At 59.3% G+C, this 56,586-nt stretch carries 52 protein-coding genes and 2 pseudogenes; 25 read left to right on the top strand and 29 right to left on the bottom strand.

Features of this window, described 5'->3' with window-relative positions; all coding sequences use genetic code 11:
* Nucleotides 1–25: 25 nt before the first annotated feature.
* From argE to AC07Y2_RS23490, 5 genes are all read right to left on the bottom strand, one after another.
* Nucleotides 26–1,174, bottom strand: a complete 1,149-nt coding sequence (gene argE / locus AC07Y2_RS23510) for an acetylornithine deacetylase (RefSeq protein WP_103386939.1) — start codon at nucleotides 1,172–1,174, stop codon at nucleotides 26–28.
* Nucleotides 1,171–1,848, bottom strand: coding sequence for a DUF1028 domain-containing protein (locus tag AC07Y2_RS23505; protein WP_074688650.1), 678 nt, complete (start codon nucleotides 1,846–1,848; stop codon nucleotides 1,171–1,173). Before AC07Y2_RS23505 ends, argE begins: the two co-directional genes overlap by 4 nt.
* Nucleotides 1,849–1,875: 27 nt before the next feature.
* Nucleotides 1,876–2,292: a RidA family protein gene (locus tag AC07Y2_RS23500; protein ID WP_007950460.1), complete on the bottom strand. Its 417-nt coding sequence runs from the start codon at nucleotides 2,290–2,292 to the stop codon at nucleotides 1,876–1,878.
* A gap of 58 nt (nucleotides 2,293–2,350) precedes the next feature.
* Nucleotides 2,351–3,658: a flavin-containing monooxygenase gene (locus tag AC07Y2_RS23495; RefSeq protein ID WP_103386940.1), complete on the bottom strand. Its 1,308-nt coding sequence runs from the start codon at nucleotides 3,656–3,658 to the stop codon at nucleotides 2,351–2,353.
* Nucleotides 3,659–3,918: 260 nt separating this feature from the next.
* Nucleotides 3,919–4,737, bottom strand: a complete 819-nt coding sequence (locus tag AC07Y2_RS23490; RefSeq protein WP_103386941.1) for an alpha/beta fold hydrolase — start codon at nucleotides 4,735–4,737, stop codon at nucleotides 3,919–3,921.
* A gap of 184 nt (nucleotides 4,738–4,921) precedes the next feature.
* Between AC07Y2_RS23490 and AC07Y2_RS23485 the strand changes: the two genes are divergently transcribed.
* From AC07Y2_RS23485 to AC07Y2_RS23420, 14 genes and pseudogenes are all read left to right on the top strand, one after another.
* Nucleotides 4,922–5,371, top strand: a complete 450-nt coding sequence (locus tag AC07Y2_RS23485) for a winged helix-turn-helix transcriptional regulator (protein WP_039766933.1) — start codon at nucleotides 4,922–4,924, stop codon at nucleotides 5,369–5,371.
* A 237-nt stretch (nucleotides 5,372–5,608) separates the two neighbouring features.
* On the top strand, nucleotides 5,609–7,315 hold the full coding sequence (locus AC07Y2_RS23480; protein ID WP_103386942.1) for a ShlB/FhaC/HecB family hemolysin secretion/activation protein: 1,707 nt from the start codon (nucleotides 5,609–5,611) through the stop codon (nucleotides 7,313–7,315).
* 25 nt (nucleotides 7,316–7,340) lie between these two features.
* A pseudogene (locus AC07Y2_RS23475) lies at nucleotides 7,341–8,374 on the top strand (filamentous hemagglutinin N-terminal domain-containing protein); the annotation flags it as partial.
* A gap of 145 nt (nucleotides 8,375–8,519) precedes the next feature.
* On the top strand, nucleotides 8,520–9,050 hold the full coding sequence (locus AC07Y2_RS23470; protein WP_178082878.1) for a hypothetical protein: 531 nt from the start codon (nucleotides 8,520–8,522) through the stop codon (nucleotides 9,048–9,050).
* 35 nt (nucleotides 9,051–9,085) lie between these two features.
* Nucleotides 9,086–14,377, top strand: a complete 5,292-nt coding sequence (locus AC07Y2_RS23465) for a DUF637 domain-containing protein (protein WP_256587057.1) — start codon at nucleotides 9,086–9,088, stop codon at nucleotides 14,375–14,377.
* Nucleotides 14,378–14,396: 19 nt separating this feature from the next.
* Complete coding sequence (locus tag AC07Y2_RS23460; protein ID WP_207273879.1) at nucleotides 14,397–15,539, top strand: hypothetical protein; 1,143 nt, start codon at nucleotides 14,397–14,399, stop codon at nucleotides 15,537–15,539.
* A 182-nt stretch (nucleotides 15,540–15,721) separates the two neighbouring features.
* On the top strand, nucleotides 15,722–16,072 hold the full coding sequence (locus tag AC07Y2_RS23455; protein WP_134333930.1) for a hypothetical protein: 351 nt from the start codon (nucleotides 15,722–15,724) through the stop codon (nucleotides 16,070–16,072).
* A gap of 207 nt (nucleotides 16,073–16,279) precedes the next feature.
* Nucleotides 16,280–16,519 carry a DUF7660 family protein gene (locus AC07Y2_RS23450; RefSeq protein ID WP_207273881.1) on the top strand — a complete coding sequence of 80 codons (240 nt, stop codon included), beginning with the start codon at nucleotides 16,280–16,282 and terminating at the stop codon, nucleotides 16,517–16,519.
* 212 nt (nucleotides 16,520–16,731) lie between these two features.
* Nucleotides 16,732–16,998 carry a hypothetical protein gene (locus AC07Y2_RS23445; protein WP_134333931.1) on the top strand — a complete coding sequence of 89 codons (267 nt, stop codon included), beginning with the start codon at nucleotides 16,732–16,734 and terminating at the stop codon, nucleotides 16,996–16,998.
* 373 nt (nucleotides 16,999–17,371) lie between these two features.
* Entirely contained in the window at nucleotides 17,372–17,905 is a 534-nt protein-coding gene (locus AC07Y2_RS23440) for a hypothetical protein (protein WP_134333932.1), read from the top strand.
* Nucleotides 17,906–18,023: 118 nt separating this feature from the next.
* Complete coding sequence (locus AC07Y2_RS23435) at nucleotides 18,024–18,485, top strand: SMI1/KNR4 family protein (RefSeq protein ID WP_081353100.1); 462 nt, start codon at nucleotides 18,024–18,026, stop codon at nucleotides 18,483–18,485.
* Between the two features lie 65 nt (nucleotides 18,486–18,550).
* Nucleotides 18,551–20,311: pseudogene (locus tag AC07Y2_RS23430) on the top strand (DUF637 domain-containing protein); the annotation flags it as partial.
* Nucleotides 20,312–20,590 (top strand): hypothetical protein, encoded by a 279-nt coding sequence (locus AC07Y2_RS23425; RefSeq protein WP_074688638.1) that lies wholly within the window; start codon nucleotides 20,312–20,314, stop codon nucleotides 20,588–20,590.
* Nucleotides 20,591–20,674: 84 nt separating this feature from the next.
* Nucleotides 20,675–21,151: a hypothetical protein gene (locus tag AC07Y2_RS23420; protein ID WP_239065517.1), complete on the top strand. Its 477-nt coding sequence runs from the start codon at nucleotides 20,675–20,677 to the stop codon at nucleotides 21,149–21,151.
* Between the two features lie 59 nt (nucleotides 21,152–21,210).
* On the opposite strand, the gene AC07Y2_RS23415 is transcribed toward AC07Y2_RS23420, so the two are convergent.
* Nucleotides 21,211–22,254, bottom strand: a complete 1,044-nt coding sequence (locus AC07Y2_RS23415) for an LLM class flavin-dependent oxidoreductase (protein WP_102688306.1) — start codon at nucleotides 22,252–22,254, stop codon at nucleotides 21,211–21,213.
* Between the two features lie 67 nt (nucleotides 22,255–22,321).
* Complete coding sequence (locus tag AC07Y2_RS23410; protein ID WP_039766925.1) at nucleotides 22,322–22,807, bottom strand: flavin reductase family protein; 486 nt, start codon at nucleotides 22,805–22,807, stop codon at nucleotides 22,322–22,324.
* Between the two features lie 325 nt (nucleotides 22,808–23,132).
* Here AC07Y2_RS23410 and AC07Y2_RS23405 point away from each other — a divergent pair, with 325 nt between their 5' ends.
* Entirely contained in the window at nucleotides 23,133–24,539 is a 1,407-nt protein-coding gene (locus AC07Y2_RS23405; RefSeq protein ID WP_103386944.1) for a purine-cytosine permease family protein, read from the top strand.
* A gap of 252 nt (nucleotides 24,540–24,791) precedes the next feature.
* On the top strand, nucleotides 24,792–25,892 hold the full coding sequence (locus AC07Y2_RS23400) for a polyamine ABC transporter substrate-binding protein (protein WP_103386945.1): 1,101 nt from the start codon (nucleotides 24,792–24,794) through the stop codon (nucleotides 25,890–25,892).
* Nucleotides 25,893–25,934: 42 nt separating this feature from the next.
* On the opposite strand, the gene AC07Y2_RS23395 is transcribed toward AC07Y2_RS23400, so the two are convergent.
* Nucleotides 25,935–26,912, bottom strand: coding sequence for a TerC family protein (locus tag AC07Y2_RS23395; RefSeq protein ID WP_085667597.1), 978 nt, complete (start codon nucleotides 26,910–26,912; stop codon nucleotides 25,935–25,937).
* A gap of 193 nt (nucleotides 26,913–27,105) precedes the next feature.
* Between AC07Y2_RS23395 and AC07Y2_RS23390 the strand changes: the two genes are divergently transcribed.
* Nucleotides 27,106–28,056, top strand: coding sequence for a Dyp-type peroxidase (locus tag AC07Y2_RS23390; protein WP_039766920.1), 951 nt, complete (start codon nucleotides 27,106–27,108; stop codon nucleotides 28,054–28,056).
* Between the two features lie 37 nt (nucleotides 28,057–28,093).
* Here the strand turns inward: AC07Y2_RS23390 and AC07Y2_RS23385 are convergent, their stop codons facing one another.
* Both AC07Y2_RS23385 and AC07Y2_RS23380 read right to left on the bottom strand, forming a co-directional pair.
* A complete protein-coding gene (locus AC07Y2_RS23385; protein ID WP_103386946.1) occupies nucleotides 28,094–29,806 on the bottom strand; it encodes an amidase in 1,713 nt (570 codons plus the stop codon).
* A 138-nt stretch (nucleotides 29,807–29,944) separates the two neighbouring features.
* Complete coding sequence (locus AC07Y2_RS23380) at nucleotides 29,945–30,733, bottom strand: AraC family transcriptional regulator (protein WP_103386947.1); 789 nt, start codon at nucleotides 30,731–30,733, stop codon at nucleotides 29,945–29,947.
* An 86-nt stretch (nucleotides 30,734–30,819) separates the two neighbouring features.
* Between AC07Y2_RS23380 and AC07Y2_RS23375 the strand changes: the two genes are divergently transcribed.
* Nucleotides 30,820–31,818: a bile acid:sodium symporter family protein gene (locus AC07Y2_RS23375; RefSeq protein WP_085667600.1), complete on the top strand. Its 999-nt coding sequence runs from the start codon at nucleotides 30,820–30,822 to the stop codon at nucleotides 31,816–31,818.
* 3 nt (nucleotides 31,819–31,821) lie between these two features.
* On the opposite strand, the gene AC07Y2_RS23370 is transcribed toward AC07Y2_RS23375, so the two are convergent.
* Nucleotides 31,822–32,745: a LysR family transcriptional regulator gene (locus tag AC07Y2_RS23370; protein ID WP_103386948.1), complete on the bottom strand. Its 924-nt coding sequence runs from the start codon at nucleotides 32,743–32,745 to the stop codon at nucleotides 31,822–31,824.
* Between the two features lie 130 nt (nucleotides 32,746–32,875).
* Between AC07Y2_RS23370 and AC07Y2_RS23365 the strand changes: the two genes are divergently transcribed.
* Nucleotides 32,876–33,151: a DUF2798 domain-containing protein gene (locus AC07Y2_RS23365; protein ID WP_039766910.1), complete on the top strand. Its 276-nt coding sequence runs from the start codon at nucleotides 32,876–32,878 to the stop codon at nucleotides 33,149–33,151.
* A 12-nt stretch (nucleotides 33,152–33,163) separates the two neighbouring features.
* On the opposite strand, the gene AC07Y2_RS23360 is transcribed toward AC07Y2_RS23365, so the two are convergent.
* Entirely contained in the window at nucleotides 33,164–33,769 is a 606-nt protein-coding gene (locus tag AC07Y2_RS23360) for a LuxR C-terminal-related transcriptional regulator (protein ID WP_085667601.1), read from the bottom strand.
* Between the two features lie 113 nt (nucleotides 33,770–33,882).
* Between AC07Y2_RS23360 and AC07Y2_RS23355 the strand changes: the two genes are divergently transcribed.
* On the top strand, nucleotides 33,883–35,520 hold the full coding sequence (locus tag AC07Y2_RS23355; RefSeq protein ID WP_103386949.1) for an ATP-binding response regulator: 1,638 nt from the start codon (nucleotides 33,883–33,885) through the stop codon (nucleotides 35,518–35,520).
* Here AC07Y2_RS23355 and yecR read toward each other — a convergent pair.
* The 5 genes from yecR to AC07Y2_RS23330 form a co-directional block, all read right to left on the bottom strand.
* Nucleotides 35,492–35,800, bottom strand: coding sequence for a YecR family lipoprotein (yecR, locus tag AC07Y2_RS23350; RefSeq protein ID WP_007950440.1), 309 nt, complete (start codon nucleotides 35,798–35,800; stop codon nucleotides 35,492–35,494). The two genes, AC07Y2_RS23355 and yecR, sit on opposite strands and share 29 nt — an antisense overlap.
* Nucleotides 35,801–35,859: 59 nt before the next feature.
* Complete coding sequence (locus tag AC07Y2_RS23345; protein ID WP_039766904.1) at nucleotides 35,860–36,174, bottom strand: hypothetical protein; 315 nt, start codon at nucleotides 36,172–36,174, stop codon at nucleotides 35,860–35,862.
* 218 nt (nucleotides 36,175–36,392) lie between these two features.
* Entirely contained in the window at nucleotides 36,393–36,776 is a 384-nt protein-coding gene (locus AC07Y2_RS23340; protein WP_494990418.1) for a hypothetical protein, read from the bottom strand.
* 713 nt (nucleotides 36,777–37,489) lie between these two features.
* Nucleotides 37,490–38,668, bottom strand: coding sequence for a trans-sulfuration enzyme family protein (locus AC07Y2_RS23335; protein ID WP_074688613.1), 1,179 nt, complete (start codon nucleotides 38,666–38,668; stop codon nucleotides 37,490–37,492).
* Complete coding sequence (locus tag AC07Y2_RS23330; protein WP_039766899.1) at nucleotides 38,665–40,041, bottom strand: pyridoxal-phosphate dependent enzyme; 1,377 nt, start codon at nucleotides 40,039–40,041, stop codon at nucleotides 38,665–38,667. Before AC07Y2_RS23330 ends, AC07Y2_RS23335 begins: the two co-directional genes overlap by 4 nt.
* A 396-nt stretch (nucleotides 40,042–40,437) precedes the next feature.
* Between AC07Y2_RS23330 and AC07Y2_RS23325 the strand changes: the two genes are divergently transcribed.
* Complete coding sequence (locus AC07Y2_RS23325) at nucleotides 40,438–40,698, top strand: ParD-like family protein (protein WP_039766896.1); 261 nt, start codon at nucleotides 40,438–40,440, stop codon at nucleotides 40,696–40,698.
* Nucleotides 40,695–41,486, top strand: coding sequence for a type I methionyl aminopeptidase (gene map, locus AC07Y2_RS23320; RefSeq protein ID WP_039766894.1), 792 nt, complete (start codon nucleotides 40,695–40,697; stop codon nucleotides 41,484–41,486). Before AC07Y2_RS23325 ends, map begins: the two co-directional genes overlap by 4 nt.
* Nucleotides 41,487–41,733: 247 nt before the next feature.
* Here the strand turns inward: map and AC07Y2_RS23315 are convergent, their stop codons facing one another.
* The 5 genes from AC07Y2_RS23315 to ribBA form a co-directional block, all read right to left on the bottom strand.
* Nucleotides 41,734–42,888 (bottom strand): ABC transporter ATP-binding protein, encoded by a 1,155-nt coding sequence (locus AC07Y2_RS23315; RefSeq protein ID WP_103386950.1) that lies wholly within the window; start codon nucleotides 42,886–42,888, stop codon nucleotides 41,734–41,736.
* Between the two features lie 17 nt (nucleotides 42,889–42,905).
* Entirely contained in the window at nucleotides 42,906–43,715 is an 810-nt protein-coding gene (locus AC07Y2_RS23310; RefSeq protein WP_007957396.1) for an ABC transporter permease, read from the bottom strand.
* Nucleotides 43,716–43,721: 6 nt separating this feature from the next.
* Nucleotides 43,722–44,666 (bottom strand): ABC transporter permease, encoded by a 945-nt coding sequence (locus tag AC07Y2_RS23305; RefSeq protein ID WP_178082880.1) that lies wholly within the window; start codon nucleotides 44,664–44,666, stop codon nucleotides 43,722–43,724.
* Nucleotides 44,663–45,688 carry an ABC transporter substrate-binding protein gene (locus AC07Y2_RS23300; protein WP_039766887.1) on the bottom strand — a complete coding sequence of 342 codons (1,026 nt, stop codon included), beginning with the start codon at nucleotides 45,686–45,688 and terminating at the stop codon, nucleotides 44,663–44,665. The genes AC07Y2_RS23305 and AC07Y2_RS23300 overlap by 4 nt, the downstream gene beginning before the upstream one ends.
* A gap of 165 nt (nucleotides 45,689–45,853) precedes the next feature.
* Nucleotides 45,854–46,963: a bifunctional 3,4-dihydroxy-2-butanone-4-phosphate synthase/GTP cyclohydrolase II gene (gene ribBA / locus AC07Y2_RS23295; protein ID WP_039766885.1), complete on the bottom strand. Its 1,110-nt coding sequence runs from the start codon at nucleotides 46,961–46,963 to the stop codon at nucleotides 45,854–45,856.
* Between the two features lie 65 nt (nucleotides 46,964–47,028).
* Between ribBA and AC07Y2_RS23290 the strand changes: the two genes are divergently transcribed.
* Nucleotides 47,029–47,322, top strand: a complete 294-nt coding sequence (locus AC07Y2_RS23290) for a DUF1330 domain-containing protein (RefSeq protein WP_103386952.1) — start codon at nucleotides 47,029–47,031, stop codon at nucleotides 47,320–47,322.
* 157 nt (nucleotides 47,323–47,479) lie between these two features.
* Here the strand turns inward: AC07Y2_RS23290 and AC07Y2_RS23285 are convergent, their stop codons facing one another.
* The 7 genes from AC07Y2_RS23285 to AC07Y2_RS23255 are packed head-to-tail and all read right to left on the bottom strand — an operon-like array spanning nucleotide 47,480 to nucleotide 52,683.
* A complete protein-coding gene (locus tag AC07Y2_RS23285) occupies nucleotides 47,480–48,043 on the bottom strand; it encodes an NUDIX hydrolase (protein WP_007957402.1) in 564 nt (187 codons plus the stop codon).
* A gap of 1 nt (nucleotide 48,044) precedes the next feature.
* Nucleotides 48,045–48,797: a GntR family transcriptional regulator gene (locus AC07Y2_RS23280; protein WP_039766879.1), complete on the bottom strand. Its 753-nt coding sequence runs from the start codon at nucleotides 48,795–48,797 to the stop codon at nucleotides 48,045–48,047.
* Between the two features lie 58 nt (nucleotides 48,798–48,855).
* Entirely contained in the window at nucleotides 48,856–49,239 is a 384-nt protein-coding gene (locus tag AC07Y2_RS23275) for a carboxymuconolactone decarboxylase family protein (RefSeq protein WP_103386953.1), read from the bottom strand.
* Nucleotides 49,240–49,250: 11 nt separating this feature from the next.
* Entirely contained in the window at nucleotides 49,251–49,736 is a 486-nt protein-coding gene (locus AC07Y2_RS23270) for a flavin reductase family protein (RefSeq protein WP_074688589.1), read from the bottom strand.
* A gap of 12 nt (nucleotides 49,737–49,748) precedes the next feature.
* Nucleotides 49,749–51,230: an aldehyde dehydrogenase gene (locus AC07Y2_RS23265; RefSeq protein WP_103386954.1), complete on the bottom strand. Its 1,482-nt coding sequence runs from the start codon at nucleotides 51,228–51,230 to the stop codon at nucleotides 49,749–49,751.
* Entirely contained in the window at nucleotides 51,227–52,060 is an 834-nt protein-coding gene (locus AC07Y2_RS23260) for an alpha/beta fold hydrolase (RefSeq protein WP_039766874.1), read from the bottom strand. Before AC07Y2_RS23260 ends, AC07Y2_RS23265 begins: the two co-directional genes overlap by 4 nt.
* Nucleotides 52,061–52,092: 32 nt before the next feature.
* Nucleotides 52,093–52,683 (bottom strand): amino acid synthesis family protein, encoded by a 591-nt coding sequence (locus tag AC07Y2_RS23255; RefSeq protein WP_007957412.1) that lies wholly within the window; start codon nucleotides 52,681–52,683, stop codon nucleotides 52,093–52,095.
* 324 nt (nucleotides 52,684–53,007) lie between these two features.
* Here AC07Y2_RS23255 and AC07Y2_RS23250 point away from each other — a divergent pair, with 324 nt between their 5' ends.
* Nucleotides 53,008–54,036: a WD40/YVTN/BNR-like repeat-containing protein gene (locus AC07Y2_RS23250; protein WP_103386955.1), complete on the top strand. Its 1,029-nt coding sequence runs from the start codon at nucleotides 53,008–53,010 to the stop codon at nucleotides 54,034–54,036.
* 28 nt (nucleotides 54,037–54,064) lie between these two features.
* Nucleotides 54,065–56,449, top strand: coding sequence for an efflux RND transporter permease subunit (locus AC07Y2_RS23245; RefSeq protein WP_007957414.1), 2,385 nt, complete (start codon nucleotides 54,065–54,067; stop codon nucleotides 56,447–56,449).
* Nucleotides 56,450–56,586: the final 137 nt, after the last annotated feature.

Raw genomic sequence — 56,586 nt, 5'->3', positions numbered from 1 at the left:
TGAAACCGGCAGCCAGACCGGTTTTTCAAAGGCGAATAGACGCCAACATTCGATGCAGCATTTCATCGCAGGCCGTGAGCTGATCGACGCTGACAAACTCGTCCGGCTTGTGGCCCTGATCCATGCTGCCGGGGCCGCACACCACCGTGGGAATCCCCACCGCGTCGAACAATCCGCCTTCGGTGCCAAAGGCCACGGTGCCGAAATCGTCCGAGCCACAGAACGTGGCGATCAGTTCCGCAGCCTTGCTTCTGGCATCGGTTGCGAGCCCCGGATAGGCCGACAATTCGCTGAAACGGATATCGCTCTGCTCGCTGACGGCTCGCATGCGCGGCAGCATTTGCTGCTCGGCGTAGGCCTTGAGTTGCTGCGCGACCAACGCCGGATCCTGCGAGGGCAGGGCACGGATTTCGAAGTCGAAACGGCAATCGGCGGGGACGATGTTCAACGCCTTGCCACCGCTGATCACGCCGGTTTGCACCGTGGAGTACGGCGGGTCGAAACGCGGATCGAGGTGTTCATCCTTGAGCTGTCGGCCGATGCGTCCCAGCTCGCCGATCAGCTCGGCGGCGCATTCGATGGCGTTGACCCCAAGTGGCGCGTAAGCCGAGTGACAGGCGTGACCCTGGACATCGCAGCGCATCGCCAGTTTGCCCTTGTGCCCGAGCACCGGTTTGAGCTCGGTCGGCTCGCCGATGATGCACAGCAGCGGTTTGACCGGACGTTGCTCCAGCACCTTGAGCAGCGAGCGCACACCGAGGCAGCCGACTTCTTCGTCGTACGACAGGGCAAAGTGCACCGGCAGGCGCAACGGTGCTTCGATCAACGACGGCACCAGCGCCAGCACGCAGGCGATGTAGCCCTTCATGTCCGCGGTGCCGCGACCGTAAAGCTTGCCGTCGCGCTCGCTGAGTTCGAACGGCGGCATCGTCCACGGCTGGCCATCGACCGGCACCACATCGGTATGCCCCGACAGCACGATGCCCGGCTGATCGGCGGGGCCGATCGTGGCAAACAGATTGGCCTTGCTGCGCTCATCGTTGTAGATCAGTTCGCACGGCACATCGAAACTTTCGAGGTAGCTACGCACAAAGTCGATCAATTGCAGGTTGGACTCGCGGCTGGTGGTGTCGAACCCCACCAGCGTCTTGAGCAACGCGACGCTGTCGCTCATCGGTCGTCTCCGGCAACTCCATAACCCGGCGCCTTGGCCGGATCCAGGGCGCGGTCGATGTAGTCCTGAAGCTGCGGACGATAGGCGTCCCAGAGTTTCTGCAATTGCCCGATCGGGTCTTCATCGGCCCAGTCCACCCGCAGGTTGACGATGGGCCAGGTCAGTTCACCGACCACGACCACGGCCGCCGAATGCACCGGGCCCGCTTCACCGCCCAAGGCCTGGGCGGCGTGCAGGGCGTTGATCAGGCGATCCGCCAATTGACCTTCGCCTTCTTCGAACGCGCTGACCATGGCTTCGATCACCGAGCGCCCGGCGAGCATGTTGCCGGCCGCCACGCATTGTTCGCCGGACACGGCGTTGTGCACGCCGAGGGTCTGCGCGCCGCTGAAATGTGCGGTCTGGCCGAGGTGATTGATCGCCGTGATCTGCCGGTACTGGCTGTAGCCGTTGCGGGTCAGCACCTTGTCCAGTGCAGCCTCGGGTGCCAGGCCTTGTTCCATCAGGGCAAGCACTTCCGGGCCGAGCGATGGCAGGGTGATGTTCTGGCTCGACACCGCGCCGACCCCCGGCAACAGCCACGGGCAGCGTGCGCCGACGGCGATGCTGGAGGAGCTGATGGCGATGCCGAACTGACCGGTTTCGGGGCAGCGGGCGGCGATGGAAAATGTCATGTGTGGCCTCCTTTCGCTAAGGTCGAATTACTCGGGAATCACCGCAACCACATCAATCTCCATCAGCCACTGCGGCTGACCCAAAGCCGACACCACCAGCCCGGTGGAGATCGGGAACACACCCTTCAGCCATTTGCCGACTTCCTGATACACCGGCTCGCGGTAGCGCGGGTCGATCAGGTAGGTGGTGGTCTTGACGATATGGCTCAGGTCGCTGCCGGCCTCTTCCAGCAGTTGCTTGACGTTGCGCATGGCCTGTTCGGTCTGCGCGCGCGGGTCGCCGAGGCCGACCAGTTCACCGTCGAAATTGGTGCCGACCTGGCCACGGACATACACGGTGTTGCCGGCGCGCACGGCCTGGCACAGGTCGTTGTCCAGGGTCTGGTTCGGGTAGGTGTCCTTGGTGTTGAACATGCGAATGCGGGTGTGGGTTGGCTGACTCATGTGAGGCTCCTGACGAAATCGGACCCGGCGCGACGGGCGCCGGGATTGAAGAGGGAAATCAAGCGTCGACGGTGTCGACAGCGTGGTTGTGCAGCGCGGCTTCGCGTTGTTCGGCATCGCGATAGGCCAGGTATTTGCGTTGGGTGGCGATGTGATCGGCCACGTGTTTGGCGTCGTGCCACACGCCCCAGATGAACGACGACCCGCGCCGCGACTGCCACGGCAAACCGAGGAAATACACACCCGATTCGCTGGACACGCCGCGCTGATGTTGTGGCTTGCCGTTGTCGTCGAAAGCGGCGACTTTCAGCCACGAATAGTCCACGGCAAACCCGGTGGCCCAGATGATCGAGGTGATGCCGGCGGCGGCCAGATCGAGATCGGCCAGCGGGTTTTTCACGCATTCAGGGTCCGGATAAGTCTCGCGGGCTTCCGGTTCCAACGGCAGATCCAGACCGTTGCGTTCGATGTAGGCGTCGGCGGCATCCAGCAGCGCGAGGTAGTTCTCGTCGCCACGTTTGAGGTTGTCGCGCAGGTCCTGTTTGAAAGTCACCACGCCGTCGCTGAACGATTCGGTGACGCCAACCAGGGTCATGCCGCGATGGGCCAGACCACGGAAGTCGATGGTGCGGCCACCGTGGGCGCCGCTGACGGCGATGGTCACGTGCTCGCGGCCGGGTTTCATCGCGGCCTGGTCCCACTCGCCGAGCACGCCCAGCCACCAGCAGAAATCACGGTTGCGGTAAGCGCGGGGAGGGCGGTCGTGGGCGCCGACCGAGAGGTAAACCTGCTTGCCCGAGCGCTGCAATTCATCGGCGATCTGCACGCCCGACGAACCGGCACCGACCACCAGCACTGCGCCGGCCGGCAGTTGTTGCGGGTTGCGATAGTCGGCCGAGTGAATTTGCAGCAGACGCTCATCTTTTGGCGCAATGGCCGGGATCACCGGACGCTGGAACGGACCTGTTGCAGCGACGACGCGGGCGGCTTCGATCACGCCTTCGGAGGTCTCGACGGTGAAGCCAGGACGTCCGACATTGCGCACCACGCTTTTTACCTCGACGCCGGTGCGGATCGGCGCGTTGAATTTTTTCGCATAGGCTTCGAAGTAGTCGGCGACGCGTTCCTTGTGGGCGAAACCGTCCGGATCGACATCATCGAATTCCATCCCCGGAAACCGGTCGTGCCACGCCGGACCGTTGGCCACCAGCGAGTCCCAGCGCCCGGTGCGCCAGCGTTCGGCAATGCGGTTGCGCTCCAGAACGAGGTGCGGCACACCGAGTTTGCTCAGGTGTTCACTCATGGCCACACCCGCTTGACCGGCGCCGACAACAAGCGTGTCTGTTTTTATTATTTCAGTGGTCATCTCTGATCCCTTCTCACGAGGCCGTTGGATTCAGGTCGCTGTCGACCTGTTCTCTGTGCTTGGGATCAGACTAGGGAGGGGGTGGTTATCGGTAAAATATTATTAAGCTGGCATGTGAAGATAAAAACGTGATGCAGAGGCCTGAAAGCCCCGTAAACAAAGGAGTTCGCCCTGGCACCGGAATCCGGGACAACGAAAAAAAGGGCCGTCGACAGGTGTGTCGACGGCCCTTTTCAGTTGGCGCTTGATTTACATCGAACTCAACGATTGAGGAACGCCAGCAGGTCTTCGTTCAGTGCCTGCGCATGGGTCACGGCAAACCCGTGCGGCGCACCGGCATAAACCTTCAGCTCGGCACCCTTGATTTGCTCGGCGGCGCGTTTGCCGGTGGTTTCGAACGGCACGATGACGTCGCCGTCACCATGGATTACCAGGGTCGCTACATCGATTTTCGCCATGTCAGGACGGAAGTCGGTTTCCGAGAACGCAGTGACGCAATCCACGGTGCCTTTGAGCGAGGCCAGCAGGGCGATGTTCAGGGTTTGTGTCAGCACGCCGTCCGAAACTTTCTGACCTTTATCGAGGCCATAGAACGGCGTGTTGAAGTCAGCGATGAACTGCGCGCGATCCTTCAAAAGACCTGCCTTGATGCCGTCGAATACTGACTTGTCGACGCCCTCGGCGAAGTCCGGTTTCTTGCCGAACACCGGGGTCACCGCGCCCAGCAACACCAGCCCGGCGACACGCTCGCTGCCGTGACGCGCGATGTAACGGCTGACATCGCCGCCGCCCATGGAGAAGCCGACCAGGGTCACGTCACGCAGGTCGAGGTGCTCGATCAGTTGCGCGATGTCATCGGCGAAGGTGTCGTAGTCGTAGCCGGTCCACGGCTGCTCGGAACGGCCGAAGCCGCGGCGGTCGAAGGCGATGGTGCGGTAGCCACGGCTGCTCAGGTATTCCATCTGGTATTCCCACATGTCGGCATCCAGCGGCCAGCCGTGGCTGAACAGCACGGGCTTGCCGCTGCCCCAGTCCTTGAAATAGATCTCGGTGCCGTCTTGGGTCGTGAAGGTGCTCATGAAAACTCCTTATGTCGGGGCGTGTGTGGTTGCCGGGATGGCATCGCTGACTATCGCGGTTAAGTGTCTGGTCTACTTGTACGCAGGTGCTAAGTTTCGCCAGCCGATCAGCGTAGACGCCTGCGGGCGTCAGAGTTGTAAGATGCAACCACGATTTGATGACCGTTTTGCTGGAGAGCGCTGGATGAAACGCAAAAGCCTGGAGGGCAACATCTGCCCGGTTGCCCGGACACTCGACCTGATCGGTGACTGGTGGTCGTTGCTGATCATCCGCGACGCGCTGGAGGGCATCAGTCGTTTCAGCGATTTCGAGAAGAGCCTGGAAATCGCCAAGAACATGTTGAGCATGCGGCTCAAAGGGCTGGTGGAGCGGGGCATCCTGCGCCTGGTGCCGGCGTCCGACGGCAGCGCCTACAAGGAGTACGTGCTGACGGAAAAAGGCCGGGCGTTGCAAACCGTGATCGTTGCGTTGTCGCAGTGGGGTGGGGAGTTCATGTTCGAGCCTGGCGAGCCCGGGTCGGTGATGGTAGATGCGCAAAAGCGTCAGCCGATCAGGAAGCTTCAGTTGCTGTCGGCCGATGGTCGGGTGCTGGCGCCGGAAGATGTGGCGACGAAACTGGCGGTTGAGCACTGAGGTGAAGTAAGCGGGGTCTGTCGGATGTTTCGTTTTTCGGAACGTTCTCTGATTTGGTGACCGTTTTTCCTTGGTTGATCTACGAAACATCCTGCATCTCTGTCGGAGTCGGACGATTTCACCGATGCCGCTCGTCGGCCACACTATTTCGGTGAATCCTTAAATTGACGTCAGAATAGTGGCTCTTTAACATGGTGCCACTATTCTGATATCGCTTTCCGTCTCGAGGGATCGAACATGTCCTCACCCGCCCTCGTGGCGAGGTTGTGCCTGGCTTTGCTATGCCTTTCTCCGCTCCAAACCGCACTTGCAGCACCCACCCCCGGTGAAACCGACCTGATCCGCGAACGCCAGAACCGTCTGCTCGAAGAGCAGCAGCGACGGCTCGAAGAACTCAAGGATCTACCTGGCAAAGAGGCCAAACCGGCGCAGCCGGAAGCCCCCACCGACACGCGTTGCTTTCAGATCAACGACATCGAGCTCAAAGGCGCCGACAGCCTGTCGGAGAGCGACAAGAGCCGTTTGCTCAAACCCTACCTCGGCCAGTGCCTCGGTGTGCCTCAGCTGAATGAAGTGCTGAAGGTCATCACCGATCACTACATCGAGAAGGGTTGGGTGACCAGCCGTGCTTACCTGCCACAGCAGGATCTGTCCGGTGGACATCTCAAAGTACTGGTGGTGGAAGGCAAACTCGAGGGCTTGAAAGGCGCCGACAACAGCAAGCTTTCGGAGCGTGAGTTGTCGATGGCGTTTCCCGGCAAGGCCGGCGAACTGGTGAACCTGCGCGAGATCGAGCAAATGGTCGATCAGCTCAATCGCCTCCCTTCCAACCAGGCCCAAATGGAGCTGTCGCCAGGCAAGAACGTTGGCGGCAGTGAGGTGTTGGTCACCAACACCCCGCAGAAACCATGGCGCGCCGGGCTGTCGCGTAGCAACGACGGCCAGCGCAGCACCGGTGAACAGCAGTGGGGCACCACGTTCGATTGGGACAGCCCGTTGGGTCTGGCTGACCAGTTGAGTCTGCGCGGTGGTCACGACGCGATGACCGATCACCAGCACACCTCCAACAACGCCATGCTCAACTACAACCTGCCGTGGGGCTGGTGGAACTTCAGCTACACCTACAGCCAGAGTGAGTACCGCTCGCAGATCGCTGCCAACGGCTACAATTTCAAGCAGACCGGCGACAGCGAGAACCATCAGTTGCGCGCCGAGCGGGTGATCCATCGCGACTCTGTCAGCAAGACCTCCCTCAACGCCGGCCTGTCGTATCTGCGCACCAACAACTTCATCGAAGACAGCAAGCTCAAGCTGAGCAGCAACCGCATCAGCGAAGCGCAGTTCGGCTTCAACCACGGACGTCGTGTCGGCAGCGCCTTCGTCAACTTCGACGCCGGCATGCAGGAAGGTATCGGTGCATTCGACGCTCAGGGCAGCCACGATCCGGGTCCCGGCGAGCCCGACGCGCGCTATCGCAAGTACACCGCGACCCTGAGCTATCTGCAGCCATTCAAAGTGTGGGGCGAGTCCTTCAGCTTCAGCAGCCTGATGACCGGCCAGCGCAGCGAAGACGTGCTGTTCAGCCCGCAGCGCACCAGCCTCGGCGGGTCGTCTTCGATCCGTGGCTACAAGGATCAATCGCTGTCAGGCGACAGCGGCGGCTATTGGCGCAACGACCTGCGCTGGTCGCGCCCGATCAACGCCGAATGGCTGCGCCCGGTGTTCGCCGAATACGGCACCAGCCTCGGCTACGACCAGGGCGTGATTCGTGGCGACCGTTACAACGGCGAGCAACACGGGCGCATGTCGAGCAACTCGCTGGAGCTGTTTGCGCGTGGCGAACACGTGGCAGCAAGTGTGACTTTTGCCCATTCCCTGGAACGCCCTGACGTGCTGACCGAGCGCGAAGCGCCGATCTATTTCCGCGTGGATTTCTTCCTCTAGTTTTTGCCCTTTCCGAGATTCTGCTATGGAGTTCCGCCAACTGGCCTTTCTGGCCAGTCAGCCTTCTGCTGCCGTAAAAAACCGTGAACACTTCTGGGGCATGCCCAAACGCGGACTGGCGTTCCTGCTGGCCAACGTCATGTTCTGGCAACCGATGTGGGCGCAGCAGCTGCGCAAACCATCCTCAACGAAGTCAACGGTGGCAGTCCGAGCCAGTTACGCGGATATACCGAAGTGGCGGGGCAGTCAGCGCGGGTGATCGTCGCCAACCCGTACGGCATCAGCTGTAACGGTTGCGGCTTCATCAATACACCACGCGTCACCCTCACCACCGGTAAACCGTTACTCGATGGCGCGGGTCGGCTGGATCGTTTCCAGGTCGATCAGGGCAGCGTTTCCATCGATGGCAAAGGTCTGGATGCCAGCGCCGTCGACAGCTTCGAAATCATTACCCGCAGTGCGCAGATCAACGCGCAGATCCACGCCAAACGCCTGAACATCACCACCGGTCGCAACGATGTAAACGCCGAAACGCTGAGCGCCACGGCGCGTGCCGATGACGGCAGCGCCAAGCCGCAACTGGCGATCGACTCTTCGGCACTCGGCGGGATGTACGCCGGGGCAATCAAACTGGTCGGGACCGAGACCGGTGTCGGCGTGAAACTGGCAGGCGAACTGGCGGCCAGCGCCGGTGATATCCAGATTGACGCCAATGGCCAACTGACGCTGGCCAAAGTCACGGCCAGCAATGCGGTCGACATCAAGGCCAAGGCTCTCGAAGCCCGGCAGTCCGTTTACGCGGGCACGCAACTGGCTGTGCAAACCGCACAGGATCTGGTCAACCAGCAAAGCCTTGCCGCCAGGGACAGCGTTCGCCTGACCAACGGCGGCACATTGACCAACGCCGGCGTGATCGAAGCCGGAGTGAATGCGGATAACAGCCGTAACAGCAATGGCGATGTTTCCATCAACAGCGGCTCGGTGAGCAACCGTGGCAGTGTATTGGCCAGTCGCTCGCTGAGCGCGAGTGCCGCAGGTGTTTTCGATAACCAGAACGGTATCGTCCAGGCCAAAGACGTCGCCCTAAGCGCCACTCGCCTGGTCAACCAAGGGGCTGACGCACGGATCTACGGCGAAACCAGTCTCGCGTTCAACGTCCCGGCTATCGTCAACCTCAGTGGCTTGATCCGCTTCGGGCACCGAGTTGCTCAATCAGGGCGGCACGCTGGCCGCCGATTCGATCCGGATCACCGGCACTCGGCTGGACAACAGCAGCAAGGGTGTCATCAGTGCCGAAAACGGCAATGTTGATCTGACGCTGGATCAGGATTTCGATAACCACGACGGCAAGGTGCAGGCATCGAAACACTTGAGCGTCGCTACCCAGAGCATCAACAACCGCAATGCCAGTCTGACCGGTAAAACCCTTGAGCTGACCAGTCGCGGCAAGCTCGACAACACCCAAGGCACGATTTCATCCGACGACAGCGTGCTGTCCAGCGAAGACCTGGACAACACTCAGGGCTTGATTCAGGGCAAAACGACCCTGAACCTGACCGCACGCGATCTGGGCAACGCCAATGGCCAACTGCTCGGCGGTGTTGTCGGTGCGACGCTGGACAATCTCACCAACAATGACAAAGGTGCGATCAGTGCCGAAACCGGCAAGCTCACGCTGGTCGTCAACAAGCACCTGAACAATGCCTTGGGCCGACTACAAGCCAGGGTGATGTAGATATTCACGCCGACAGTGTCGACAACCGCAAAGGCGTGGTGGCTGCGCAACAATTGCTGTTGGTCGCTCGCAATGGCCACATCGACAACCGTGGTGGACGGGTGATCGGCGATCGCTTCGACCTGCAAGCGACCAGCCTCGATAACAGCGACAGCGGTCTGCTGGCGGCAGGTGTTGACGGTGCCCGCTTGATTCTCAAGCAAGCCGTCGCCGGTCAATCGCAACTGCTCAATCAAAAGGGCCGGATCCAGAGCGACGCCGACCTGTACATCGAAAGCGATACGGTCGACAACAGTGCCGGTGTCCTGCTCGGTAAAACCCTCGAAGTCACCGCGACCCGACTGAACAACAGCGACAAGGGCGGCATCGTCGGCACGGGCGGCAACATTGCGCTGAAAATTGCCGGGGTCTTCAAAAACGTCACGGGCGTGGTCGATGCTGGCGAGCAACGCGTGCTGCTCGACCAATTGGTCGAACTCGACAATCGCGGCGGCACGTTGCGCGGCCAGCGTCTGGACATCACCAGTACGACCATCGACAACCGTGACGCGGGCCAGATCATTGCAGGCAGCGATGGTCTGAAAATCGTCGGTAGCACACTGCTGAACCAGCAGGGCGCGATCCTCGCCAATGGCAGCCACGCAGAACTCGCGCTGGGCACCGGCAACCTGCAGAACCAGGGGGGCACGCTGCAGGCCGACACCCTCGACATCACCAGCGCCGACCTCGACAACAGCGCAGTCAACGGCAAGGCCGGTTTGATCTCCAGCCTGCTGGGCGATTTGAAGTTGACGGTGACACGTCTGACCAACCGCGCCGGCAAGCTATTCGGCAAAGACCAGGTCGTTTTCGATGGGGCCACCCTGGACAACGCAGGCGGCGAAATCAGCGGCAATCGACTGGGCCTCGAGGCGGTCAGTCAGATTCTCAATCAGGGCGGACTGATCGAGTCGGGCACGGACCTGAAACTGATCAGCGGCCAACTGAACAACAGCGCTGGCGGGCAGATTCGCGCACTGGGCGGAGCGTCCAGCCAGATCAAACTGACCGGCAACCTGAACAACCAGAACGGCGTCATCGAGATCGGCAGTCAGGATCTGGAACTCGCCGGCATCCAGCTCAACAACCTCAGCGGCAGCGTGCGTCACGCCGCGCAAGGGCTGTTCAACCTGGATCTGAATAACCTGACGGGCACGCAGGGCAGCCTCACCGGTCTGGGTAAAGGCGTCTGGGATGTTGCGGCGGTCAATGGTGTGGGCACCTGGCAACTCAATGGTGGGCTGACTTACACCAGTTCGCAGGATTTGAACCTCAATGTCGGGGATCGCATCGCCAGTGCTTCGGCGCTGAACCTGAATGTCGCCAATCTGAACAACGCCGGGCAACTGCTCAGCGATGGCGACCTGACGCTGACCCTTGGCGGCAGCTTGATCAATAGTGGTCGAGTGTCGGCTCAACAAAAACTCACCATCAACGCCAACGACGTGATTCAACAGGACGGTCGACTCGTCAGCGGTGGCGATACCGTGATGACCTTGCGCGGCACGCTGGACAACCTCGGTCGGCTGATCGCCAACCAGAACCTTACGGTGACGGCTGCACAGATCAACAACAAAGGCACCTTGGGCGCCCAGGGCAATCTGGAATTCAACGCCGCCAACGGCATCTCCAACGTAGCCGATACGCTGCTGTTCAGCGGCGGCACGATGAAGTTGCATGGCAGCAGCCTGAGCAACTATTACGGCGACATCTACAGCCGGGGCAATCTCACGGTCGACGCCGTGGGTGGTGGTCGTGCTGCGTTGTTCAGCAACTTGTCGGGGACGGTCGAGGGCGAGGGGGATATCGACATCAATGCGGTGTCGGTGGAAAACGCCAAAGCGGTTTTCGAGAACTCTCATGGGCTGAACTCCGGCGACATCAGTTGGGTGTGTGGCCAGCATTGTGGCGGTCACGATGGTTGGAAGCGCGGCACTATTACGATCAACCGAACCTACAGGGATGTCGTACTCAAGGATTCGACCGCTGCGCGTTTTGTCGCCGGTAGAAACCTGACGATTCATGGCGGCAATGTCGAAAACCGCTACAGCCTGATGGCTGCCAACGGCAACCTCAGCCTGACCGCAGACAATCTGCTCAACCAAGGTGCCAAGTCTCGTGACGGCTACTCGACAGAGATCATCGGAACTCCTGGCCACATCGACAATAGTCTGTGGGACAGGATGGAGTTCATTGATGTCCCCGCGTTCAACGCAGCCACCGCTGCGGGACATTTCGATGAAGCCCGTTTCGAGGAACTGGTTGAAACCACGATGGACAGCCGGTTCAAACATCCTGACATGGTCGAGATCCATTGGCAGGACGCTGGCAGTACGGTGTATGCGGGAACCCTGCAGGCCGGGGGTAGCGTCAGCCTGAACGTGAGCAACAACCTTCAGAACGGTACGCTGCACGACAACACCTACGATCAGCTGACCGGCAAACTGGACAGCGATCAGACCTTGGGTGTCGGGGTTCTCAATATCAACCTGGGTAAACGCAGCGGCCCAGCGGACGCTCAGGTGGCCAGGGATGTGACGCGGATCGAGCGCCTGGACGCCGATGGCGTGAAGCAAATCAGTTTCGTACCCATCGACTTCAAGGGCGTTCCGTTTACCCCCGTAGACCCGACGGCATCGTCGACGTTCAGGCTGCCCAAGGGCCCGTACGGCATGTTCGTGCAGAGCCCGAATCCGCAGAGCCGCTACCTGATCGAAACCAATCCGGAGCTGACTCAGACCGCGCCATTCATGAGCTCGGACTACCTGCTGGGCAAACTCAATTTCAGCGCAGATGAGGCTGCCCGTCGCCTCGGCGATGGCCGCTACGAATCGCGTTTGATCAGCGATGCCGTCTTGGCTCAGACCGGCCAGCGTTTTCTGGCCGGTGGCTTGAACAACGATTACGAGCAATTCCGTTACCTGATGGACAACGCGCTCGCCAGCAAAAACGAGCTGAATCTGGCGGTGGGTGTCGCCCTAACGTCCGAGCAGGTGGCGGCGCTGACGCATGACATCGTCTGGATGGAAGAGCGCGTCGTCAATGGCCAGAAAGTACTGGTGCCAGTGTTGTATCTGGCGCAGGCCGAGTCGCGCAACGTGCGCGGCGGCAGCCTGATTCAGGGGCGTGATCTGGAAATGATCGCCGGCAACGACCTGGTCAACGTCGGGACTCTGCGGGCCACCAATAACCTCACGGCAGACGTCAAAGGCAGCCTTTATAGCGGTGGTCTGGTCGAGGCCACCGAACGCCTGAGCCTGATGGCCACCGACAGCATCCGCAATGCGCTGGCCGGTGATATTCGCGGTAATCAGGTCAGTCTGAGCACCCTCAAGGGTGACATTGTCAACGACCGGACCGCCGTGACTTACAGCCCGGGGCAGGGGTTGCGCACTTCCCTTGATGACGGCGGCAACATCAGCGCCCGCGATACGTTGAGCATCAAGTCCGGCCGTGACTTGACCAACTCCGGCACGATCACCAGCGGCGCCGATGCAGACCTGAGCGCGACCCGCGACATCAACTTACTGGCGGTTCAGAACGTCAACGAGATCCACACAATCGAGAACGGCGGACATCGCTCGACCGTCACCACAACCGTGGAAAACCTCGCGTCCAGCGTGAAAAGTGGCGGCAACCTGAAGCTCGACGCCGGTCGTGACATCAACGTCCTTGCCAGTACTGCAGAAGCCAAAGGCGATCTGCTTGCCGACGCGAAACAAGACTTGAATATGGCTTCGGCGAGCGACGAACACAATGTCGAGACCAACAGCAAAAGTGGCAAGAAACGCGTCCACGAAGAAGACAACCACACCGTCCAGAAAGCCGCCGAGTTCATTGCGGGCGGCGACGTAAAAACCACTTCCGGTCGCGATACCACGTTGGTGGCGAGCAAGATCAGCGCGGGCAATGAAGCCTATGTGTATGCGGGTAATGACCTGAGTCTGCTGGCCGCGCAGAACAAGGACTACACCCTGTACGACATGAAAGAGAAGGGTGGTTTCGGCGCCAAGAAAATGCAGCGCGACGAAGTTACCCAGGTCACTCATGTGGGGAGCGAGATCAAGACTGGCGGCAATCTCACGCTGGTCAGCGAGGGGGATCAGCGCTATCAGGTGGCGAAGCTTGAAAGTGGCAAGGGCATCACGCTGGACAGTGGTGGGCAGATTTACTTCGAAGGGGTGAAGGATCTCCATGATGAAAGCCATGTAAAAAGCAGCGACAGCCTTGCCTGGACTTCGATGAAAGGGGAAGGCAACACAGACGAAACGTTGCGCCAAAGTGCTTTGGTTGCAAAAGGAAAGCTGACCATCCATGCCGTTGATGGTTTGAAAATCGATGTTCGCAAGCTGAATGAACAGACTGTCAGCCAAGCCGTTGATGCGATGGTCGCTACGGATCCTGAACTGGGCTGGTTGAAGGAGGCGGAAGCCAGGGGCGATATCGACTGGCATCGCGTGGAGGAAATACACAAGAGTTTCAAATACGAGCACTCGGGGCTTGGCGCTGGTGCGCAGTTGATATTAGCCATCCTGCTGGCGGCAGTGACGGGAGGGGCAGGGGCTGCGCTGGTTGGAGCGGCGGAAGGGACCATTTATGCGACCGCTGCAAATCTGGCCTTCGTTTCGTTGGAGACGACCGCGGCCAATAGTGCGATCAGCAATAAGGGCAAGTTAAGTGCAGTTGCCAAAGACACCTTCAGCAAAGAAAGCCTCAGGAATGCCGCAATTGCGGGAGCAACCGGTGCGTTTACTCAAGGGGTAATCGACCCGTATCTGGGAGGCAAAACAGTACCGTTCAATAACCTGACCAAAGGCTTCGACCTTAATACGGTCGGGGGCATTGGTGGTTTCGCAATTCATGCCGGGGCACAGGGGCTCGCTGCGGGGGCAATCAAGACGGCTATTGGAGGAGGCAGTCTCGGCCAGAATCTGCAACAGAGTCTGGTGGCGCAGGCCGGTAATGTCGTAGCCGCTACAGCGTTCAACTTTGTTGGAGGGTACGCCCAGAGTCATTGGCAAGAAGCAAAAGAAGCGGGCGATTCGGTCGGCATGGCGATGTGGAAAGAGGGTGGTATTGCTCGTACCGCCATGCATGCGTTGTTTGGCGGCGCTGTATCCAGTGCCACTGGGGGCGATTTCAAGACCGGTGCAGTTGCGGCGGGTGCCAATCAGGCAATGGCTGGCGTTCTGAACTCCACTTTCGAAAATAAACCCGAGTTACGCCAGGCCTTTTCTCAAATTGTCGGTTTGACCGCCGCTGGATTGGCGGGGGGGGGATGTCAATAAGGGGGCCTGGGTCGCGTTGATGGCTGACCAGTACAACCGTCAGCTCCATCTGAAAGAAACCGTAGCGCTGGAGAAGTTGCAGAAAGAGTCGCCGGATAAAGCATATGAGCTCAAAGCGGCTGCATGTGCGTTGGTTCATTGCAGTGAGTCAATACCAACGGGTGATCCGAATTATCAGGAGTTCAAGGATCTAGAAACCGCCGGCAAAGGCTTCAAGGGGGCGCAAGACGCTCTGCTCGCATCAGGGGCGTTTGACGAGTACTCAAAGTGGGACCAGGCCAACGATGCACTCGGGCGTAATGAAGAAAGCGCTCAGCGCTCAATTGCTGCGCGACAAGCGATCTTTGGCGCTGTGGGTGCTGTAACCGGTTACGGGGGCGCGGTAGCCTTAAGCCCGGCCTGTGTGAGTGTGGTTGGTTGCACGCTGCCAGCAATGTCCGCATTGGGGGGGGCCGTTTCCTTCAGGGATGGCTGGGAAGCCACTGGCCGACTGTTTGCACCTTACGAATACACGCAGGGCGACAGAGTAAGTGCGTCCTTCAGCAGTGATACATATCCCGGTGATGTAAATCCGCTTCGTGATTACGGCACGGAGGCTGCGAAAGCTGCGCTGGAAATGGCGTTGTTGAAGGGGGCAGCGAAGTATCTGGAGAGGACCGGGTCTTCGGTACTGGTTTCGGGGGGAAATGGACTGAAACCGAAGACTGGGGATAATCTGGCCGAGCCACTTGAAGCTGAGCAACTGGGTAGCGGGGCTAAGGGGACTGGTGCATTCCTCGAAGGTGTTAATGGCGGAACAGGCCTTGGTAAACTGACGGAGCGAAAAGTAAATGTTTCTGATAGAGGCTTATATATAGTAGAGAGCCATTTGGAAAAGTTTGGGGTTGTACCAGAGAATGAATTGATGGTTAATAGGCTGCGGGCAGCGCTAGCTGAAGGGCGACCAATAGAAGGTGCAGATGCGAGCTTCTATATTCATGAGTTGTCTGAATATACCATGATGAATAAGGGCTTGGACTATAGTTCTGCGCACCAAGGGGCACTTGGTAAATACCAGGTTTCACCATACAGTGTTTATCACCCAGATGTTATCAATGCTATTAACGCTGCTGAGTCTGGGTCTTTCAATCCTAATTGGTTAAAGTTTTGGGGGCAGCAATGATTGTTAGTGGTGGTTTTGGGCGACTGGGTAAATTTCGGTTTTGGTGCGATGAGCCTCATGTTTCTGATTGTAGATGGTTCAGAGCTCATAAGTCTGATTTCGCTGGTGTAAATGACCGGGCTGAACTGGCTGGAGTGCGAAGCATAGTGCTTGAAGCAATGGAGCCTAGAGGTGCCAGGACCTTGTACGCGATGCTTGGATTGCATTACCTAGCGGAAACTGGAGAGTTTAGAGTAAACGTTGTTAACCACTCACCGAATTCTGCAGTCTATGAGGGCTCTCTTATAGATGATTTTGAGGTGGCGCATTTTGGTTTGCCAGCAAATTATGCAGCCGCATCCGTTGCTGGCATGAAACGCGGGCTAGCTGATACCGTTGGTGCTGATGGAGGTCGGGTAGATATTTGTTGTGCGGCATATGGAAGTGTTTCTTCAAGTGAACCTTTTTTTGAAAAGCTAGGCTTTACCTTGGCTCACCTTTTACGGTTGTCATGTGATGATATTTCAGAGGGTTTGATTGGTTCTTATCTTTAATTTTTTTTATTAATTTATAACTAATTAATAAAAATAGAAAAAGGAACAAAAGAAAAGGGGTGGATTTATTTGATTTATCTTTTGATTTAATAAATCTGTCCCCTTTTGTTTTCAAGGAAATTGGAAGGAAGATGACTACACCAAACAACGGCTCTATAATTTGTGTTCGTGGGGTTTGTAAATAGGTGACTTGTGGATTTAGATAAAATGATTGAGAATATTAAAACAAGAGAGGAGTTTGCAGATTTTATTTGTGGGCTTAAGGAAGACTTGGAGTTGAATTCAGGCGAGTGGGAAAACCCTACGCTGGAAAGGTTTTTGGATGCAATGGAAGCTTGGATTCGAGCAATGAATTTATATGCAATGAACTCTGGAGATGAGGAAGCCTTCACCCCTAGTTGGCAGACATTTGCAAAAATATTGTTTGCATCCAAGATTTACGAATAGTATTAGCGTTTTAATTGGTTCGTTGGTGCAGAAGTAAGCAGTTTTATACCTACATCAGGCGATCTTGACTTCAACGGATCAATTCCAATAAAAAGCCAAAAATAAAAAAAGGCAATAAAAAAAGGAATAAAAAAAGGGGACAGATTTATTTAATTGTAAATCTGTCCCCTTTTTTGTCCATGGAGCCTAGAGGGGCCAGGACCTTGTACGCGATGCTTGGATTGCATTACCTAGCGGCAGCTGGAGAATTTAGAGTAAACGTTGTTAACCACTCACCGAATTCTGCAGTCTATGAAGGCTCTCTTATAGATGATTTTGAGGTAGCGCATTTTGGTTTGCCAGCAAATTATGCAGCCGCATCCGTTGCTGGCATGAAATGCGGGCTAGCTGATACCGTTAGTGCTGATGGAGGTCGGGTAGATATTTGTTGTGCGGCATATGGAAGTGTTTCTTCAAGTGAACCCTTTTTTGAAAGCTAGGCTCTACCTTGTTTCACCTTTTACGGTTGTTATGTGATGATATTTCAGAGGGTTTGATTGGTTCTTATTTTTGATTTTTTGGTTATCATTTATAGCTAAGTAAGAAGAAAAGGAAAAAAAGGAGGGCGGATTCATTTGATTTAATAAATCTGTCCCCTTTTTTTACCGAGTTTAAAACGGGAAGTTTGTACAAGGTTGAATTTACCGTGAAGCCGGGAGTGGGGGTTCGCGAGGGAGCTGCAGGTGATATGTGGGACGCAGATCAAAAAGTTAGACTTTCAGGTGGTGCGCATCAAGTTAATTTCATGGATAAAACTCCTCGGACAAATCCTGAATTATATGATGTTGATGTTGATAGCTTGAGGTTATTGAAATGAATGATCTTGTTTTCTGTGTTCGGAATGAGATAGTCCATGCTGATGGAACAGTTTTTGAAGAGTTCTACGACTGGCAGGGATGCAAGACTGATTTTGAAGTTGAAATGAAACACCTTAAGTATGTAAAGGTTAGTCCAGTGGTAGATATGGTGACTTTTATAGTCGTTGAGGATGGTGAAGAGGTCCCATTCCTTGCTGCTGGTATTCCCTACATACTCCCTGATAGAACAGGAGTGTTGGTGGTGTTTGAGCAAAAACCTAACAAATTCAAATGCTCCAAGGCTCCATGGTTTTTTGGGTACCCAAACAATGCCGCGATTTATAATGCTGATGGTTCATTACGTTATCAGTTACGCAATTCGTACGGTGAAGGTAGTTATGTTGGTGCAATCCATTCAGGTGCGATGCCCGATCATCCTGAAACGTTAGGTGTTTTGATCGGTACGGTTGGTCATGAGCCAGAATGGCTTTATTTGGTTGATCCCGCTGGTCCAGCGTTAATACCTACAGGAAAGTGGATTCGTTATTAGGTCGGAGAGAAAAAAAGAGAAAGAGAAAAGGGGGGCTGATCTATTTAGAGAAAAGGAGACGGATTTATTATATTTAATAAATCTGTCCCCTTTTGTTTGGAAAAACAGGAAGGCCAAGATGAAGAGCGTTCGGGATATTTTTCACGGGTTAGTGCTGCGAGGAGTGATTTCAGAGCATAATCTTGTTGGTTGCTCCGAAGTGGATATTGCATCAGTTGAGCAACATTTTGGTTGTGAAATTCCGTTGGCATATCGTGATTTTTTGACGATTGCGGGACGTTCGGCTGGTAAGATTTTTTCTGGTGTAGATATATTTTATCCAAGATTACTTGACCTGGAGTTTGAAGCGGAAGAGTTGCTTGATGAGTTAAATCTCTCTGGTTTTTTGCCTGCGGATGCTAAGGTGTTCTGCATGCATCAAGGATATGAAATTAATTATTTCCTACCCGTCTCTGATGATCCGCCAGTATTTCAATTTTTTGAAGGGGAAAGTTCGAGCATTAAAGCTTGGAATAGCTTTTCAGACTTTTTAATGGCATCAATGGAAAGCCATCTTGCACAATGGCCGGACTTGAATTGACTCGGCCAAAATTGGATAGAAAAGGGGACAGATTCATTTAATTTAATAAATCTGTCCCCTTTTGTTCGGTTAGTCAAACCATCGACACGATGGTCAAAGCCGATCCACAACTGGCCTGGTTGAAAGACGCTGAAACACGGGGTGACGTTGACTGGCGGCTGGTGAAGGAAATTCACGAGTCGTTCAAATATGACAATTCGGGTCTGGGCCCGGCTTCGCAGATGATCATCGCGATCGTCATGGCCGCAGTGGTTGGGCCGGCGGTTCTCGGTGCCTTGAGCGGGACAGTAGGAACTGCCTGGGCAGCTGGTATTGCTGCCGTTGCTTCCGGAGCCGCGACAAATGCATCGGTCAGCTTTATCAATAATGGTGGTGATCTTGGAGCTGTATTTGCCGACGTTACTTCTTCCGAAGCACTTCAGGGATATGTTGTTTCCGGTTTCACCGCGGGGTTGACCTCCGCTTATTTGAATGACCTGACAGGCATAAAAGTCGACCCGGTTACCAATAAAGTGATTTCACCTCCATTGACCACCTGGACGGGCGTGGGGCAATTCGCTGGAAGTCAAGTATTGCAGGGCGGTACGTCTGCGCTGATTAACAAGGCTTTGGGTGGGGATCCAAACGTCAGCGATGTACTGAAAACAGCGTTGTTCAATACATTGGCAGCCGTCAGCTTCAACCTTGTAGGTGATCTCACCAAGGATGTAATCGATGACGGATCTGCGACCAAGGTTGTCATTCACGCCATGGTAGGAGGGCTCCTGGCCGAGGCCACCGGAGGGGACTTTGCAACCGGTGCGTTGGCCGCTGGTGCAAACGAAGCATTGATTGGTTATTTGGACAACCTGGTTAAAGGCGATCCAAACCTCCTGACAATGAGTTCCCAGATCATTGGAGTACTGGCCGGTTCGGTTCAAGAAAACGTCACTGCGAACACATTGGCGAATGCGGCATGGGTCACAAAGTTTGCTACGCAGTTCAACCGTCAACTACACAAGGAAGATAAGGACCTTGCTGCACAATTGGCCGCGCGGAGTGGTGGAAAGTACACGGTTGAGCAAATTGAAGCTCAACTGAGATTGTCTTCTGTCAATGGTACGAATATCACACCCGCAACAGACATAGTCGTGCCGAGTGGCGGAATCTACGATACCGGTGGTAATTGGATAGACTTGGGCAACGGGATGTTTCTGCAGAACTTTGCACCTGCTGACAGGGACATTATTGCCTTTATCAAAGAAAATACCGGCGCGTACGGTTGGACGCTAACGGCCCAAACCGGATTCGGCTCTCTGAATGACAAGCATGATTGGTCGAAGACGCCTGACGGACCGGGTAAAAGAGATCCATTGACAGGTTATCCCATGGATGACAAAGGCGGGTACAGAGTACCTGTTGTCATCGATGGCAACACCTACACCCCGCGCTATCATTCTTGTGCAAGCACGGATTGTCTTGCAGCGGGGGCCAACATCGACTTTGGTGATACGGCAACCCTTCAATGGATACGCGCCGCCAATATCGAAGCATTGAGCAATGCCGGATGGTTCATGGGCGCTGCATCAGTCCCGGCTGCAGGTTTGACAGCCACTCTGCTGTCCAACGGATCAACGCTGGCAGGGTTGTTATCTGGCTATTTGAAGGGGCCTGAGGATTTTAACAAGGCGTTGACGAGCACAGCGCTAAGTGCCGGTTTCGAAAAATTTGTTGTCGCCAGTGGTTTCTCGAAGGAGGTAGCCAGCAAGGCTTCGAATACTCTCGGCATGGCCAATACCTGGGATAAGCTTGCGGACAGAACGCTGGATTTTTTTAAGGACAAGTAAATGTTGGGAGAGCTCAAACGGTACAAACATGTAATTGGTCTGACATTACTGGTGGTCGCATTAGTCGCTGGCTTTATACGGTTCAACGGGGACCGGGAGCGTTTCTTTGCGATGGTCTTGGGACAGATATGGTTTGGTCAAGCGGTCTACAATTACTTGCGCGATGGATGGGTCACGATTGGGCCGGGAGGAATGGGCCCTGAAGATGATCCAATGCACCGAGCGGTGCTGGCGGGAGTAGCGATGTTTTTGTACATGCTTGTGTTTTTTCTCTTCTGAATACAAAACGTAAATAGGGCAGACCACGTTCAGAGATATTTCGATACGTGGTGTGTCCCGGTTTGTGCGCAAAGGATCCAGGATTTGAGTGAAGTAAAAAAATACCCGCGTCTGAAAGTGTTCCTGGCCTTTCTTCTCTGCCCACTGGTTCCAGGGTTTATCGCAAGCATCATCAAGACCCTTGCAACGATCTTCCATCTGGCCATGAACCCACGGCTGATGGGAGAGGTCGTGGGAGGGGAGTTGATGTTGATGCCGTTCCTCGGCCCCTTGCTCGCCGAAGTGGTATTTCTTGTACCGTTTTTGCTGTTCGCGATGGTGATTGCACTGATGAAGGTCAAACGGACGGGTCGATCCTGTTCAGTGATTGCTCTGTCGGGTGCCGCGTTGGCCACTTTATGGGTGACGCCGTTTGTTCTGGCCGTTGTATCGGATGTAAAGAGAGCGACCTTTTCGGATGAGATGTTCGCAATGGTCGTGCTGTTCGTCACGGCAATGGCGACATGCTGGCTGACAGCGCGCTTCTTTCTGCCTGATCCAACAGAGCCATCGTTGCCTTGACGCCCCAAATGAAAACGCCCCGAACATCTCGGGGCGTTTTCATATACCGGGTGGCAGGTCTATCTGAACGCCGGCACCACATGCTTGATAAACAACTCCAGCGACTTCTTCTTCTCCGCATGCGGCAAGCTGTTGTCACACCAGAAACTGAACTCATCGACCCCCAGTTCCTGGTAGTACTTGATCCGCGGAATGATCTCTTCCGGCGTACCGATCATCGCCGTCTTGTGCAGACTCTCCAGCTCAAACTCCGGACGCCCGGCAAATTTCTCTTCCGGGCTCGGGGCGAGGAAACCATTAACCGGCACTTCCTTGTTGCCGAACCACGCATCGAACGTGCGATAGAAACGTGAGATGGCTTTCGCGCCGACCTTCCAGCCTTCCGGGTCATCCACTGAATGCACGTGGGTATGACGCAGCACCATCAATTGCGGACGCGGCACATCCGGGTTGTTGTCCAGCGCAGTCTGGAACTTGTTCTTCAGATCGAGAACTTCTTCGTCGCCCTTCATCAGCGGTGTGACCATCACGTTGCAGCCGTTGGCGACGGCGAAGTTGTGTGAGTCCGGGTCGCGGGCGGCGATCCACATCGGCGGGTTCGGCTTTTGGATCGGTTTCGGCACGCTGGTGGAGGTGGGGAATTTCCAGATCTCGCCGTTGTGGGCGTAGTCGCCTTGCCACAGCGCGCGCACCACCGGGACCATTTCCCGTAGCGCCTGACCGCCGCTGGAGGCGGGCATGCCGCCGGCCATGCGGTCGAATTCCACCTGATAGGCGCCTCTCGCCAGGCCGACTTCCATCCGGCCGTTGCTGATCACATCGAGCAGCGCGCATTCACCGGCGACCCGCAGCGGATGCCAGAACGGCGCGATGATGGTGCCGGCGCCCAGGTGAATGGTGGTGGTCTTGGCCGCGAGGTAGGCCAGCAGCGGCATCGGGCTCGGCGAGATGGTGTATTCCATCGCGTGGTGTTCGCCGATCCACACGGTGCTGAAACCACCGGCCTCGGCCATCAACGTCAGTTCGGTCAGGTCTTCGAACAGTTGACGGTGGCTGACGCTTTCGTCCCAGCGCTCCATGTGTACGAACAGGGAAAATTTCATGACGCTACCTCGAATCTCTTGTGGTCGGCCGGTCGCTTGCCGGCCTGTTTAAGTGCAATCGTGCGGATCAGGCGAAGGCGGGCAGGGCGCCCATCTTGCCGTGGCAATACACCAGCGGGCCGGCGTCCTGCTGAGGGACGATGAGGTTTTTCACCGCGCCGACCATGATCGCGTGGTCGCCGCCTTCGTATTCGCGCCACAGCTCACATTCGATGATAGCCGTCGCGTTTGCCAGGATCGGGTTGCCCAGTTCGCTCAGCGTCCACTGGATGCCCTGCGCCTTGTCCTTGCCTTTGCGGGCGAAGGCGTAGGCTTCGCTCTGCTGACCGCCGGACAACACGTGAATGGCGAAGCGTTTGTTCTTGATCAGGACGGGGTAGGAGTCGGAACTGTAGTTGGGGCAGAACAGCACCAGGGCCGGGTCCATGGACAGCGAACTGAAAGCGCTGGCGGTCAGACCGACGATCTGGCCGTCGTCATCCAGCGTGGTGATGACGGTAACGCCGGACGGGAACGAGCCCATGACTTGTTTGTAGACGGCAGCATCGATCATTGGTCAATCCTCGAGTGCGGTGAAGCGTGTTTTTATGTGTTTATGGGTCTGATGGTATACCGTAATACATCGATTGCAAGCGCTTTTTTGGTGAAACGATAAACGTGGTTCATCCGTCGGAAACTCAGCATTTACGGGGCTTTGCTCTAGCCGTGAACGCTGGCTATCAGGGAGGATGCCGGATCAGGTGCCGTCGTAAACAGCGGATCAGTCTTGTGAAAATGTTGGAATACCATAATATGGTCTTCATCTGAGGGGTGGCCACGAAGCACCCCCGGTTTGGCTTCATACAACGATAAGAACAGACCCAATCGAGTTCATTTTTATGTCCCAGATGTCCCGGCAAGATCCGTTGATCGAGAATCACACGGTCGACTACGTCCCACTCGCGGAACGCCACGGGAAGGCCCGCGACCTTTTCACCCTATGGTTCAGCACCAACATTGCGCCACTGCCAATCGTCACCGGCGCCATGGTGGTTCAGGTGTTTCATCTCGACCTGTTCTGGGGGCTGCTGGCGATTGCGCTGGGGCACATGATCGGCGGGGTGGTGATCGCCCTGGCGTCGGCGCAAGGCCCGCGCATGGGCATTCCGCAGATGGTCCAGAGTCGGGGTCAGTTCGGGCGTTACGGCGCGCTGTTGATCGTGTTCTTCGCGGCGATCATCTATATCGGCTTCTTCATTTCCAACATCGTGCTGGCCGGCAAGTCCATCGTCGGCATCGCGCCGTCGGTGCCGGCGCCGTTGAGCATTCTGATCGGCGCCCTCAGCGCCACGACCATCGGCGTGATGGGCTACAACTTCATTCACACGCTCAACCGCATCGGCACCTGGGTGATGGGCAGCGCGCTGCTCGCCGGTTTCATCTACATCTTTGCCCATGAGTTGCCGGCGGACTTCTTTACCCGTGGCAGCTTCAATCTTTCGGGATGGCTGGCGACGGTATCGCTGGGGATCATCTGGCAGATCAGCTTTTCGCCGTACGTCTCCGACTACTCCCGCTACCTGCCGGCGGACATCGGGATCAGCAAGCCATTTATCGCGACTTATCTGGGCGCCACACTGGGCACGATTCTGTCGTTCACCTTCGGCGCGGTGGCGGTACTGGCGACGCCGGAAGGCACTGAGGCGATGGCGGCGGTCAAGCAGTCCACCGGTTGGCTGGGGCCGATTCTGATGGTGCTGTTCCTGCTCAACATCATCAGCCACAACGCGCTGAATCTGTATGGCGCGGTGCTGTCGATCATCACCTCGATCCAGACCTTTGCCAGCCAATGGACGCCGAGCATCAAAGTGCGAGTGATCTTGTCGAGCGTGGTGCTGGCGGGCTGCTGCGTGGTGGCGCTGGGCGCGTCGGCGGATTTCATTTCCGAATTCATCGGTTTGATTCTGGCGCTGCTGCTGGTGTTGGTACCGTGGACATCAATCAACCTGATCGACTTCTACCTGATCAAGCGCGGCAGTTACGACATCGCCTCGATCTTCCGCGCCGACGGTGGCATTTATGGGCGCTTCAACCTGCACGCGATCATTGCCTACTTCATCGGCATCCTCTTGCAGCTGCCGTTCGCCAACACATCGTTGTATGTCGGGCCGTACGCCAATCTCGTGGAAGGTGCTGACTTGTCGTGGTTGGTCGGCCTGATCGTGACGTGCCCGCTGTATTACTGCCTCGCGACCCGTGGCCAGACTCAGCAGAGCAGGGCGGCGCGGTTGGGTTTTACCGACTGAGCGTTCGCAAGCTGTTCAAACAATGCCCGGCACTTCGCCGGGCATTGTTGTTTCCGCACCCCGGCGGTCACGCAAATTGGCCATTTCAATCCCCTTTTGGCCAACCGGCTACTGTGCTGCGACTACGCTGTCAGGAAGAATCGAAGCCACAACTAGATGCTGCACCTTCCTTGCCCTTGGCTGATTTGCAAGCCGCTGCCGTGTACAGAACATAAAAACCATCGACTCACGCTGCATTCGGGGAAACACAACATGGTCACGATGAAACGCATTCTGGGCGCCACTGTTTTCGGGCTGACGCTGCTGGCTAGCGCCGTACAGGCCGAACAGCGCGAACTGCGGGTGTACAACTGGGCGGATTACATTCTGCCGTCGGTGCCCAAGGATTTCGCCGCCAAAAGCAACATCAAAGTGACCTGGGACACCTTCGATACCAACGAATCCCTCGAAGCCAAGCTGCTGACCGGTAACTCCGGCTATGACCTGGTGGTGCCGTCGAACCAGTTCCTCGATACCCAGATCAAGGCTGGCGTGTTCCAGAAGCTCGACAAGTCCAAGCTACCGAACTGGAGCCACCAGGACCCGGCGCTGCTCAAGTTGCTCGACGCCAACGATCCCGGCAATCAGTACGGCGTGCCCTACATGGTCGGCACGGTGCTGATCGGTTTCAACCCTGCCAAGGTCAAGGCTGCTCTCGGCGAGAATGCGCCGGTGGACAGCTGGGATCTGGTGTTCAAGCCGGAGAACATGGAAAAGCTGAAATCCTGCGGCGTGGCGATGCTCGATTCGCCGTCGGAAATCCTGCCGCTGGCTCTGCACTACCTGGGCCTGGACCCGAACAGCCAGAACCCGGCCGACTATGAGAAAGCCAAGGACCTGATGCTCAAGGTTCGCCCTTACGTCACCTACTTCAACTCGGCCAAGTACATGACCGACATCGCCAACGGCGATATCTGCGTGGCCATCGGTTACTCCGGCAGCTTCTACCAGTTCGGCAACCGCGCCAAAGAGGCGGGCAACAGCGTGGTGGTTGACTGGCGCCTCCCGAAGGAAGGCGCGCCGATCTGGTTCGACACCTTCGCCATTCCGAAGAGCGCGAAGAACGTCGAAGAGGCCCACGAGTTCCTCAACACCTTGCTCGATCCGAAAGTCATCGCTTCGATCAGCGACTTCCTCGGCTACCCGAATGCCAACAAGGATTCGCTGCCGCTGATCAACAAGGAAATTACCGGCAACCCGAACCTGACGCCGACCAGCGAAGCGCTGAAGAAACTGTACGTGGTGCAACCGTTGCCGCAGAAACTGGAGCGGGTGCGGACCCGAGTGTGGACCAGCATCAAGTCCGACAAATAGTCCCAAAACCGGGGGAGCGAACCACGTTTGCTCCCCCGACTGTTATTTCGCCTGACTTTCTTCGGGCGACTTGTCCTTCGTCAGCATCAGACTCAGCACCACCGACGCCAGAATCAGCCCGCCAACAATCGCCAGCGACCACTCCACCGGCATGTGAAACCATGGCATCGCCGTCATCTTCCCGCCGATGAACACCAGCACCAGCGCCAGTCCGTACTTGAGCAGATGAAAGCGGTCGGCCATGTCCGCCAGCAAAAAGTACAGCGCCCGCAGGCCCATGATCGCGAAGATGTTCGAGGTGAAAATGATGAACGGATCGGTGGTCACCGCGAAAATCGCCGGGATGCTGTCGACCGCAAACATCAGGTCGCTGGCCTCGATCAGCACCAGCACCAGAAACATCGGCGTGGCCCAGCGCACACCGTTCTGCAGCACGAAAAACCGCTCGCCGTGAAAGCCGTTGGTGATTCGCAGATGCCCGCGCACCCAGCGCAGCAGCGGGTTGTTATCGAGGTCCGGTTGCTGCTCGGCGAACACCAGCATCTTGATCCCGGTGATGATCAGGAACATGCCGAACACATACAGCAGCCAAGTGAACTGCGACACCAGCCACACCCCGGCAAAGATCATCGCTGCGCGCATCACGATTGCCCCGAGCACGCCGTACAGCAGCACCCGGCGTTGCAACTCCGGCGGCACGGCGAAGTAGCTGAAGATCATCACGAAGACGAACATGTTATCGATCGACAGCGACTGCTCGATCAGGTAACCGGTGAGAAATTCCAGGGTCTTGACCTTGGCGATTTCGGGGCCGAATTCGCCGTTCAGATACCACCAGAGCAATCCGGCGAAGGCCATCGCCAGCATGCACCAGGCGAACACCCAGGATGAGGCTTCCCGTACCGAGACCCGATGCGCCTTGCGCCCACCGAAGACGAACAGGTCGACGGCCAGCATGGCGAGGACAAAAACGATGAAGGCGACCCACATCCAGGGTTCGCCGATGTTGATGGGGTGCATGCCGTTCTCCCTGTCTTTATGTTTTTCGGGGTAGACGGGGCCATGCTAGTAGGAGCTTTCCGACAAAGAAAAATCGTTTATTTCGTGGGTATTGTTCGTTATTAACGAAGTGTCTGCCTTGGCAACGGGGTGACGGAAGGTATTTCAGTCAGTGCTTCTTTGCTAACCTCCCTTCGAGTTAGTCCATCATCCCTTGGGAGTCACGATCATCGAAACGCCAGATCCTCAAGCCGTCTGCAGCCCGATCACCAGCGCTGCCATCTTCATCGTGGCGACCCTCAACGCCGAGGCCGAGGCCGCCGAAAAAGTCCGCGGCTGGTGCGCCGATGTCGCGGGGCTGACGCGCTCGGTCGGCAAGCGTGTCCCTTCGGGAAACCTGTCCTGTGTTTGCGGGTTCTCTTCCAACGCCTGGGATCGTCTGTTCGGCAGTCCACGCCCGGCGTCCTTGCACGACTTTCGCGAATTCGGTGTAGAAGGGCGGCGCGCCGTCTCCACGCCTGGCGATCTGTTGCTGCACATTCGTGCCGATCAGATGGACCTGTGTTTCGAGCTGGCAACGCAGTTGATGTCGGCGCTGGACGGCGCCGTGACGGTGACCGACGAAGTACAGGGTTTCCGCTATTTCGACATGCGCAGCATCATCGGTTTTGTCGACGGCACGGAAAATCCGGTCGGTCGCAAAGCCGAGCATTTCACCCTCGTGGGCGATGAAGATCAGCCGTTCAGTGGCGGCAGTTACGTGCTGGTGCAGAAGTACCTGCACAACATGAAGGCGTGGAACGAATTGTCGGTCGAAGCGCAGGAGCGGGTGATCGGGCGCACCAAACTGTCCGATATCGAACTGGACGAGACGGTCAAGCCGAGCAATTCCCACAGTGCGTTGACGACCATCACCAAGGACGGCGAAGAGGTGAAGATCCTGCGCGACAACATGCCGTTCGGCCGACCTGGCGCAGGCGAGTTCGGCACTTATTTCATTGGCTACGCGCGTTCGCCGGAGCCGCTGGAACAGATGCTGGAGAACATGTTTGTCGGCAAGCCGCCGGGCAACTACGACCGGTTGCTGGACTTCAGCACGGCGGTCACTGGCAGCCTTTTCTTTGTGCCTTCGGCGGATTTGCTGGAAGAACTGGCAGAACGATAAAAAAACGGCGGGATCAATCGATCCCGCCGTTTTGCATTTACTTGCCTGCCGCCAGTGCTGGCGTACGCGGCGGCACCAGACGCCTGGAACCGGTCGCTTCGAACGCCGCCGCCAGGCGCAACAGTGTCGAATCGTCATAAGCGCGCCCGGCAAACGTCAGCCCCACCGGCATGCCGATGTCGGCCATCACGCCCATCGGCACGGTGACGGTCGGCACGCCGAGGTGGCGGATCGCGAGGTTGCCGTTGGCGACCCAGATACCGTTGCTCCAGGCGATGTCCGCCGAGGCTGGGTTGACGTCGGCGTCGGCCGGGCCCACGTCGGCGTTGGTGGGGAACAGCACGGCGTCGAGGCCGAGGCGATCCATCCAGTCTTCGAGATCGAGCTTGCGGGTCTTCTCCAGGCCGCGCAGGCCGTCCGGCAGCGTCGGGATCTGATCCCACGGCGTGATGCCGCGCTGGGCCATGCGCACGTATTCGTCCATGCCGGCGGCGAGGTCGCCTTCACGGTTGGGCAGGGTGCCCGGGTCGTGCGGGAAAATTTTCGGCCCGTCGACGTCTGCCAGACGGTTGAGTTTCGGGTCATCGTTGGCGCGCAGAAAATCATCGAAGGCCCAGGCCGACAGGTCCCACAGTTCGTGGTGCATGAACTCTTTGGAGACGATGCCGCGATTGAACACGGTCGGCGCGCCCGGACGATCGCCTTCGCAGTTGGAGACCAGCGGGAAATCCACTTCGATCACTTCGGCGCCGGCGGCTTCGAGGGCCTGACGGGCCTGTTTCCACAAATCGATCACCGAGGCACGGGTGTTGATGCGTTGCCCGGTCGGGCCGCCGATGCCCGGCTCGTCGCTGGTGCCGGCATCAGGGTCGGCGTTGATGTACATGCGCGGCACGCCCAGGCGTTTGCCGGCCAGTGCATCGCTGTTCACTGCCAGATCGAGATAGGAAGCCGGGCGCACCGAGGCGACGCTCGGGATCGGCACCCAGGGTTGCAGGCGCCACAGGTCGCCACGGGTGTCGGTGTCTTCGGCGACCACCACGTCGAGGACTTCCAGCAGGTCGGCCATGGTGCGGGCGTAGGGCACCACCACGTCCATGGTCGGCGTCAGCGGCCAGTTGCCGCGTACCGAAATCACCCCGCGCGAAGGCGTGTAGGCGCACAGCCCGTTGTTCGAGGCAGGGCCACGACCGCTCGACCAGGTTTCTTCCGCCAGACCGAATGCCGAGAAGCTGGCAGCGGTGGCAGTGCCGGCACCGTTCGATGATCCCGAAGCAAACGGCGCGGTCAGGTAATCAGCGTTGTACGGGCTTTCGGCGCGACCATAAACCCCACGCTGCATCCCGCCATTGGCCATCGGCGGCATGTTGGTCTTGCCCAGGCAGATCGCGCCGCCCGCACGCAGGCGCTCGATGGTGAACGCGTCGCGCTGTGCCACCAGATCGGCGAAAGCCGGGCTGCCGGACGCGGCGGTCAGGCCTTTGACCAGATAGCTGTCCTTGGCGGTGTACGGGATGCCGTCCAGCGGACCGAGGGTTTCGCCCTTGGCACGACGGGCGTCCGAGGCTTGCGCTTCTTTCAGTGCGTCGGGGTTACGCACGATCACCGCGTTCAGCGCAGTGGCGGTTTCAGGGCCATCATAGGCGTCGATGCGCGCCAGATAGGCCTGCACCAATTCAACCGCCGTGGTCTGGCCGGACTCGAGCGCCGCGCGCAATTGGGCAATGGAAACTTCAGTGACTTCGATCATGCTGTTACCGCCGACAGGTTCGCTAAAGGGTGGTTGATCATTGTTATCGTCGAAAGATGTCAAAGGTTCTTGATGGGCGAAACTCTACCCTGAAATTTGCCCAATGGCATGTATAAAGTCGATAAATATCGGTTAATTTCATCGGAAAAACTCTCCCGGCGTCTCGCCGAACTGTTGGCGAAACGCCGCGATAAACGCCGATGTCGAGTCATAACCACAGGCCAAAGCCACGTCGGTGACGCGTTCGCCGCGTTCCAGCGGTGTCAGCGCACCCAGCAGGCGCAGGCGCTGGCGCCAGGTGCGGAAGGTCAAACCGGTATCGCGCAGGAACAGCCGAGTCAGAGTTTTCTCGGTAACGCCGAACTTTTCGCTCCAGTGCGCCAGGGTGGTCTGCTGTTCCGGATGTTGCTCCAGACTCTGATAGATCTGGCGCAAGCGACTGTCCTGCGGCAGTGGCAGCATCAGATCGATGGGCGGCGCATCGGCCAGTTGATCGAGGATCACCTGGGCCAGACGCCCGTGCGGGCCGCTCTGGTCATATTCGACAGGAATCTGACTGAAGGCCCGAATCAGCTCACGCAAAAGATCACTGACCCCGAGCACATGACAACGCTCCGGTGCCCAGCTGGCGACGCTGCAATCGATGTACAGGCTGCGCATTTCCGTGTGCGGCGAACTGAAAACCCGATGCGGTACGCCCGCCGGAATCCACACCGCCCGCTCCGGCGGCGCAACGAAACGACCGACGGCGGTCTGCACTTCGAGCACGCCCTGGATTGCGTAGGACAACTGCACCCACGGATGACTGTGACGGCGGGTGAGCGCTCGATTGGGCAGCGATTCGGTGCGCCCATAGAGCGGACGCGGCAGGCTGGGCAGCCCGGGAATGCTGCGTCTGACGCTCTTGTCGTGTCCTTTTGGCGGCATCTGTGGGTTCTTCGGCGTTAGTCGGTAATTTGCAGTCACGTTAGAGTCGCTTCCACGTACTGGCAACCCCCCCGGATGAGCAAACCATGACGCGCCCACGATTTTTGCCCGACAACTTCACCTTGACCCTGATCGGCGTGGTGCTGTTGGCCAGCTTCCTGCCCGCCAGCGGCCAGGTCGCGACCGGTTTCGGCTGGCTGACCAACATCGCCATTGCGCTGCTGTTTTTCCTGCACGGCGCCAAGTTGTCGCGGGAATCGATCATCGCCGGCGCCGGCCACTGGCGCCTGCATTTGCTGGTGTTCGGCCTGACCTTTGTCCTGTTCCCGCTACTGGGTCTTGCGCTCAAGCCGTTGTTGTCGCCACTGATCGGCGATCAGCTGTACATGGGCATGCTGTATCTGTGTGCGTTGCCGGCCACGGTGCAGTCGGCGATTGCCTTCACCTCTCTGGCGCGGGGCAACATTCCGGCGGCGATCTGCAGTGCGGCGGCGTCCAGCCTGTTCGGTATTTTCCTCACGCCGCTGTTGGTGACGCTGCTGCTCAACGTCCACGGCGACGGCGGCTCGACCCTCGACGCGATCGTGAAAATCAGCGTGCAATTGCTGTTGCCGTTCATTGCCGGCCAGATCGCCCGCCGCTGGATCGGCGCTTGGGTCGGTCGCAACAAGAACTGGCTGAAATTCGTCGATCAGGGCTCGATTCTGCTGGTGGTCTACGGCGCGTTCAGCGAGGCAGTGAACGAGGGCATCTGGCACCAGATTCCGGTGATCGACCTGCTGGGGCTAGTGGTGGTGTGCTGCATTCTGTTGGCGCTGGTGCTGCTGGCGTCCACAGTGCTGGGCAAGCTGTTCGGTTTCAGTCTGGAAGACCGCATCACCATTCTGTTCTGCGGTTCGAAAAAGAGCCTGGCCACTGGCGTGCCGATGGCGCAGGTGTTGTTTGCCGGCAGCGCGATTGGCGTGCTGATTCTGCCGCTGATGCTGTTCCATCAGATTCAACTGATGGTCTGCGCGGTGCTGGCGCAGCGCTATGCGAAGCGGCAGGAATCGGTGCCTGAACTGATGGCGCAGGTTGATCCTTGATCCTCATCGAGCGGGCCAGCGGGTATGCAGGAACTCCTGCAAAAATTCGGTGAAGGCCTTGACCTTGGAAGTCATGGCGGCGCGCTCCTGCACACAGGCATAGATCTCGAGCGGCGCGGCGCCGGCAAAGGTCGAGCCGTCGCCCGGTTCGAATAAAGAGACCAGTTGACCACTCTCCAGATAGGGCGCGGCAACGAATTCCGCCAGTCGGGTGATTCCGGCACCATGAGCAGCCATTTGCGCCAGGGCGTCGATATCGTCGCTGATGGCGGTCGCATTGATCGCAGCCTCAAAGCGCTGACCCTGCTCAACGAACCACCAGCGCAGTAACCGTCCGTCCAGCGGATAGCGGAACGCCAGACAGGCGTGCTGTTGAAGATCCGCCGGAGTAGAAGGACGACCGGCCTTTTGCAGGTAGTCAGGGCTGGCGCAAATCACGAACGGCACCGTCGCAACCTTGCGCGCGATGATGCCGTCTTCCAGTTGCGGCTCGATGCGCAGACTCAGGTCGATACCTTCGTGGAGGTGATTGATTTTGCGGTCGGTGGTCGAGAGCTCAAGCGTCAACTGCGGGTAGCGTTCGGCAAAACCGGCAATGACCGGGGCCAGTACATGGCGCCCGAACCCGGCGGTGGAGGCGATACTCAAGTGTCCCTGGAGTTGCGTCTGCGCGTGGCTGATGGCGCTCTGCGCGGACTCCAGATCGAGCGCGATACGTTTTACTTTCTCGAAATACACCGAACCGCTCTCCGTCAGCGCCATGCTGCGGGTGGTGCGTTGCAGCAGGCGTGTGTCGAGGTGAGTCTCAAGGCGACCAAGGGTCTGACTGACGGCGGCGGCACTCACCCCGAGGGTTTTGGCGGCGCCGACAATCGATCCCGCCTCAACGACTTTGATAAAACAATCGATTGCACCCAAGAGGTTCATGCGTGGATCCCGGCGAGGATGAATTAATAAGATTTTGTTTATAAATTGCTCACGGCGATCAGTCTAGTTACGGCTTGGCAGACTTGTTAGGGTGCTCGGCGCCTATCCACTTCGGTCAACAAGGACTGACATGAATCAGAGACTATCCCCAAGAACCACAGTATTCAGCCCGCGCAAGCTGTCGGCCCGTGCCATGCCGTACGTATTTGCGTTGTATATGGCGACCATCATGGCGTTTCTGATGTCGCTGGTGATCACCGCCTCCAATTTCGGAATTGATGCCGATTACCTTAGCAATGCGCTGCACGCCTACAAACTGGCGATGCCCGTGGCATTTCTGTGCATTCTCGTGGTCCGGCCGATTGTGGTGAAACTGGTCGCACTGACCGTCCACCCGCACGGCTGACCTGGAGGCCGGCTACAAGGCTCCGGAGTATTTCACCGCTGCTGCGGCGCGCGACGGCACGTTGAGCACCCGCAACAACGACGAAACATGAATCCGCACCGTGAACGGCGAAATATCCAGTTCGCGGGCGATTTCCTTGTTGGTCTTGCCCTGGGCGATCAGCCGCAGCACATCCTGCTGACGCGGGGTGAGGGCGGTGCCGGTGTCCAGCGGCAGCAGGCCGGACGGGGCGAATTTCACCAGCACCTCACCTTCACGAATCGCCCGGATCGCCTGACCGATCTCGTCGGGGGCGATGTTCTTGCCGATAAAACCATCGATGCCGGCCGCCATGACTTCGCCGATCAGCGCCTCGTCATCGACCATCGACACAACGATCAGGGTGGTTCGCGGCAAACGCCGGCGCAGTTCCGCGAGCTGGGTCACACAGGTCAGGCCGGGAAAGCGCAGGTCGAGGATCAAGGTGTCAGGCTCATCGCCCACCGGCAGCAGGGCGAGCACGGTGTCGAGGTCGCCGGCTTCTTCGATCAGGGCTTCGGGCAGCAGACGCTGGACGGTGCGCAGCAGCGCTTCGCGAAACAACGGGTGATCGTCGGCTATGATGATTCGGCACGCCATGGCGCAACCCTCCCTGGGTCTGCATTGCTCATGGCATGCACCTTAGCATCGGGCGAAGGCATTGCCTGTTGATTCGTGCGTTTATGACGACTGCTGCACAAGGACGTTCCCCCATGAAGTTCGAAAAGAACACCGAGCTTGACCAGGCCAATCTGCGCATCATTATCGCCAGCATTGCGCTGGTTTACATGGCCGTGCTCGGTTTTTTGCCGGGCCAGCGCTTCGATACTTACCTGCCGGTGGTCACCTACATTTCCCTGTTTCTGCTGGCCTCCGTCGTGCTGCGCCAGGCCATTGTGCGCTGGCCGGGGCATTATCCGGCGCGGCGGATTTTCGGCATGCTCCACGATTACACCGGCACCAGTTTCGGGCTGGTGGTCGGCGGCGAGGCGGCGCTGCCCATCTACGCCGTCATGGTCTGGGTCAATCTCGGCAACGGCATGCGCTACGGCTCGCGCTATCTGGCGATCGCCACGGTGTTGGCGTTGCTGGCGCTGCTGGCGGTCTATCGGTTGACGCCGTATTGGCAGGCGCAACCGTTCATGGTGTTGATGCTGATGATCACCAGCACGGTGATTCCGGTGTATGCGCACCTGCTGCTGGAGCGCACGCGCAAGGCGTCCGAAGAGGCGGTCGCCGCCAACCTTGAAAAATCACGGTTCCTGGCTCAGGCCAGTCATGATCTGCGCCAGCCGATCCACTCCATCGGCCTGTTTACCGCATGCCTGCGCGAGTCGCGACTGGGCGAAGAGGAGCGGCGGCTGGTGGACAGCATCGACCGCTCGCTGCTCAACGTATCGCAGCTGTTTCGCTCGATTCTCGATCTCTACACCCTCGACAACGGGCGGATTCTGCCCCGGTTGCAAACGCTTGAGCTGGGCGAATGGCTGACGGATCTGATCCGGCAGAACGCTGAAGCCGCACGCTGGGCGGGTGTTGAACTGCGCTTGCGGCCTTGCGAACACTGGGTGCGCACCGATCCGGCGCTGCTCGCGACCATGGTCCAGAACGTGCTCTCCAATTGCTTCAAATACGGTGCGCACCGACCGGTGTTGATCGGTGTGCGCAAGCGCGGCGCGGGGTTGGCCATCGCGATTTATGACCTGGGCAGCGGGATCGCCGAAGAGCATTTGCCCAAGGTGTTCGAGGAGTTTTATCGGGTTCGCCAGTTGCGCGACAAGGACGTCGAAGGCGTGGGCCTGGGGTTGTCGATTGTCCGGCGGTTGGGGCAATTGATCGGTGTCGACGTCGCGATCCGTTCACGGCTGGGGCATGGCACGGCGGTGACCTTGCATGGGCTGCCACTCGCACCGCCGCAGGTGCCGGTCAATCGGGAGGAGGCTCGACAGGTCGGGTTGCTGACGGGGTTGAAGGTGTGTCTGGTGGAGGATGATCGCAACGTTCTGCTGGCGACTTCGGCGTTACTCGAGCGTTGGGGTTGCGTGGTGCAGGCCGAGCTGAGCGGGCAGGGCCTGGTCACGGACTGCGACATCATCGTTGCCGACTATGATCTCGGATCCCACAGTACCGGCATCGAATGCATAGACGAGGTTCGCCGTCAGCGCGGTTATGCGGTCCCGGCCATGATCATCACCGGGCATGACATCGAAAAAATCCAGGCGGCCCTGCATGATCGGCAGATCGCCATTCTGTCCAAGCCGGTACGCCCGGCCGAGCTGCGCGCGACCCTGCGTGCGCTGCGCGACCGGCAGACCGAAGCGGTCAGCGCTTACACAGATAGTCCTGCGTGATGGTGGTTTGCAGGCAGTTGTACTGACCCATGGTGCGGCAGATGTTTTTCTCCGAGCCCGATACTTCGGCGCTCTTGTAGCCCCAGACCTTGCAACGGCCTTCAGCCGTGGCCAACCCTTGAGCGGCGGAGGTTTGCCCGCTTTCGAACTGCCCCAGTTCATAGGAGACCTGGACAACGCCGTCGGTCTTGCTGCCGCCGGTGGCTTCCCATTGCTTGGGGGTGGCGCAGCCGGTGAGAACGACGGCCGCGAGGCTGAGGGTGGCGATGAGTGTTTTCATGGTAGAACGGAATCCTTTACCGGATGAGAAGAGGCGTTGAACGGTTTTCCTGCGCCGGATTACTGGTACGGAATCGGCGACGCGCCTTTGGGCAGGCAGGACAGCGGAGGCGTCATGATGCCCATGCTCGCCACCGCGATGATCGCGCCGCTGGGCAACTCGCAGTTGTATTCGCCGGCGGCGGTGTAGGCGGTGTAGTAGGTCAGCGTGCTGTCGTTGCGGATGTTGCCGATCTTGGTGACCGGTTGGCCGATGACGGTCTGGGCGCGTTCGCGCATGCTGTCTTCGGTGGGTTTGGCGGTCTGGCAACCGCTGGCGCCGAGGAGCAGGGCACCGAGAACTGTAATCTTGGCGAGGCTGAGCTGAAGTTTCATGGTGTTTCTTCCTTGGTGTTGTTGTTTTTCCAGGCACAACGATCCCGCGCACTGCACAGCGGCAATGTTGGGGAGCGTCGGGGGTTGCGAGGGAATATAACGCCAGGGAACGGGGTGGTCGATTAGCACAAATGTGCTAGTGCGGCGCAACCAGCGGTGGGCTGATTGCGCCGATAGCGGTTATTGAGGGCTGTTGAACTGGTCGGAATAGCTGCCGCTCATGAGGGCGGAAGCCACCTGGTCCGAACCGACGCCTGCGCGGGAGTAGGCGAGTCGGTTGGCACCGACCTTGTCTGCGCCATCGGCGGCGAGAGCGCCTGCGCCGACGTGGTCGGAGCCGTCAGAGGCAACGGCCCGAGCGCCGACATGATCTGCGCCGTCAGAGGCGACGGCCCGAGCGCCGACATGATCTGCGCCGTCAGAGGCGACGGCCCCAGCGCCGACATGATCTGCACCGTCAGAAGCGACGGCCCCGGCGCCGACATGATCCGCGCCGTCAGAAGCAACGGCGCCTGCGCCGACATGATCTGCACCGTCAGAGGCGACGGTCCCGGCGCCGACATGATCCGCGCCGTCAGAGGCGACGGCCCCAGCGCCGACATGATCTGCGCCGTCAGAGGCTACGGCCCCCGCCCCCACATGATCCGCCCCATCCGACGCCAATGCCTGCGCCTGCGCAGCCCAGACACTGGGCATTGCCACTGTTGCCGCAACTGCCAGGACGAGGCCCGGCCAAAGCGTGTGCTTCATGATGTTCTCCACGCCCCATCAGCCACACAGCAACCGAGCTTCCCCGTCATTCGTTCATTGGCGGAAGGCTCGTCGGCCCGGGGTCAACCAGATGATTGGTGAGTGGCACGGGGGCACCGGAAGGTGCACGGGTGTCGACGGTTTACAGGAAATCTGGACAGCGAACTGAAAAGTATAGTTCGCCCTTGGCGGTAGGCAGGCTGAATGGTCGTGAAGGCGATAGTCGGTTAGCTTCCTTGCAGGCCTGCGCTTGAAAACAATCAGTCTAAAAACCGCGTAGCGCAATGCAGCGTGTTTGCTAGGCTCAAGAATGTAGGCGAAGACGCAGACTGATGCGCAAGCGGATAGCAAGGGGACGTGGGGCGCGTTCCGAAGGGTACACGGTTAGAAAGATCTCCGCGCTGAGATCCAGCCCTTATGCCGTGTGAAGCAGCCGAGACCGTACCCCTTTCAATTTGGTCCGGTACTGTGAGAAGCCTGATAAACCTTGTAAGCCAGAGACCAGCACTGGCCGCCTACTCGAACACCAAAGCCCGCCTTGTGCGGGCTTTGACGTTTTCGGGCGTTAAATGCTGGCCAGCGCCTGCGCCAGATCGGCACGCAGGTCTTCGATGTCCTCGACGCCCACCGACAGACGCACCAGGCTGTCACCGATGCCGAGCTTGGCGCGGGTTTCGGCCGGGATGGTCGCGTGGGTCATGATCGCCGGGTGTTCGATCAGGCTTTCCACACCGCCAAGGCTTTCGGCCAAGGCGAAGATCTGCACGTTCTCCAGGAAGCGCCGGGCGCCTGCCAGATCACTGTTCAGATCCAGGGAAATCATTCCGCCGAAACCACGCATCTGACGCTTGGCCAGTTCGTGCTGCGGGTGGGATTCCAGACCCGGGTAGTAGACGCGTTTGACCTGCGGTTGCTGTTCCAGCCAGCGCGCCAGATCCAGTGCGTTGCTGCAATGACGCTCCATACGCAGCGCCAGCGTCTTCACGCCACGCAGGGTGAGGAACGCGTCGAACGGGCCGGAGATAGCACCGACTGCGTTCTGCAGAAAGCCCAGACGCTCGGCCAGCGCAGGATTGTCGCCAACCACGGCAATCCCCCCGATCACGTCGGAGTGACCGTTCAGGTATTTGGTGGTCGAGTGCAGCACGATGTCGAAACCCAGTTCCAGCGGACGCTGGATCCACGGGCTGGCGAAGGTGTTGTCGGCCACGCAGATGATCCCCCGCGCCTTGCAGATACGGGCGATGGCGGCGAGGTCGGACAGACCCAGCAGCGGGTTGGTCGGGCTCTCCACGATCACCATGCGCGTGTCGTCCTGCAACGACGCTTCGAACGCCGACAGATCCGCCAGATCGACGTAGCTGAAACGATGCCCGGCACTGCGCTGACGCACCTTGTCGAAGAGACGGAACGTGCCGCCGTACAGGTCATTGCCGGACACGATGTGCGAGCCGGCGTCGAGCAGTTCGAGCACGGTGGAAATCGTCGCCAGCCCGGACGCGAAGGCGAACGCCCGGGTGCCGCCCTCCAGATCCGCCACGCAGCGCTCCAGGGCAAAACGCGTCGGGTTGTGCGAGCGGCCGTAGTCAAAACCCTTGTGCACGCCGGGGCTGTCTTGCAGGTACGTGGAGTTGGCGTAGATCGGCGGCATCAGCGCGCCGGTGGTCGGGTCCGGCGTTTGCCCGGCGTGGATCACGCGGGTGGCGAAGCCTTGTTGACGGGCGTTCTTGTCATGCTGGCTCATGCCAGGGATCTCCGTAATTGATTGAGCATGTCGACGCGGGTGATCAGGCCGTGGAAGCCTGAGGCGTCGGCGATGATGGCCACCAGGCCGCTGCTGAGCACGGCTTCCAGTTCAGCCAGCGTGGCGCCGGGGGCGAGGGTTTGCAACTTGTCGGTCATCGCGCTGGCGACGGGTTTGCTGAAGAGGGAGGCGTCTTCGTGTACGCGCACCAGAATGTCCGACTCGTCGATCACGCCGACCAGTTGCTTGCCATCCACCAGCACCGGCAGTTGCGAAACATCGGCCAGGCGCATGCGCTGGAACGCGGTCATCAGCGTATCGTCCGGGCCGACGCTGACAACTTTGCCGTCCTCGAAGCGTCGGGCAATCAGGTCGCGCAGGTCGCCGTAGCGTTTGCGCTGCAACAGGCCCTGATCGGTCATCCACTGGTCGTTGTAGACCTTCGACAGGTATCGGGTGCCAGTGTCGCAGACGAAGCTGACCACGCGCTTCGGCTCGGTCTGTTCGCGGCAGTAGCGCAGCGCGGCAGCGAGCAGGGTGCCGGTCGACGAACCACCGAGAATGCCTTCGGCTTTCAGCAGCTGGCGCGCGTGATCGAAGCTTTCCTCGTCGCTGATCGAGTAGGCGCTGCGCACGCTCGACAGGTCGGTGATCGACGGAATGAAGTCCTCACCGATGCCTTCCACCGCCCACGAACCTGCGGTGCCGAGATGCTTGCTGCGGCTGTATTCAGCCATCACCGAACCGACCGGGTCAGCCAGGACCATTTCCAGATCCGGTTGTACGCGCTTGAAGAAGCGGGTCAGGCCGGTCAGCGTGCCGGCCGAGCCAACGCCAACCACGATCGCGTCCAGGTCATGCTCGGTCTGGGCCCAGATTTCCGGCCCGGTGCTGCACTCGTGGGCCAGCGGGTTGGCGGGGTTGTTGAACTGGTCGGCGAAGAACGCGCCGGGAATGTCCTTGGCCAGACGCGCGGCGACATCCTGGTAATACTCGGGATGACCCTTGCCGACATCGGAGCGGGTGATGTGCACTTCGGCGCCCATGGCCTTGAGGTGCAGGACTTTCTCGGTGGACATTTTGTCCGGCACCACCAGCACGACGCGGTAGCCCTTGGCGCGGCCGACCAGGGCCAGGCCCAGACCGGTGTTGCCGGCGGTGGCCTCGACGATTGTGCCACCGGGTTGCAGGCGACCGTCGCGCTCAGCGGCGTCGATCATGGCCAGACCGATGCGGTCCTTGATCGAGCCGCCGGGGTTCTGTGATTCGAGTTTGAGAAACAGGGTGCAGGGACCGGTATCGAAGCGGGTGACTTGTACCAGCGGCGTATTGCCGATCAGCCCAAGTACGGCAGGGCGTGAATCCTTTGACATCTCTTCACCTCTTTGTGGTGTTGATCGCGTTCCATTCGCGGGGAAAAAGCTCGCGTGCAACATAGGCTCAGACCTGAGCTGTCGCAACCTTTAAACAGCCGGAAATACTGCCATTTCGATCTAACGATAGAACGAAATCAGCGAGGGGCAGGAAGTGATTTGCAGGGGTTTATACGCAGGCGTCATCGAGTATTGAAAGGGCGTCTTCAGCGTCACGAAGCGCTTGATCCGGTAGTAAAAATCTTGCAGCGAAAAATGCTGATTGATGCTCGTCAGAACCAGTCTCCGGTGCCGGGAAGATTTTTTCTCAGCGACTTACCGGGTATGCAGCGTTTGCAATCCCGAGCGACACACGATTAATATACGATCCATATACACTTCGTATCGGATATTGCCATGGGCATCGTAAAGATTTCAGAGGACATGCACGAGAATCTGCGCATTTCCAGCAACGCACTCAGCCGCTCGATCAACGCGCAGGCCGAACACTGGATGCGCATCGGCATGCTCGCCGAGCTGTATCCAGACCTTGATCACCACGCCATTTGCCGGTTGCTGATTCGCGCCGAGCAGTCGGGCGGTCTGGATCTGCAGCAAGTCTGCGCACTGGCGGATGCCGCGCAGAACGCCTCGGTCAAAGAGGCGGTAAAGGCATGAGAAACCCGATCAAGATCAACACCCAGGCCGAAATCGCTCAATCCCGCGAGGCCGGCAGACTGGCCGCCGAGGTGCTGGCGATGCTGGTGCCGCACGTCAAGGCTGGCGTCACCACCGATCAACTCGACCAGTTGTGCAACGACTACATCGTCAATGTGCAGAAAGCCATTCCGGCCAACGTCGGTTACCACGGCTTCCCGAAAACCGTCTGCGCGTCAGTCAACGAAGTGGTCTGCCATGGAATTCCTTCGAAGCGCGTGCTGAAGGACGGCGACATCGTCAACCTCGATATCGCGGTGATCAAGGACGGCTGGTTCGGCGACACCAGCCGCATGTACGTGGTCGGCGAGCCGACGCCCGAGGCGCGGCATCTGATCAAGACCACTTACGACGCCATGTGCGCCGGCATCCGCGTGGTGCGTCCGGGCGCTACGTTGGGTGACATCGGTCATGCGATCCAGACGCTGGCGGAGAAAGAAGGGTTCAGTGTGGTGCGCGAGTATTGCGGGCACGGGATTGGCAAGGTTTATCACGATGAACCGCAGGTGCTGCATTACGGTTATCCGGAGCAGGGCTTGAAACTGAAGGCGGGGATGATCTTTACCATTGAGCCGATGCTCAATGCTGGCAAGCGGCATGTGAAAAGTCTGGCGGATGGCTGGACGGTGGTGACCAAGGATCAGTCATTGTCGGCGCAGTGGGAGCATATGGTGGCGGTGACGGAGGACGGGTTTGAAGTGTTGACGGCTTGGCCTGATCAGATTGAGGGGTTTGCGGCTATCAAGTGAGACCGAGTCGGCCGCTGGCCCTCACCCCAGCCCTCTCCCGGGGGGAGAGGGAGCCGATTGGGGAATATTCGAGAAGTACGCCGACCTGAAAGCTCCGCAGTGAATCCATAATCGCCGCCGACCAGAATGCTGTGCCAAATCCACAATCGACTCGGTTTTTCAGGTCGATGTACAGCGCAAGACACCTCGGTCGGCTCCCTCTCCCTCCGGGAGAGGGCTGGGGTGAGGGCGGGCAGGCGACTCGGTGTTAATGAGCCCCCGCCGCTTTGTTCAAATCGCTCTCAGCCCACTCGGTATAGACGCAAGCATCCGCCGTCGCCCAACGCACCCGAACCGGATCCCCAGCCTTCAGCGGCATCCCCGCCGCCGACAACGCCTTCACCGTCATCGAAGTCCCGCCTGACGTCACCACACTGCACGTCTGACTCTCACCCAGAAACAACACCTCGACCACCTTCGCCGAAACCTCGTTCCAACCCGCCGCCAGCGGTTCATCGATCGCCTGCTGCACACTCAACGCCAAAGCCTTTTCCGGACGCACCATCAGCAAAACATCCTGCCCGGTCTGCAATCCGGCAGTCAGGCGAATCGACAGCGACTGCCCCTCAAAACTCGCCGCCGCATTGCCCTGCGCCTTGAGCTTGAGAAAGTTCGAGTTACCCAGAAACGACGCCACAAATGCATTCGGCGGATTCTGATAAAGGTCATAACCGCTGCCGAGCCCGACAATCTTGCCGTGACTGAAAATCGCGATGCGCTGGGACAGGCGCATGGCTTCTTCCTGGTCGTGGGTCACGTAGACGATGGTGATGCCGAGGCGGCGGTGCAGTTGGCGCAATTCGTCCTGAAGGTCTTCGCGCAGTTTCTTGTCCAGCGCACCGAGCGGTTCGTCCATCAGCAGAATGCGTGGCTCGTAAACCAGAGCGCGAGCGATGGCGACCCGTTGCTGCTGGCCGCCGGACAGTTGCGAAGGGCGGCGATGGGCGAATTGTTCGAGCTGCACCAGTTTCAGCATCGCATCGACGCGCTTGTCACGTTCAGCGGCGGCGAGTTTGCGGATCGCCAGCGGGAACGCAATGTTGTCGCGCACCGACAGATGCGGGAACAGCGAATAGCGCTGGAACACCATGCCGATGTCGCGCTTGTGCGGCGGCACATTCACCAGCGACTGGCCATTGACCAGGATCTCGCCGCTGCTCGGGGTTTCGAAGCCGGCGAGCATCGACAGCGTGGTGCTTTTGCCCGAGCCGCTGGAGCCGAGAAAGGTCAGGAATTCGCCGTCCTTGATGTCCAGCGAGATGTTGTCCACGGCCGCGAAATCGCCGTAGTGCTTGTTCAGGTTGCGCAGGCTGACCAGGGGTTTGTCGTTCTGCTGGGATGCGTCTTTGATCACGGCACTCATGTCGTACTCCTGGGCGCTCAGGCGCTGATTTCGTTGCGCCGGCGCAGCGCGGCGGCGATCACCATGACCAATACCGACAGGCCGATCAGCAGCGTCGAGGCGACGGCGATCACGGGCGTCAGGTCCTGGCGCAGGGTGGTCCACATTTTCACGGGAAGGGTTTGCAGGGTCGGGCTGGCCATCATCACGCTGAGCACCACTTCGTCCCACGAAACCAGAAAGGCGAAGAGGGCGCCGGCCACCATCCCCGGACGGATCGCCGGAAAGGTCACCTTGAACACCGCTTGCAGGCGTGACGCACCGCAGATAACCGCCGCGTCTTCAATCGACTGATCGAACAGCTTCAGCGAGTTGATGATCGAGATGATGGTGAACGGCAGCGCGACGATCACGTGGCTGACGACGAAGGCGAACATCGTCCCGGTGTAGCCGAGCTTGAGGAACAGCGCGTACACCGCCACGGCGATGATCACCAGCGGCACGATCATCGGCAGGGTGAACAGGCCATAGAGCATTTCCCGGCCGGGAAAGCGCCCGCGCACCAGCGCAAAGGCCGTCGGCAAACCGAGGGCGACGGCGCAGATCGTGGTCAGCACCGCGACCTTGAGGCTGGCCAGTGCCGCGCTCATCCAGTCAGCGTTGGAGAAGAACTGCACGTACCATTTCAGCGTCCAGCCCGGCGGCGGGAACACCAGCCACTGGGACGAACCGAACGACAGCAGGACGATGAATACGATCGGCAACAGCAGGAACAGGCCGATCAGCCCGGTGGTGAAATACAGGCCGAAGCGCATCCGGCGACTCATGGCATTGGGCGTCAGGAGCATCTCGGCTTACCTCGCGTTACTGGCGCCAACCGGGGATTCCGGTTGCAGCTTCAGGTAGACGTAGAACAGCACCAGCGTGATGACGATCAGCAACGCGGCGCCGGCGCTGGCCAGGCCCCAGTTGAGGAACGACTGCACCTGCTGAATGATGAATTCCGGCAGCATCATGTTCTGCGCCCCGCCCAGCAGCGCCGGAGTGACGTAGTAACCGAGCGACATCACGAACACCATCAACCCACCGGACGCCAGACCCGGCCGGCACAGCGGCAGGAACACCCGGAAGAAGTTGGTCCAGGGACTCGCGCCACAGATCGAACCGGCCTGCAGGATCATCGGGTCGATGGCCTGCATGGTCGCCTGCAACGGCAGCACGATGAACGGGATCATGATGTAGCTCATGCCGATCACCACCCCGGTCAGGTTGTGCACCATTTCCAACGGCTGATCGATGATGCCCAGCGCCATCAGCGCCTTATTGATGACGCCCGAAGCCTGCAACAGCACCAGCCACGAATAGGTGCGGGCGAGGAGGCTGGTCCACATCGACAGCAGCACGATGTTGAGGATCCAGCGGCCCCAGCCCCGTGGCACCAGGGTGATTGCCCAGGCCAGCGGAAAGCCCAGCAGCAGGCTGAACACCGTCACCAATCCCGCCACCGAAAAGGTGTTGAACAGCACACGGGCATACGCCGAGTTGGCGAACAGTTGTTCATAGTTGCCAAGGCCCGGCACCGGCTCCAGCACGCCGCGCAGCAACAAGCCAATCAGCGGTGCGAGAAAGAACAGACCGAGGAACAACAGCGCCGGCGCGAGATTGCCGGCGCCGCGCCAGCGTTGCTTGAGGGACGGGGCTTGCGCCATTGCACTCGCCTTGCCGGATGCCAGGCCGGCAGCGCTCGCGGCGCTCCCGGTGGCAGTGGAGGGACGGGACGCGGTGGCCGCCATTTTCATTTGACCAGCCATTCGTTCCACCGTGTCGCGATGGCCGGACCGTTCTTGGCCCAGTACGCGAAATCAAGAGTGATCTGATCCTTAGCGTAGGCAGTCGGCAGGTTCGGGGCCAGCGTCGAATCCAGACGCTGCACACTGTCGACGTTGACCGGGGCGTAGGCGGTCAGGTTGGAGAAGTCGGCCTGGCCCTTCGCGCTACTGGCGCTGGCCAGAAACTTCATCGCCGCGTCCTTGTTTTTCGCGCCCTTTGGCACCACCAGAATGTCGGCCATGACCAGGTTCTGTTTCCAGCTCACGCCGACCGGTGCGCCGTCTTCCTGCAGGGCGTGAATCCGGCCGTTCCAGAACTGGCCCATGCTCGCTTCACCGGAGGCCAGCAGTTGCTGCGACTGCGCGCCGCCGCCCCACCAGACGATGTCTTTCTTGATGGTGTCGAGTTTCTTGAAGGCGCGATCCAGGTCCAGCGGGTAGAGCTTGTCGGCGGCTACGCCGTCGGCGAGCAGTGCCAGTTCAAGCACGCCCGGGCTCGGCCATTTATAGAGGGCGCGTTTGCCGGGGAAGGTCTTGGTGTCGAACAGCGCGCTCCAGTCCTGCGGCTTGTTGGCGCCGAGTTTGCCCTCGTTGTAGCCGAGGACGAAGGAGAAGAAGAACGAGCCGACGCCGTAGTCGCTGACGAAACGCGGGTCGATCTTGTCGCGCTGGATCTGTTTGAAATCGAGGGGTTCGAGCAGGCCTTCGGCAGCGGCGCGCAGGGCGAAGTCAGCTTCGACATCGACCACGTCCCATTGCACGTTGCCGCTTTCGACCATGGCCTTGAGTTTGCCGTAGTCGGTCGGGCCGTCCTGCACGACGGTGATGCCGCTGGCCTTGCTGAACGGATCGGCCCAGGCCTGTTTCTGCGCATCCTGGGTGCTACCGCCCCAGCTGACAAAGTTCACACTCTCGGCGGCCATCGCGGCCTGACCGGTCACGCTCAGCAGTCCCGCAAGAAAGATCGCGGTTGCAGCTTTGTTCAACACCATTTTTACGCCCTCATTGTTGTGTTTTTGAGCGGGCTTGCGTTGTTGCCCGCCTGTCGGGAGCAGTAGCTGGACGGTTCTTTGATTGTCCGGTCTATGGAATATCATATTATGGTATTCCAAACTTTGTGCAAGCACTTTGCCGTACCGGCTATCTGGCAAACGGGGTTATTCGGTGAACGGAATGCTCTCAACCACCTCAAGATCGTAGCCAGTCAACCCGGCATATTTCAGCGGCGGCCCCAAGTGGCGCAGCTTGCCGACGCCCAGGTTCTGCAGAATCTGCGCCCCGGTGCCGACCTCTGAATAGATCCGCGATTGCGAGCGACTGAACTGCCGTGGCGGCTGAGTCAGTTGCGGAATGCGCTCCAGCAGCGCCTGGGAAGACTCATGATTGGCCAGCACCACGACCACGCCATGCCCCTCGGCCGCGACCCGTTGCAGTGCTGCCCACAACGTCCAGTTCGTCGGCCCGCTGTACTCGGCACCCACCAGATCGCGCAGCGGATCGATCACATGCACGCGCACCAGCGTCGGTTCCTCACGGCGCAGCTCGCCCATGACCATCGCCATGTGCACGCCGCCCTCGATGCGATCTTCGAAAGTAATCAAACGGAAGGTGCCATGCACCGTCGGCAGTTCCCGCTCGCCGATGCGCTCGATGGTGTGTTCAGTGCTCAGGCGATAGTGGATCAGGTCGGCGATGGTGCCGATCTTGATCCCGTGCTTGCGCGCGAAGATTTCCAGATCCGGACGACGGGCCATGGTGCCGTCGTCGTTCATCACCTCGACGATCACCGAGGCCGGCGTGAAACCCGCCAGCCGCGCCAGATCGCAACCAGCCTCGGTGTGACCGGCACGGGTCAGCACGCCACCTTCCTTGGCGCGCAACGGAAAGATATGGCCCGGCTGCACCAGGTCTTCTGCGCGTGCGTTCGGCGCCACCGCAGCGGCCACCGTACAGGCGCGGTCGGCTGCGGAAATGCCAGTAGTCACACCGACCGCCGCTTCGATGGAAACCGTGAACGCGGTGCTGAACACGCTGCCATTGCTCGGCACCATTTGCTCCAGCCCCAGGCGCTGGCAATGATCGTCGGTCAACGTCAGACAAATCAGCCCTCGAGCCTCACGGGCCATGAAACTGATCGCCTCGGGCGTGCAACGGTCGGCGGCCAGCAACAGGTCACCTTCGTTTTCCCGATCCTCGTCATCGACCAGCAACACCATTTTGCCGAGGCGATAATCTTCGATGATTTCTTCGATGCTGTTGAAGGCCATGCTGGACTCTCGATGTGGATGAAGTTCGTGGTATACCATAATACAAAATCAACCAAGAGGTCACTATGAAGGCGTACTGGATTGCTCACGTGGACATCACCGATCCCGATCACTACAGCCAATACACCCAGCGCGCGCCGAAAGCGTTCGCCGAGTACGGCGCGAGGTTTTTAGCCAGAGGCGGGCGCAGCGAAGCGATGGAAGGTCGGACGACACCACAGCGCAGCGTGGTGATTGAGTTCGACAGCTACGAGCAGGCGGTGGCGTGCTACCGCTCGGCGGCGTACCAGGAAGCGAAGAGCTATCGCGAGGAGTGGGCGAGGGCGGAGATCATCATTGTGGAAGGGATGGCGCCGTAACGGCTTGCTTTGATCGTTCCCACGCTCTGCGTGGGAATGCAGCCCGGGACGCTCCGCGTCCCTTCCACAGCCGAACGCGGAGCGTCCGTTGAGGCATTCCCACGCGGACGGTTCGACGCCTCGACGTGGGAACGATCAGACGGCGCGGGCAGCACGATCAACGCATGAAATGAATCTTGCCGCTGTCGTCATTGCCCATGTACATGCCATAAACCCCGGCCTGGCGTTCCTCGATGTAGCGTTCGAGGATCTGCCGGATCGCCGGGTAGTAGATCTGCTCCCACGGGATGTCTTCCGGGGCGAAGAATTTGCAGGCGAGGGTTTCCGGGCCGTACTGGCCGGTGATCTCCAGCGCGAGGGCGCGGAAGATGATGTAGACCTCGCTGATCTTCGGCACGCTGAAGATCGAATACGGCGAGACGATTTCCGCGCGTACGCCGCTTTCTTCCCAGACTTCGCGCAGGGCGGCCTGTTCGGTGGTTTCGCCGCTTTCCATGAAGCCGGCGGGCAAGGTCCAGGTGCCGGGGCGCGGGGGAATCGCCCTTTGGCACAAGAGGTATTTGCCGTCCTGCTCGATGATGCAGCCGGCGATGATCTTCGGGTTTACATAGTGGATGTAGCCGCAGCCGCGGCACATCAGGCGCTCGTGCGTATCGCCCGGCGGCACCTGCTGACCGAGGTCAGCGCCACCGCATTTCGGGCAAAAGCTCGGGCTGAACATGTCAGTGACCTATGCGCGGTTCTTTCAGCGCGATGGGCAGGGTGATTGGCGGTGTGTCGCCGGTCTCTTCCTGTTTGCGCTTGAGGTAATCAAGGGCCACGGCGGCTGCGGCGCGCACGTGATCGACGCACGCCTGATGCGCCGCCAGCGGATCGCCGCTCTTGATCGCCTCGACCATTTTTTCCATCTCGTGATTACTGGCGCCGCGACGGTTTTCCTGGGACACCGACGTTGCGCGCAGATAGCTGATCCGCGCCTGCAACTGACGCAACTGGGTGGCCGCGACATGGTTGCCTGAGCCTTCCAGCAACACGTCGTAGAAACCCTGCACCGAATCGATCACCTGTTGCAGCTCGCCGTCCTTGAGTGCCTTGCGGTTCTCGTCGAGGGCTTTTTCCAGGGCCTTGATGTCCTTGGCCTTGGCGCGCAGGGTGAACAGCTGGACGATCAGGCCTTCGAGTACGCAACGAAGTTCATAGATGTCGACGGCATCGGCGAGGGTGATGATCGCCACGCGCGGACCCTTGGCGTCGGCGAATTCCACCAAGCCTTCGGATTCCAGGTGACGCAAGGCTTCACGCACCGACGTACGGCTCACGCCCAGGCGATCGCACAGATCGCGCTCCACCAGGCGATCGCCGGGCAGCAGCTGGAAGTTCATGATGGCGCTTCGCAGTTTATCCAGCACGATTTCGCGCAGGGTGACGGGGTTGCGATTGACCTTGAAGCTGTCGTCGAGTGGCAGGCGTTTCATGGGGTCCGCTCTTTAAGGTGGCTGTCCATGCCAGACGGGCATCAAAACAGCCGAGGGGTTAACTGGAGGCGTCGGCTTCGGCGAAGGCTTCACGGGCGAGCCGGAAACTGTCCACGGCTGCCGGGACGCCGCAATAAATACCGACCTGAAGCAGAATTTCGCGTATTTGCTCACGACTCAGGCCGTTACGCAAGGCGCCGCGCACATGCAGTTTCAGTTCGTGCGGGCGGTTGAGCGCCGAGATCATCGCCAGGTTGATCATGCTGCGCTCCTTGAGCGACAGGCCTTCACGTCCCCAGACGTGGCCCCAGCAGTATTCGGTGACCATTTCCTGCAGCGGGCGGGTGAAGTCGTCGGCATTCTCGATCGAACGCTGCACATAGGCTTCGCCCAGTACCTGGGTGCGGATCTTCAGGCCTTGCTCGTACTTTTCGTTGCTCATGTGTCCTCCGCTCAACCCAGTGTCGGCAACGCGCCGAGCTTGCCCTTGTGATAAATCATCGGCGTCACCGGCTGCTCCGGCAGGATCAGGTTCTTCACCGCGCCAACGATGATCGCGTGATCGCCACCGTCGTATTCGCGCCACAGTTCGCATTCGATGATCGCCGTGGCCTTGGCGAGGATCGGGTTACCGAGCTCGCTCAAGTGCCACTCGATGCCGTTGGCCTTGTCCTTGCCTTTGCCGGCGAAAGCATAGGCCTCGGCGGTCTGGTCGGCGGACAGCAAATGGATCGCGAAACGCTTGCTGTCGCGCAGCACCGGGTAGGTGTCGGAGGCGTAGTTGGGGCAGAACAGCACCAGCGCCGGATCAATCGACAGCGCACTGAAGGCGCTGGCGGTGATGCCGACGATGCCGCCGTCCGGGTCGAGGGTGGTGACCACCGTGACCCCGGACGGAAACGAGCTCATGACGTCTTTGTAAATGCCGGGTTCGATCATGTCGCAGGACTCCTAACGCATCACAAACGGATCAGGCATCGGCGCCTGGGAGAGGTTGATCCACACCGTTTTCAGTTCGGTGTAGGCCAGCACCGAATCGATGCCGCTTTCGCGTCCATAGCCACTGTTCTTGAAGCCGCCGATCGGTGCCATCGCCGACACCGCGCGGTAGGTGTTGACCCAGATAATCCCCGAGCGCACGTCCCGGGCCAGGCGATGGGCCCGGCCCAGATCGCGGGTCCAGATGCCGGCGGCGAGGCCGAACTGCGAGTCGTTGGCGATCGCCAGCGCTTCGGCTTCATCCTTGAAGCGGATCACCGAGGCCACCGGACCAAAGACTTCTTCCTGCATGATCTTCATCGAGTTGCGATCGCATTCGAACAGCGTCGGTTCGTAGAACCAGCCATCACCGACGCCACTCGGACGCTTGCCACCCAGACGCAGGCGCGCGCCTTCGGCGATGGCATCGGCCACCAGACCTTCAACCACCGCCAGTTGCTGCGCGGTGGCCATCGGGCCCATTTCGCTGTTGTCGTCTTGCGGATTGCCGATGCGGATGCGCTGGGCGCGCTCCACCAGTCGGCTGACGAATTCGTCGTAGATTTCATCCTGCACCAGCAGTCGCGAGCCGGATACGCAACTCTGCCCGGATGCCGCATAAATCCCGGCAATCGCACCGTTGATCGCGCTGTCGAGATCAGCGTCGGCAAAGATGATGTTCGGCGACTTGCCGCCCAGCTCCAGCGACAACTTGGCGAAGTTCTCGGCGCTGCTGCGCACCACGTGCCGGGCCGTGGCCGCGCCGCCGGTGAAGGCGATTTTGCGGATCAGCGGGTGGCGTGTGAGGGCGGCACCGGTGCTCGGGCCATAGCCGGTGACGACGTTGACCACGCCCGGCGGAATCCCGGCTTCGAGGGCCAGGCGCGCCAGTTCCAGAATGGTTGCCGAGGCATGCTCGGACGGCTTGATCACGATGGTGTTGCCGGCAGCCAGCGCCGGCGCCAGTTTGATCGCAGTCAGATAAAGCGGGCTGTTCCAGGGAATGATCGCGGCGACCACGCCCATGGCTTCGTGCACGGTGTAGGCGAACAGATCGGGTTTATCCAGCGGCAGGGTGCCGCCTTCGAGCTTGTCGGCGAGGCCGGCGGTGTAGTGGAAGAACTCCGGCAGATAACCGACCTGACCGCGGGTTTCGCGGATCAGTTTGCCGTTGTCGCGGCTTTCCAGCTGCGCCAGTTGTTCCTTGTTTTTAGCGATCAGGTCACCGAGACGACGCAGCAGTTTGCCGCGCGCGGTGGCGGTCAAACCACGCCATGCCGGGCTGTCGAAGGCGGTCTGCGCGGCTTGCACGGCGCGTTCGACGTCGGCCTCGTCAGCGTCGGGCAGCTCGGCCCAGGGCTCGGCCAGCGCCGGGTTGAGGCTTTCGAAAGTCTTGCCGGAGAGGGCGTCGACCCATTCTCCGCCGATGCACATCTGGAAGCGTGCGAGCGTCATGCAACGATCCCCTTTATATGGTTTTGTCGGGCGTGTGCGGTGTCGAGAAATTCCAGCAGCGTCTGGTTTACCAGCCGTGGCGACTCTACCGGCATCATATGCCGTTGCTCGGGCAGCACGGCAACCTTCGCGCCGGGAATGCGCGCGGCCAGTTGCTCGGCCATTTCCGGGGTCGATCCGGGGTCCAGCTCGCCGGTGGCGATCAGCGTCGGCGCCTGGATGCTGCCCAGGTCGTCGGCGCGGTACATGTCCTGGGTGGCGAACAGTTCGTAGGTGGTCAGGTAGCCTTGCGGATCATTGCCGGCCAGGGTCTGGCGGATCGCAGCGATCTGCGCCGGGTTGGCCGCCTGATATTCGCGGCTGAACCAGCGTGACAGCGCCGCTTCGGCATTCGCGTCAGGTCCGTGTTCGGCAGCCTGCGCGGTACGGGCGATGACGCCGGCGCGTTGCTCTTCGCTACGGTTGAACACACTGTTGAGCACCACCAGGCTTTTCAGGCGCTCCGGGTAATGCAGAGCAAACGCCCGCGCCACCAGGCCGCCCATGGAAAAGCCGATCACTGATGCCTCGGGCAATTGCAGGTGGTCGAGCAACTCCAGCAACTGATCGGCGTAACCGAGCAGGGCGGTGCCGCTGGCCGGTCGCGGGCTGGCGCCATGGCCGAGCATGTCGTAGGCGATCACCCGGTATTGCGTGGCCAGGCCAACGATCTGGCCGCCCCACATTTCTTTGTTCAGGCCTACGCCGTGGATCAACACCACGGGTTGGCCAACGCCTGTCGCCAGATAACTGGTGCCAGCCGGGGTGAGTTCAGCGGTGAGCCGAATCATGGAGCGCTCCTGCAATGCCTTTTTTATTGTGGTTACTGGGCTTTTTCGGCGGCCAGTTCTTCCAGATCGATGTAGCGGTTGCCGATGCGCGGGTGCAGGCGACCACCGTCGGCGCAACCGAGCACCACGACGATTTCGTCGGCGCGCGGGGCGTCTTCGATCTGCATTTCCAGGGTGATGTAGTGCGAGCGCAGGCCTTCGTCGTCCTTGTGCATCATCGGGATCTGAATCGAAGTGCCCGGACCACCGCGCTTGTTGGTGAAGCTCAGGTAGCTCTTGGCCTTGACCGCTTCGCGGTAGTGGTTGCCGAAGCGCAGGGTGTGGATCACCGCCGACGCGTGTTCGATTTCGCCATCGGCACCGACCACCGCGGCTTTGCCGTAAGCCTCGATCTTCTCGGCGCCGCCGATGATCCCCACCAGACGCTCGACCATCATCGCGCCGAGGTCCGAGCAATTGGCGCGGATCTGCGGCTTGAGGTCTTCGACAAAGCCATTGCCGACCCACGGGTTCTTCATCACGACAGCCAGGCCGACCATGGTCACCGGGGTGTCGGACGCCTTGCCGCCTTCAATGAAGGTCTCTTCGACATAGCTGACGATCTTGCGAATTTCGAAACTCATGAGCTGCTCCGTAGGGGATAAAGAGTGTCTGTGCGTCTGATGGTATACCATAATACCGATCGTGCAAGTCCCCCTCGCAAGAATCCCTGCCATCAGTCGGACGAATGCCCGCGCATTCAGCCGCCGCTGTAGTCCCTTTCGGTTAACAAAAGATAACGTTGCGCCGATTGTCAGACGTTTCGAATGCCCGATAGGATGAGCCAGCTTCCGAAGGGGCTCTGGACAGCGGGTTTCAGGACTATGCTTGTGACCAGGCAGTCACCGTGAGCACCCTTGCGGCGCCCTTAAGGTCCATGACCAACAATAATAAACAGGGGAAGGTCTATGAGTCGTTGCCGCCCGCCGGCGTTACGCAACACCGCGTTGCTGGCCACAGCACTCTCTCTGCTGGGCTTTGCCACTTTGTCGGCGCCGGTTCTCGCCGCCGAAGCGCCCGCCGACGTGGTCTATTCCACCGAATCGGCCAAGGCCTCGAAAAGCCTGATGCTCGATGTCGTTCACGCCGGAACCCGGCTGGTGGCGGTCGGGGATCGCGGGCACATTCTCTATTCCGACGACCAGGGCAAGACCTGGACCCAGGCCAAAGTGCCGAGCCGCCAGTTGCTGACCGCCGTTTATTTCGTCGATGACAAGCACGGCTGGGCCGTCGGCCACGACGCACAGATCCTCGCCAGCGAAGACGGCGGCCTGACCTGGACCAAACAGTTCGAAGACCTCAAGCGTGAATCGCCGCTGCTCGACGTCTGGTTCAAGGACGTCAACAGTGGCCTGGCCGTGGGTGCCTACGGCGCGCTGCTGGAAACCACCGATGGCGGAAAAAACTGGGAAGACGTCAGTGATCGCCTCGACAACGAAGACCAGTTCCACCTAAACGCCATCGGCGCGGTAAAAGACGCCGGTCTGTTCATCGTTGGCGAGTCGGGCAGCATGTTCCGCTCCGCCGACTGGGGCCAGACCTGGGAAAAACTCGAAGGCCCGTACGAAGGCTCGCTGTTCGGCGTGATCGGCACGGCGCAGCCGCAAACCCTGCTGGCCTACGGTCTGCGCGGCAACCTTTACCGCTCCACCGATTTCGGCAGCACCTGGGAGCAGGTCGAACTGAAAGCCGCGCGCGGTTCGCTGGAGTTCGGCCTGTCCGGTGCCACACTGCTTGCGGACGGCTCCATCGTCATCGTCGGCAACGGCGGCTCGGTGGTCAGCAGCAGTGACAACGGCGAAACCTTCAGCGTGTTCAACCGTCCGGATCGCATCTCGCTGTCGTCGGTCACCGCCGCCGGCAACGGCAATCTGATCCTGAGCGGGCAGGGTGGCGTTCGGGTCACGACTGCGAACGGCGCCGAGCTGGGCAAATGAGCCGAATCAATAATAAGAAGGCGGGGCTATGACTTCCTTGAGCACTCATCATCAGGACAAGGCGACGTTTCTCGAGCGCCTGATCTTCAACAACCGCCCGGCAGTGATCGTGATCTGCCTGCTGGTCAGCATTTTCCTGTTCTGGCAGGCCACGCTGATCCGTCCGTCCACCAGTTTCGAAAAGATGATCCCGCTCAAGCATCCGTTCATTGAAAAAATGATGGAGCACCGCAACGATCTGGCGAACCTGGGCAACACCGTGCGCATTTCGGTGGAAGCGAAGGACGGCGACATTTTCTCCAAGGAGTACATGGAGACCCTGCGTCAGATCAACGACGAGGTGTTCTACATCTCCGGCGTCGACCGTTCCGGCCTCAAGTCGCTGTGGAGCCCGAGCGTGCGCTGGACCGAAGTGACCGAGGAAGGTTTTGCCGGCGGCGAAGTGATCCCGCAGAGCTACAACGGCTCCCAGGACAGCCTCGATCTGCTGCGTAACAACGTGCTCAAGTCCGGTCAGGTCGGGCGTCTGGTGGCCAACGACTTCAAGTCGAGCATTGTCGACATCCCGCTGCTGGAGTCCTACCCGGACCCGCAGGACCAGGGCAAGCTGCTGGCGCTGGACTATCGCCAGTTTTCCCATGAGCTCGAAGACAAGATCCGCAACAAGTTCGAAGCGCAGAACCCCAACGTCAAGATCCACATCGTCGGCTTCGCCAAGAAGGTCGGTGACCTGATCGACGGCCTGGTGATGGTGGTGATGTTCTTCGGCATCGCCTTCGTCATCACCCTGATCCTGCTGTTGTGGTTCACCAACTGCCTGCGCAGCACCGTGGCGGTGTTGAGCACCACGCTGGTGGCGGTGGTCTGGCAACTCGGGTTGATGCACTTCTTCGGCTTCGGCCTCGACCCTTATTCGATGCTGGTGCCGTTCCTGATTTTCGCCATCGGCATTTCCCACGGCGTGCAGAAAATCAACGGTATCGCCCTGCAATCCGGTGAGGCCGATAACGCGTTGACGGCCGCACGGCGGACCTTCCGTCAGCTGTTCCTGCCGGGGATGATCGCGATTCTGGCGGACGCCGTCGGCTTCATCACACTGCTGATCATCGACATCGGGGTGATCCGCGAGCTGGCTATCGGCGCTTCCATCGGCGTGGCGGTGATCGTGTTCACCAACCTGATCCTGCTGCCGGTGGCGATTTCCTATGTCGGCATCAGCAAGCGTGCGATCGCCAAGAGCAAGAAGGATGCGCACCGCGAACATCCGTTCTGGCGCCTGCTGTCGAACTTCGCCAACCCGAAAGTTGCCCCGATTTCCATCGCTTTGGCGCTGGTCGCTTTCGGTGGCGGCCTCTGGTACAGCCAGAACCTGAAGATCGGCGACCTTGACCAGGGCGCGCCGGAACTGCGTCCGGACTCGCGCTACAACAAGGACAACAACTTCATCATCAGCAACTATTCGACCAGCTCCGACGTGCTGGTGGTGATGGTCAAGACCAAGTCCGAAGGCTGCTCGCGCTATGAAGCCATGGCGCCGATTGACGAACTGATGTGGAAGATGCAGAACACCGAGGGCGTGCAGTCGGCGATCTCGCTGGTGACCGTGTCCAAGCAGATGATCAAGGGCATGAACGAGGGCAACCTGAAATGGGAAACCCTGTCACGCAACCCTGACGTGCTGAACAACTCCATCGCCCGTGCTGACGGCCTGTACAACAACAGCTGCTCGCTGGCGCCGGTGCTGGTGTTCCTCAACGACCACAAGGCTGAAACCCTGGATCGCGCGGTGCATGCGGTGCAGGACTTCGCCAAGGAAAACAACAAGGAAGGCCTGGAATTCATCCTCGCCGCCGGTAACGCGGGCATCGAAGCGGCCACCAACGAGGTGATCAAGAAGTCCGAGCTGACCATCCTGATCCTGGTGTACATCTGCGTGGCGGTCATGTGCATGATCACCTTCCGCTCGTGGGCGGCGACCCTGTGCATCGTGCTGCCGCTGGTGCTGACCTCGGTGCTGGGCAACGCGCTGATGGCGTTCATGGGTATCGGCGTGAAGGTGGCGACGTTGCCGGTGGTGGCGCTGGGCGTGGGGATCGGCGTGGACTACGGCATCTACATCTACAGCCGCCTGGAAAGTTTCCTGCGTGCCGGCCTGCCGTTGCAGGAAGCCTATTACCAGACCCTGAAATCCACCGGTAAGGCAGTGCTGTTCACCGGTCTGTGCCTGGCCATCGGCGTGTGCACCTGGATCTTCTCGGCGATCAAGTTCCAGGCCGACATGGGCCTGATGCTGACCTTCATGTTGCTGTGGAACATGTTCGGTGCGCTGTGGCTGCTGCCGGCACTGGCGAAGTTTTTGATCAAGCCGGAGAAACTGGCGGGGCAGAAGGGAAATTCTCTGTTTGCTCACTGATCCGGTTGGCTGAAATGAAAAAGCCGCAACCTTGAAGGGTTGCGGCTTTTTTTATGGTGTGTGTCTCGTCCTGAATAAGGTTTACACCTTCTGGCTTCTTATCAGGAGGGTGCAATGGATTCGGGCGCAAAACGCAG

Source organism: Pseudomonas sp. GW456-12-1-14-TSB6, from assembly GCF_059424205.1.
The sequence above is the reverse complement of the archived record's forward strand: the minus strand, read 5'-3'. Positions and strand labels throughout refer to the sequence as shown.

What these genes read in the sequence shown, in the direction of transcription:
- argE (WP_103386939.1), bottom strand. Translation starts at nt 1,174, where the DNA reads ATGAGCGACAGCGTCGCGTTGCTCAAGACGCTGGTGGGGTTCGACACC.
- AC07Y2_RS23505 (WP_074688650.1), bottom strand. Translation starts at nt 1,848, where the DNA reads ATGACATTTTCCATCGCCGCCCGCTGCCCCGAAACCGGTCAGTTCGGC.
- AC07Y2_RS23500 (WP_007950460.1), bottom strand. Translation starts at nt 2,292, where the DNA reads ATGAGTCAGCCAACCCACACCCGCATTCGCATGTTCAACACCAAGGAC.
- AC07Y2_RS23495 (WP_103386940.1), bottom strand. Translation starts at nt 3,658, where the DNA reads ATGACCACTGAAATAATAAAAACAGACACGCTTGTTGTCGGCGCCGGT.
- AC07Y2_RS23490 (WP_103386941.1), bottom strand. Translation starts at nt 4,737, where the DNA reads ATGAGCACCTTCACGACCCAAGACGGCACCGAGATCTATTTCAAGGAC.
- AC07Y2_RS23485 (WP_039766933.1), top strand. Translation starts at nt 4,922, where the DNA reads ATGAAACGCAAAAGCCTGGAGGGCAACATCTGCCCGGTTGCCCGGACA.
- AC07Y2_RS23480 (WP_103386942.1), top strand. Translation starts at nt 5,609, where the DNA reads ATGTCCTCACCCGCCCTCGTGGCGAGGTTGTGCCTGGCTTTGCTATGC.
- AC07Y2_RS23460 (WP_207273879.1), top strand. Translation starts at nt 14,397, where the DNA reads ATGGCTGACCAGTACAACCGTCAGCTCCATCTGAAAGAAACCGTAGCG.
- AC07Y2_RS23450 (WP_207273881.1), top strand. Translation starts at nt 16,280, where the DNA reads ATGATTGAGAATATTAAAACAAGAGAGGAGTTTGCAGATTTTATTTGT.
- AC07Y2_RS23445 (WP_134333931.1), top strand. Translation starts at nt 16,732, where the DNA reads ATGCTTGGATTGCATTACCTAGCGGCAGCTGGAGAATTTAGAGTAAAC.
- AC07Y2_RS23440 (WP_134333932.1), top strand. Translation starts at nt 17,372, where the DNA reads ATGAATGATCTTGTTTTCTGTGTTCGGAATGAGATAGTCCATGCTGAT.
- AC07Y2_RS23435 (WP_081353100.1), top strand. Translation starts at nt 18,024, where the DNA reads ATGAAGAGCGTTCGGGATATTTTTCACGGGTTAGTGCTGCGAGGAGTG.
- AC07Y2_RS23425 (WP_074688638.1), top strand. Translation starts at nt 20,312, where the DNA reads ATGTTGGGAGAGCTCAAACGGTACAAACATGTAATTGGTCTGACATTA.
- AC07Y2_RS23415 (WP_102688306.1), bottom strand. Translation starts at nt 22,254, where the DNA reads ATGAAATTTTCCCTGTTCGTACACATGGAGCGCTGGGACGAAAGCGTC.
- AC07Y2_RS23410 (WP_039766925.1), bottom strand. Translation starts at nt 22,807, where the DNA reads ATGATCGATGCTGCCGTCTACAAACAAGTCATGGGCTCGTTCCCGTCC.
- AC07Y2_RS23405 (WP_103386944.1), top strand. Translation starts at nt 23,133, where the DNA reads ATGTCCCAGATGTCCCGGCAAGATCCGTTGATCGAGAATCACACGGTC.
- AC07Y2_RS23400 (WP_103386945.1), top strand. Translation starts at nt 24,792, where the DNA reads ATGGTCACGATGAAACGCATTCTGGGCGCCACTGTTTTCGGGCTGACG.
- AC07Y2_RS23395 (WP_085667597.1), bottom strand. Translation starts at nt 26,912, where the DNA reads ATGCACCCCATCAACATCGGCGAACCCTGGATGTGGGTCGCCTTCATC.
- AC07Y2_RS23385 (WP_103386946.1), bottom strand. Translation starts at nt 29,806, where the DNA reads ATGATCGAAGTCACTGAAGTTTCCATTGCCCAATTGCGCGCGGCGCTC.
- AC07Y2_RS23380 (WP_103386947.1), bottom strand. Translation starts at nt 30,733, where the DNA reads ATGCCGCCAAAAGGACACGACAAGAGCGTCAGACGCAGCATTCCCGGG.
- AC07Y2_RS23375 (WP_085667600.1), top strand. Translation starts at nt 30,820, where the DNA reads ATGACGCGCCCACGATTTTTGCCCGACAACTTCACCTTGACCCTGATC.
- AC07Y2_RS23370 (WP_103386948.1), bottom strand. Translation starts at nt 32,745, where the DNA reads ATGAACCTCTTGGGTGCAATCGATTGTTTTATCAAAGTCGTTGAGGCG.
- AC07Y2_RS23365 (WP_039766910.1), top strand. Translation starts at nt 32,876, where the DNA reads ATGAATCAGAGACTATCCCCAAGAACCACAGTATTCAGCCCGCGCAAG.
- AC07Y2_RS23360 (WP_085667601.1), bottom strand. Translation starts at nt 33,769, where the DNA reads ATGGCGTGCCGAATCATCATAGCCGACGATCACCCGTTGTTTCGCGAA.
- AC07Y2_RS23355 (WP_103386949.1), top strand. Translation starts at nt 33,883, where the DNA reads ATGAAGTTCGAAAAGAACACCGAGCTTGACCAGGCCAATCTGCGCATC.
- yecR (WP_007950440.1), bottom strand. Translation starts at nt 35,800, where the DNA reads ATGAAAACACTCATCGCCACCCTCAGCCTCGCGGCCGTCGTTCTCACC.
- AC07Y2_RS23345 (WP_039766904.1), bottom strand. Translation starts at nt 36,174, where the DNA reads ATGAAACTTCAGCTCAGCCTCGCCAAGATTACAGTTCTCGGTGCCCTG.
- AC07Y2_RS23340 (WP_494990418.1), bottom strand. Translation starts at nt 36,776, where the DNA reads ATGTCGGCGCTGGGGCCGTCGCCTCTGACGGCGCGGATCATGTCGGCG.
- AC07Y2_RS23335 (WP_074688613.1), bottom strand. Translation starts at nt 38,668, where the DNA reads ATGAGCCAGCATGACAAGAACGCCCGTCAACAAGGCTTCGCCACCCGC.
- AC07Y2_RS23330 (WP_039766899.1), bottom strand. Translation starts at nt 40,041, where the DNA reads ATGTCAAAGGATTCACGCCCTGCCGTACTTGGGCTGATCGGCAATACG.
- AC07Y2_RS23325 (WP_039766896.1), top strand. Translation starts at nt 40,438, where the DNA reads ATGGGCATCGTAAAGATTTCAGAGGACATGCACGAGAATCTGCGCATT.
- map (WP_039766894.1), top strand. Translation starts at nt 40,695, where the DNA reads ATGAGAAACCCGATCAAGATCAACACCCAGGCCGAAATCGCTCAATCC.
- AC07Y2_RS23315 (WP_103386950.1), bottom strand. Translation starts at nt 42,888, where the DNA reads ATGAGTGCCGTGATCAAAGACGCATCCCAGCAGAACGACAAACCCCTG.
- AC07Y2_RS23310 (WP_007957396.1), bottom strand. Translation starts at nt 43,715, where the DNA reads ATGCTCCTGACGCCCAATGCCATGAGTCGCCGGATGCGCTTCGGCCTG.
- AC07Y2_RS23305 (WP_178082880.1), bottom strand. Translation starts at nt 44,666, where the DNA reads ATGAAAATGGCGGCCACCGCGTCCCGTCCCTCCACTGCCACCGGGAGC.
- AC07Y2_RS23300 (WP_039766887.1), bottom strand. Translation starts at nt 45,688, where the DNA reads ATGGTGTTGAACAAAGCTGCAACCGCGATCTTTCTTGCGGGACTGCTG.
- ribBA (WP_039766885.1), bottom strand. Translation starts at nt 46,963, where the DNA reads ATGGCCTTCAACAGCATCGAAGAAATCATCGAAGATTATCGCCTCGGC.
- AC07Y2_RS23290 (WP_103386952.1), top strand. Translation starts at nt 47,029, where the DNA reads ATGAAGGCGTACTGGATTGCTCACGTGGACATCACCGATCCCGATCAC.
- AC07Y2_RS23285 (WP_007957402.1), bottom strand. Translation starts at nt 48,043, where the DNA reads ATGTTCAGCCCGAGCTTTTGCCCGAAATGCGGTGGCGCTGACCTCGGT.
- AC07Y2_RS23280 (WP_039766879.1), bottom strand. Translation starts at nt 48,797, where the DNA reads ATGAAACGCCTGCCACTCGACGACAGCTTCAAGGTCAATCGCAACCCC.
- AC07Y2_RS23275 (WP_103386953.1), bottom strand. Translation starts at nt 49,239, where the DNA reads ATGAGCAACGAAAAGTACGAGCAAGGCCTGAAGATCCGCACCCAGGTA.
- AC07Y2_RS23270 (WP_074688589.1), bottom strand. Translation starts at nt 49,736, where the DNA reads ATGATCGAACCCGGCATTTACAAAGACGTCATGAGCTCGTTTCCGTCC.
- AC07Y2_RS23265 (WP_103386954.1), bottom strand. Translation starts at nt 51,230, where the DNA reads ATGACGCTCGCACGCTTCCAGATGTGCATCGGCGGAGAATGGGTCGAC.
- AC07Y2_RS23260 (WP_039766874.1), bottom strand. Translation starts at nt 52,060, where the DNA reads ATGATTCGGCTCACCGCTGAACTCACCCCGGCTGGCACCAGTTATCTG.
- AC07Y2_RS23255 (WP_007957412.1), bottom strand. Translation starts at nt 52,683, where the DNA reads ATGAGTTTCGAAATTCGCAAGATCGTCAGCTATGTCGAAGAGACCTTC.
- AC07Y2_RS23250 (WP_103386955.1), top strand. Translation starts at nt 53,008, where the DNA reads ATGAGTCGTTGCCGCCCGCCGGCGTTACGCAACACCGCGTTGCTGGCC.
- AC07Y2_RS23245 (WP_007957414.1), top strand. Translation starts at nt 54,065, where the DNA reads ATGACTTCCTTGAGCACTCATCATCAGGACAAGGCGACGTTTCTCGAG.